The organism is Mesorhizobium sp. M5C.F.Cr.IN.023.01.1.1, from assembly GCF_003997585.1.
In the GTDB taxonomy this organism is placed as follows: domain Bacteria; phylum Pseudomonadota; class Alphaproteobacteria; order Rhizobiales; family Rhizobiaceae; genus Mesorhizobium; species Mesorhizobium wenxiniae.
Window position 1 is genome coordinate 57,672 of record NZ_RZSU01000005.1, and the last position, 57,389, is coordinate 115,060.

53 protein-coding genes and 1 pseudogene (2 of these 54 cut by a window edge) are annotated in these 57,389 nt (G+C 62.5%); 34 read left to right on the top strand and 20 right to left on the bottom strand.

The window, feature by feature from the left end; genetic code table 11:
* On the top strand, positions 1-293 hold the 3' end of the coding sequence (locus tag EOA78_RS03635) for an NAD(P)-dependent alcohol dehydrogenase (RefSeq protein WP_127313906.1). 751 nt of this gene lie to the left of the window's left edge; the window shows 293 of its 1,044 coding nt (coding positions 752-1,044); its start codon lies beyond the left edge, outside the window; its stop codon occupies positions 291-293.
* A gap of 235 nt (positions 294-528) precedes the next feature.
* Positions 529-1,026 carry a DUF1097 domain-containing protein gene (locus EOA78_RS03640; protein WP_127313907.1) on the top strand — a complete coding sequence of 166 codons (498 nt, stop codon included), beginning with the start codon at positions 529-531 and terminating at the stop codon, positions 1,024-1,026.
* A gap of 88 nt (positions 1,027-1,114) precedes the next feature.
* On the opposite strand, the gene EOA78_RS03645 is transcribed toward EOA78_RS03640, so the two are convergent.
* The 3 genes from EOA78_RS03645 to EOA78_RS03655 all read right to left on the bottom strand — a co-directional run bounded on the left by EOA78_RS03645 (position 1,115) and on the right by EOA78_RS03655 (position 4,936).
* Complete coding sequence (locus EOA78_RS03645; RefSeq protein ID WP_127313908.1) at positions 1,115-3,190, bottom strand: sigma-54-dependent Fis family transcriptional regulator; 2,076 nt, start codon at positions 3,188-3,190, stop codon at positions 1,115-1,117.
* Positions 3,191-3,288: 98 nt separating this feature from the next.
* A complete protein-coding gene (locus tag EOA78_RS03650; RefSeq protein WP_127313909.1) occupies positions 3,289-3,762 on the bottom strand; it encodes a hypothetical protein in 474 nt (157 codons plus the stop codon).
* Between the two features lie 217 nt (positions 3,763-3,979).
* Complete coding sequence (locus tag EOA78_RS03655) at positions 3,980-4,936, bottom strand: ROK family protein (protein ID WP_245477358.1); 957 nt, start codon at positions 4,934-4,936, stop codon at positions 3,980-3,982.
* Here EOA78_RS03655 and EOA78_RS36855 point away from each other — a divergent pair.
* The 12 genes from EOA78_RS36855 (at position 4,926) to EOA78_RS03705 (ending at position 18,146) form a co-directional block, all read left to right on the top strand.
* On the top strand, positions 4,926-5,201 hold the full coding sequence (locus EOA78_RS36855) for a hypothetical protein (RefSeq protein WP_245477368.1): 276 nt from the start codon (positions 4,926-4,928) through the stop codon (positions 5,199-5,201). The genes EOA78_RS03655 and EOA78_RS36855 overlap by 11 nt on opposite strands.
* A gap of 114 nt (positions 5,202-5,315) precedes the next feature.
* On the top strand, positions 5,316-6,581 hold the full coding sequence (locus EOA78_RS03660) for an ABC transporter substrate-binding protein (protein WP_127313911.1): 1,266 nt from the start codon (positions 5,316-5,318) through the stop codon (positions 6,579-6,581).
* 60 nt (positions 6,582-6,641) lie between these two features.
* Positions 6,642-7,577 carry a sugar ABC transporter permease gene (locus tag EOA78_RS03665; protein WP_127313912.1) on the top strand — a complete coding sequence of 312 codons (936 nt, stop codon included), beginning with the start codon at positions 6,642-6,644 and terminating at the stop codon, positions 7,575-7,577.
* A complete protein-coding gene (locus EOA78_RS03670; protein ID WP_127313913.1) occupies positions 7,570-8,472 on the top strand; it encodes a carbohydrate ABC transporter permease in 903 nt (300 codons plus the stop codon). The genes EOA78_RS03665 and EOA78_RS03670 overlap by 8 nt, the downstream gene beginning before the upstream one ends.
* A gap of 10 nt (positions 8,473-8,482) precedes the next feature.
* Complete coding sequence (gene ugpC / locus EOA78_RS03675) at positions 8,483-9,580, top strand: sn-glycerol-3-phosphate ABC transporter ATP-binding protein UgpC (RefSeq protein WP_127313914.1); 1,098 nt, start codon at positions 8,483-8,485, stop codon at positions 9,578-9,580.
* Positions 9,581-9,584: 4 nt separating this feature from the next.
* Complete coding sequence (locus EOA78_RS03680) at positions 9,585-10,358, top strand: SDR family oxidoreductase (RefSeq protein WP_127313915.1); 774 nt, start codon at positions 9,585-9,587, stop codon at positions 10,356-10,358.
* Positions 10,359-10,398: 40 nt separating this feature from the next.
* The gene (locus EOA78_RS03685; protein WP_127313969.1) at positions 10,399-11,400 is read left to right on the top strand and encodes a TIM barrel protein; all 1,002 of its coding nucleotides are present in this window, start codon (positions 10,399-10,401) and stop codon (positions 11,398-11,400) included.
* Positions 11,397-12,209 (top strand): SDR family oxidoreductase, encoded by an 813-nt coding sequence (locus tag EOA78_RS03690; RefSeq protein ID WP_127313916.1) that lies wholly within the window; start codon positions 11,397-11,399, stop codon positions 12,207-12,209. Before EOA78_RS03685 ends, EOA78_RS03690 begins: the two co-directional genes overlap by 4 nt.
* 347 nt (positions 12,210-12,556) lie before the next feature.
* Positions 12,557-13,744, top strand: coding sequence for a magnesium transporter (locus EOA78_RS03695; protein WP_127313917.1), 1,188 nt, complete (start codon positions 12,557-12,559; stop codon positions 13,742-13,744).
* Positions 13,745-14,109: 365 nt separating this feature from the next.
* A complete protein-coding gene (locus EOA78_RS35840; protein WP_164783631.1) occupies positions 14,110-15,384 on the top strand; it encodes a tetratricopeptide repeat protein in 1,275 nt (424 codons plus the stop codon).
* Entirely contained in the window at positions 15,381-16,208 is an 828-nt protein-coding gene (locus tag EOA78_RS03700) for a FecR domain-containing protein (protein WP_164783632.1), read from the top strand. The genes EOA78_RS35840 and EOA78_RS03700 overlap by 4 nt, the downstream gene beginning before the upstream one ends.
* 15 nt (positions 16,209-16,223) lie before the next feature.
* Positions 16,224-18,146, top strand: coding sequence for an adenylate/guanylate cyclase domain-containing protein (locus tag EOA78_RS03705; RefSeq protein ID WP_127313919.1), 1,923 nt, complete (start codon positions 16,224-16,226; stop codon positions 18,144-18,146).
* A gap of 14 nt (positions 18,147-18,160) precedes the next feature.
* Here the strand turns inward: EOA78_RS03705 and EOA78_RS03710 are convergent, their stop codons facing one another.
* Entirely contained in the window at positions 18,161-19,063 is a 903-nt protein-coding gene (locus EOA78_RS03710; RefSeq protein WP_127313920.1) for an IclR family transcriptional regulator, read from the bottom strand.
* Positions 19,064-19,184: 121 nt separating this feature from the next.
* Here EOA78_RS03710 and EOA78_RS03715 point away from each other — a divergent pair, with 121 nt between their 5' ends.
* The 9 genes from EOA78_RS03715 to EOA78_RS03755 all read left to right on the top strand — a co-directional run bounded on the left by EOA78_RS03715 (position 19,185) and on the right by EOA78_RS03755 (position 30,192).
* Positions 19,185-20,786 carry an ABC transporter substrate-binding protein gene (locus EOA78_RS03715; protein ID WP_127313921.1) on the top strand — a complete coding sequence of 534 codons (1,602 nt, stop codon included), beginning with the start codon at positions 19,185-19,187 and terminating at the stop codon, positions 20,784-20,786.
* Between the two features lie 12 nt (positions 20,787-20,798).
* Positions 20,799-21,659: an alpha/beta hydrolase gene (locus EOA78_RS03720; RefSeq protein WP_127313922.1), complete on the top strand. Its 861-nt coding sequence runs from the start codon at positions 20,799-20,801 to the stop codon at positions 21,657-21,659.
* On the top strand, positions 21,656-23,266 hold the full coding sequence (ggt, locus tag EOA78_RS03725) for a gamma-glutamyltransferase (RefSeq protein ID WP_127313923.1): 1,611 nt from the start codon (positions 21,656-21,658) through the stop codon (positions 23,264-23,266). Before EOA78_RS03720 ends, ggt begins: the two co-directional genes overlap by 4 nt.
* Positions 23,267-23,324: 58 nt before the next feature.
* Entirely contained in the window at positions 23,325-24,302 is a 978-nt protein-coding gene (locus EOA78_RS03730; RefSeq protein ID WP_127313924.1) for an ABC transporter permease, read from the top strand.
* 28 nt (positions 24,303-24,330) lie between these two features.
* Entirely contained in the window at positions 24,331-25,227 is an 897-nt protein-coding gene (locus tag EOA78_RS03735; RefSeq protein WP_127313970.1) for an ABC transporter permease, read from the top strand.
* Entirely contained in the window at positions 25,224-26,186 is a 963-nt protein-coding gene (locus EOA78_RS03740; protein WP_127313925.1) for an ABC transporter ATP-binding protein, read from the top strand. Before EOA78_RS03735 ends, EOA78_RS03740 begins: the two co-directional genes overlap by 4 nt.
* A 56-nt stretch (positions 26,187-26,242) precedes the next feature.
* Entirely contained in the window at positions 26,243-27,235 is a 993-nt protein-coding gene (locus EOA78_RS03745; protein WP_127313971.1) for an oligopeptide/dipeptide ABC transporter ATP-binding protein, read from the top strand.
* Positions 27,236-27,255: 20 nt separating this feature from the next.
* The gene (locus tag EOA78_RS03750; protein ID WP_245477378.1) at positions 27,256-29,127 is read left to right on the top strand and encodes a CocE/NonD family hydrolase; all 1,872 of its coding nucleotides are present in this window, start codon (positions 27,256-27,258) and stop codon (positions 29,125-29,127) included.
* Between the two features lie 204 nt (positions 29,128-29,331).
* On the top strand, positions 29,332-30,192 hold the full coding sequence (locus EOA78_RS03755; protein ID WP_127313926.1) for an alpha/beta hydrolase: 861 nt from the start codon (positions 29,332-29,334) through the stop codon (positions 30,190-30,192).
* A 58-nt stretch (positions 30,193-30,250) separates the two neighbouring features.
* Here the strand turns inward: EOA78_RS03755 and EOA78_RS03760 are convergent, their stop codons facing one another.
* The 9 genes from EOA78_RS03760 to EOA78_RS03800 all read right to left on the bottom strand — a co-directional run bounded on the left by EOA78_RS03760 (position 30,251) and on the right by EOA78_RS03800 (position 40,401).
* The gene (locus EOA78_RS03760) at positions 30,251-31,147 is read right to left on the bottom strand and encodes an arginase family protein (protein ID WP_127313927.1); all 897 of its coding nucleotides are present in this window, start codon (positions 31,145-31,147) and stop codon (positions 30,251-30,253) included.
* 466 nt (positions 31,148-31,613) lie between these two features.
* On the bottom strand, positions 31,614-32,693 hold the full coding sequence (locus EOA78_RS03765; RefSeq protein ID WP_127313928.1) for an ABC transporter ATP-binding protein: 1,080 nt from the start codon (positions 32,691-32,693) through the stop codon (positions 31,614-31,616).
* Positions 32,690-33,490, bottom strand: coding sequence for an ABC transporter permease (locus tag EOA78_RS03770; RefSeq protein ID WP_127313929.1), 801 nt, complete (start codon positions 33,488-33,490; stop codon positions 32,690-32,692). Before EOA78_RS03770 ends, EOA78_RS03765 begins: the two co-directional genes overlap by 4 nt.
* A gap of 1 nt (position 33,491) precedes the next feature.
* Complete coding sequence (locus EOA78_RS03775) at positions 33,492-34,352, bottom strand: ABC transporter permease (RefSeq protein WP_127313930.1); 861 nt, start codon at positions 34,350-34,352, stop codon at positions 33,492-33,494.
* 69 nt (positions 34,353-34,421) lie between these two features.
* Positions 34,422-35,426: an ABC transporter substrate-binding protein gene (locus tag EOA78_RS03780; protein WP_127313931.1), complete on the bottom strand. Its 1,005-nt coding sequence runs from the start codon at positions 35,424-35,426 to the stop codon at positions 34,422-34,424.
* A gap of 65 nt (positions 35,427-35,491) precedes the next feature.
* The gene (locus EOA78_RS03785) at positions 35,492-36,967 is read right to left on the bottom strand and encodes an aldehyde dehydrogenase (protein ID WP_127313932.1); all 1,476 of its coding nucleotides are present in this window, start codon (positions 36,965-36,967) and stop codon (positions 35,492-35,494) included.
* The gene (locus EOA78_RS03790) at positions 36,964-38,016 is read right to left on the bottom strand and encodes an LLM class flavin-dependent oxidoreductase (RefSeq protein WP_127313933.1); all 1,053 of its coding nucleotides are present in this window, start codon (positions 38,014-38,016) and stop codon (positions 36,964-36,966) included. The genes EOA78_RS03785 and EOA78_RS03790 overlap by 4 nt, the downstream gene beginning before the upstream one ends.
* Complete coding sequence (locus EOA78_RS03795; RefSeq protein ID WP_127313934.1) at positions 38,013-39,821, bottom strand: alpha/beta fold hydrolase; 1,809 nt, start codon at positions 39,819-39,821, stop codon at positions 38,013-38,015. The genes EOA78_RS03790 and EOA78_RS03795 overlap by 4 nt, the downstream gene beginning before the upstream one ends.
* Positions 39,814-40,401: an amino acid synthesis family protein gene (locus tag EOA78_RS03800; RefSeq protein WP_127313935.1), complete on the bottom strand. Its 588-nt coding sequence runs from the start codon at positions 40,399-40,401 to the stop codon at positions 39,814-39,816. Before EOA78_RS03800 ends, EOA78_RS03795 begins: the two co-directional genes overlap by 8 nt.
* 144 nt (positions 40,402-40,545) lie before the next feature.
* On the opposite strand from EOA78_RS03800, the gene EOA78_RS03805 reads away from it, so the two are divergent.
* From EOA78_RS03805 to EOA78_RS03845, 10 genes are all read left to right on the top strand, one after another.
* Positions 40,546-41,217, top strand: a complete 672-nt coding sequence (locus EOA78_RS03805) for a GntR family transcriptional regulator (RefSeq protein WP_127313936.1) — start codon at positions 40,546-40,548, stop codon at positions 41,215-41,217.
* Between the two features lie 93 nt (positions 41,218-41,310).
* Complete coding sequence (locus EOA78_RS03810) at positions 41,311-42,057, top strand: sulfocyanin-like copper-binding protein (protein WP_245477380.1); 747 nt, start codon at positions 41,311-41,313, stop codon at positions 42,055-42,057.
* A gap of 68 nt (positions 42,058-42,125) precedes the next feature.
* Positions 42,126-42,323: a hypothetical protein gene (locus tag EOA78_RS35845; RefSeq protein ID WP_164783633.1), complete on the top strand. Its 198-nt coding sequence runs from the start codon at positions 42,126-42,128 to the stop codon at positions 42,321-42,323.
* On the top strand, positions 42,316-43,122 hold the full coding sequence (locus EOA78_RS03815; RefSeq protein WP_127313937.1) for an SDR family oxidoreductase: 807 nt from the start codon (positions 42,316-42,318) through the stop codon (positions 43,120-43,122). The genes EOA78_RS35845 and EOA78_RS03815 overlap by 8 nt, the downstream gene beginning before the upstream one ends.
* A 10-nt stretch (positions 43,123-43,132) precedes the next feature.
* The gene (locus EOA78_RS03820; protein ID WP_127313938.1) at positions 43,133-44,080 is read left to right on the top strand and encodes a 3-hydroxyacyl-CoA dehydrogenase; all 948 of its coding nucleotides are present in this window, start codon (positions 43,133-43,135) and stop codon (positions 44,078-44,080) included.
* On the top strand, positions 44,077-45,039 hold the full coding sequence (locus tag EOA78_RS03825) for a 3-keto-5-aminohexanoate cleavage protein (RefSeq protein WP_127313939.1): 963 nt from the start codon (positions 44,077-44,079) through the stop codon (positions 45,037-45,039). Before EOA78_RS03820 ends, EOA78_RS03825 begins: the two co-directional genes overlap by 4 nt.
* A 10-nt stretch (positions 45,040-45,049) precedes the next feature.
* Positions 45,050-45,376, top strand: coding sequence for an SMP-30/gluconolactonase/LRE family protein (locus EOA78_RS03830; RefSeq protein WP_245477383.1), 327 nt, complete (start codon positions 45,050-45,052; stop codon positions 45,374-45,376).
* A gap of 223 nt (positions 45,377-45,599) precedes the next feature.
* Positions 45,600-46,259: a lipocalin-like domain-containing protein gene (locus EOA78_RS03835; protein ID WP_127313940.1), complete on the top strand. Its 660-nt coding sequence runs from the start codon at positions 45,600-45,602 to the stop codon at positions 46,257-46,259.
* Between the two features lie 190 nt (positions 46,260-46,449).
* A complete protein-coding gene (locus EOA78_RS03840; protein WP_127313941.1) occupies positions 46,450-47,661 on the top strand; it encodes an acyl-CoA dehydrogenase family protein in 1,212 nt (403 codons plus the stop codon).
* A 169-nt stretch (positions 47,662-47,830) separates the two neighbouring features.
* Positions 47,831-48,868, top strand: coding sequence for a phosphotransferase family protein (locus tag EOA78_RS03845; RefSeq protein ID WP_164783634.1), 1,038 nt, complete (start codon positions 47,831-47,833; stop codon positions 48,866-48,868).
* Between the two features lie 40 nt (positions 48,869-48,908).
* Here the strand turns inward: EOA78_RS03845 and EOA78_RS03850 are convergent, their stop codons facing one another.
* From EOA78_RS03850 to EOA78_RS03875, 7 genes and pseudogenes are all read right to left on the bottom strand, one after another.
* Positions 48,909-49,406 carry a sarcosine oxidase subunit gamma gene (locus tag EOA78_RS03850; RefSeq protein ID WP_127313942.1) on the bottom strand — a complete coding sequence of 166 codons (498 nt, stop codon included), beginning with the start codon at positions 49,404-49,406 and terminating at the stop codon, positions 48,909-48,911.
* Positions 49,399-52,353, bottom strand: coding sequence for a sarcosine oxidase subunit alpha family protein (locus EOA78_RS03855; RefSeq protein ID WP_127313943.1), 2,955 nt, complete (start codon positions 52,351-52,353; stop codon positions 49,399-49,401). Before EOA78_RS03855 ends, EOA78_RS03850 begins: the two co-directional genes overlap by 8 nt.
* Positions 52,350-52,646 carry a sarcosine oxidase subunit delta gene (locus EOA78_RS03860; RefSeq protein WP_127313944.1) on the bottom strand — a complete coding sequence of 99 codons (297 nt, stop codon included), beginning with the start codon at positions 52,644-52,646 and terminating at the stop codon, positions 52,350-52,352. The genes EOA78_RS03855 and EOA78_RS03860 overlap by 4 nt, the downstream gene beginning before the upstream one ends.
* Before the next feature lie 15 nt (positions 52,647-52,661).
* Complete coding sequence (locus EOA78_RS03865) at positions 52,662-53,918, bottom strand: sarcosine oxidase subunit beta family protein (protein ID WP_127313945.1); 1,257 nt, start codon at positions 53,916-53,918, stop codon at positions 52,662-52,664.
* 10 nt (positions 53,919-53,928) lie between these two features.
* Entirely contained in the window at positions 53,929-54,579 is a 651-nt protein-coding gene (locus tag EOA78_RS36860) for a M24 family metallopeptidase (protein WP_348628461.1), read from the bottom strand.
* 130 nt (positions 54,580-54,709) lie between these two features.
* Positions 54,710-55,090 (bottom strand): annotated as a pseudogene (locus EOA78_RS36865) (aminopeptidase P family N-terminal domain-containing protein); the annotation flags it as partial.
* Between the two features lie 67 nt (positions 55,091-55,157).
* Entirely contained in the window at positions 55,158-56,354 is a 1,197-nt protein-coding gene (locus EOA78_RS03875; protein ID WP_127313946.1) for a M24 family metallopeptidase, read from the bottom strand.
* Positions 56,355-56,593: 239 nt separating this feature from the next.
* On the opposite strand from EOA78_RS03875, the gene ehuB reads away from it, so the two are divergent.
* On the top strand, positions 56,594-57,389 hold the 5' portion of the coding sequence (ehuB, locus tag EOA78_RS03880) for an ectoine/hydroxyectoine ABC transporter substrate-binding protein EhuB (protein WP_065006326.1). Its footprint extends 74 nt past the window's final position; 796 of the gene's 870 nt are visible here — the first part of the coding sequence; its start codon is at positions 56,594-56,596; the stop codon falls past the right edge of the window.

The window sequence follows — 57,389 nt, forward strand, 5'->3', positions numbered from 1 at the left end:
GCGAACTCGGGGTTGAGAACCTCTGCTGGAAGATGGTGCGCAAGGGCGGGCAACTGTTCGTCGTCGGCTATGGCGGCGCCGTCAACGTGCCGACCGCGCATCTCGTCATCGAGGAGATCAACATCGGCGGCAGCCTGGTCGGCAATTTCACCGAGCTTGTCGAACTGATGGAGTTGAACGCCGATGGCAAGGTGAAGATGCATTACACCGAATACAACCTCGCAAGCATCAACACCGCGCTGGACGATTTCAAGAATCGCCGGTTCACCGGCCGAGGCGTCATCGTTCCCTGAAGCATCTAGGTCGGGCCTGCACGGAGCAGGCCCGGCGTTTTGGTCCGCGTGCCGGGATTGCCGTTTCCGGGTCGATGTCGCCGAAGCGGCGCAGCCGGCCTGACTGCTTGCCGGCCCCGGCAAGCCTTTCTTGAGCGCCGCGGCTGATGCCATGGCTTTTCCGTATCGGGACGTCAGCGAAGCGTAGTCCTGAAACGAGTTCTTTGCTCGCGGTTTGGAAAATGGGAGGACAAATATGGATCTTACTACAGGACTGGCCGTCGTCATCGGCATTATGGGCGGCATTGCAACGTGGGCAGCGATCACGATCGGCAACCCCTATCTGCTGATCTGGGCGGTATTTGTGGGCTGGGGGAGTTTCTATCACTGTGGCGGCAAGGAAGCCGGGTTCAAGAATTCGGCGCTTGCAAACCTTTCGGGAGCGATCTGCGCCGCCGGCGCATTGATAGCACTGACGTCTATTGGTGTTACGGCTCTCACGGCCGGCATTTGCGTCGGCGTTTCAATCGTGGTGCTGATTCTCGCTGCCAAGCTGCCATTGCTGGGTGCCATTCCATCAGCGGTCTATGGCTACGCAACGACCGCGGCACTTTTTCTGCTTGGCGCTGCCGCCTATGGCGAGGGTCCAAGCGGCATCAGCAAGGTCGCGGCAGCTGTGGTGATTTCGCTGATCATTGGCAACGGTCTCGGCTACGTCTCCGAGAAAGTGACATCTGCTGTCGTGAAGAGCTGATCTAATCCCCGCTACCGCTTCCGTGATTGACTTTCCCAACCCCGCGGCGCGAATGCCGCGGGCTTTTTTCGTGCCGGTGGCGCTGATCCTAGATGAAACCGCGCCGGATGCCGTATTGGTCGAGCTTGCGGTAGAGCGTTGGCCGGGAGATGCCGAGCCGTAGCGCGACACGGCTGAGGTTGCCGTCTTCCGCCGCCAAGGCGTTCTTCATTGCCTGGCGTTCGGCCTCGACGAGCGTGCCTCCCAATTGCGCGGATGCACTGCTGTCCGACCCGGCTTCCGATCCAGAGCCGGACGCGGTGATCTCCTCAGGAAGGTCGCGGAGCCTGACATCGCGGCCGCGCGTCAGGACATGCAGCCGCCCGATGAGGTTCTTCAGTTCGCGTACATTGCCCGGCCAACCATAGGCGAGCAGGGCATCGAGTGCTTCGCGCGAGAATTCCAGCGGGTCCTCGCCCGCTGCGGTGGCGATCTGCCGGTTGAAATGTTCAATCAGCAGCAGCACATCTTCGCCGCGCTCGCGCAGCGGTGGAACAGTGATCGAGACTGCGCCAATTCGATAGTAGAGATCGCGGCGGAAGCGGCCTGCGGCAATTTCCTGCTTGAGATCGCGATTGGTCGAGGCGACCAGGCGCACATCCACCGGGCGACCCCGGGTGTCGCCAATGCGATGGACCACGCGCTCTTCCAGGACACGCAGCAGAAATGGCTGGATTTCGAGTGGCAATTCGCCGATCTCGTCAAGACTGAGGACTCCGCCATTGGCGAGCTCGAAAACGCCCGGCTTGCCTTCACGCGAGGCGCCGGTAAAGGCGCCGGCGACATGGCCGAACAATTCGCTTCCAAACAGGTCCCTGGTGATCGCCCCGCAATTCATCGCGATGAACGGATCGTTTGCCGTGCGCCGGCTACCGGCATGGACAAGCCGCGCAAACAGCTCCTTCCCGACCCCTGTTTCACCTTCGACCAACAGCGATGTTACGCTGCCCGACCGAGCGACGCGGCAGGCGACGTCGATGGCAGCCTGCAGCGCTTCGCTTTCGCCGACGATCTTGGCGACAGCATCCTGAAGATGCTTGTTCACTTCCCGGTGGACCACTGCCGCGCTGGAGACTGCCGGCACGGAGGGGAACACCAGTGCCGCGCCGCGGAGGTCGCCGTCGAGCTTGAGCGGCGTAATGTGGCAGGATCTCAGATGGGCCGGCAGCGCCCTGATAAGGTCGGCGTCGGAGCCGGAGGACGGAAGGTTCATCAGCCAGCGGCCACGGCCTGACTCCATCGGGCCATCCATCATCTCGGTGGTTTCGTCGTCAGGCACGTTGTTGCAGAAGATGGCGCGGCCGCGATGGTCGACGATTACCAGCCCGTCTTTTCGGCGGTAGCTGGGAGCCGACGAAATGAAGGCTTCGAGCAGTCGCGTGCGCTGTTCCTGCTGCTGTTCGGCTAATGCCTTTTCGATCTGCCGGGCTGTGGCGGCGACGAGCGCGGTGTTGTGCGGCCGGAAGATTGGCGAATAGCCTGACAAATCGACGACACCGATGATCTTGCCGTCCAGCGAATCGCGGATCGGCGCTCCGGCGCAGGTCCAGGACTTGATGCCGGCGCAGAAGTGCTCGGCCGCATGGACGAAGGTCGGCTCACCCGTCCACAGCGCCGTACCGATGCCGTTGGTTCCGACTGCATCCTCGTTCCATTTGCCGCCGATGGCGAGATGGATATCCATGCCGTCATGCAACGTCTTCTTGTCGCCGATGGCGTCGATCAGCACGCCGTCGCTGTCGGCCAGAACCAGCATCGCGCCTGTCCCGTCCAGCAACTGGCCAAGCGAGGCGAACGATCGCCGCGCCGCCGAAAGCAGTTCTGCATTGGCCCGGGTCAGATATTCGATCTCGTCCCGATCACTGCTCAGCGGCGCTTCAATCCCTTGAGCGTTGATGCCGCCGGTGGCGCTGCGATGCCATGAATCGTGAATGAGGGAGCGGACGTGGCTGGGGTGAACTGGATCGCGGGCACATTTGGGGTCGTCGGCCAGAAAACTTTCCCAGGCGCGCATGGTGGCACGCTCGTCATAGTCGATGCTCAGAGCCATCTGGCCGGTGGCCAGCGACGTACGCGCCGGAAGGGCATCGATCTTCATATGATGGGGGCCTATCTCGCGTTTCATTCAGTCATCGCAGAACCTTTGAGGCATGCTATCGCTGTATGTTGTCATGTTCGAAATGCTATCGCGGATTGGACGCCGACACGTCCCAAAGTCTGCCGTCAGCTGATGCGGAGTTTCGCGCCGATGTCGGCGGCAAGCTGTTCTTCGGTATAGGTGGAGGCGAGGCGGGACCCGTCCAGGTCCGCAAGCGCTTCGGCGATGATTTCGTCGACCGGCGAGAAGAAGCCATTCTGCTTGGTCGCCAGGACGAAGGTCTGGTCGCCGCCCCGGTTGCGGATATCGCCGATGTGATGAAGTTGGCGGCCCGTGTTCTGATCCTTCGAGATCACGCGACCATTCATGGTGACATGGATTGACGGTTTGGCTTCGGCCACATGCGCGGCACTGCCGCCAACATGGATGATCAGACCTTCCGCCTTCGGTTGCTGGCGTGGCTTCCTCGATGCCGAGTAGCCGCCGCCGCTGATCTGGTCGGCAAGGCGAACGATAGTCGAGCGGTTCTGCTCGATCATTCTTTTGACTTGCACGTCCTCGCGCCGCGGGCCATCCCGCTTGGAGATAATCTCGACCATGAATCCTCCCAGATTCGCTCGGCGTTGCCGTTCGACGGCTCATCTTGGTTTTGAGGTGAACTCTACACCGCCTCTGTGAAGTTAGCCATTCATATCACATAGCGCCAAAATTCGGGTCGCTGGTAGCAGGCGGCTGCTACACGGGGTTCCGGTACTCGGTCAAATCGAGTGGGAGTAAGGGGCAATCGGTCGGCGCTATTCGGCGAGCAAGGCCAGATCACTGCAGTCGGCTGTTGTGTCGCAGCACGAGGCCGACTGCGCCGAGCAATGCGTCGTTCTCCGTGTGCTTGCCAACAATTATCCGCGTGCGCAGGGCGGGCGCGACATCGCGGGACTTGATGAGCGTGTGGCGTTCGTATGACGCGATCAGCGGTGCCAGGAGAATATCGCCCGCCAAAGCCATGCGGCCACCGATGATGATGAGTGGCGGATTGATCACCGAGCCGATCAGACCAAGACCACGGCCGGCGAAGTCGGCGGTGTCCTCGATCATCCGCAGCGCCCCGACGTCGCCCTGTTCAGCCATCATGATCACCTCGTCCATCGTGACCGGCCGCCGCACGATGCGCGAAATCTGCTCGAGCGGCCGGGCAAAGCTCGCATAAAGCTCGAGGCATCCGCGATTGCCGCACCGGCAAAGATCGCCGCTGGGATCGACGCTGATGTGCCCGAATTCACCGGCGCCGCCGGCGATGCCAGTCACCAGCCGGCCATGCTGGACAATGGCCCCGCCGACGCCCAGATCGATCTTGAACAGCACGAAATCATCTTGGCCGACGGCCGCGCCCCACATCAGCTCCGCAATGGCCGAGCAGTTGCTCTCGTTATCGGCGAAAATCGGCTGTTCGAGAACCGGCCCGAACACATCGCGGATGTTGACCCCGGCCCAGGTCGGAACAATACTCGCACGCTGCACCACTCCTTCGCGGCTGACAGGGCCCGAGACGGAAACCCCAACCCCCAGGAGCCCCGCCATCGGCAGACCGTTCTCTTCGTAGCATTGGGCAATTGCTGACTTGGCGAGCTGGGCCGCCTGTTGCGGCTGGTAGTCCAGACCCATCGGGATAGTTTGTTCGGTAATGACAGAATGCGAGACGTCAGCGACGACGCACCGCATCTCATCGAGGCCTAGGTGGATTCCGACGCAGGTGCCAGCAGCGGGATTGAGCGTCAATGTTGCCGCAGGCCTGCCGATACCCCTGATCCCGTCATGGTGGGTCGAGGATTCGATCACCATTCCGGACTTTCTCAAGCCATTGAGCGCGGTCGAAACCGTCGACCGCGCCAAACCGGTGATGCGGGTAATTTGCGACGCAGAAAGCACGCCGCGCTCACGTAGACATAGAACGATCAGGCTCTCCGGTGATGCGGAGGGTCTGTCGATCAGCCAATTTCTAAGCGAAGGTTTGTTCATGATGAGCACAAAGGACGTTGACTGATAGCTCAAATATGTCATCTTGGAAAGAACGGAGATCACTGCATTTCCGTCTGCGACGAGCTCAAATTGCGTCCACAAGCGGTCGATACGAACCGTACATCATGGGAGTGAAACGATGGAATACCTGAGGACGGCCGTTGCGGCCGCTACGGCGTACACCTTTGTTGCGGGAGCCGCGTTCGCAGAGCCCAAGACCAACCTGTTGCATCAATGGGCGACCGGATCGGACGCCCAGGCTATCGCCAAGCTCGGCGAGATGTTTAACGCCAAGGGTGGCACCTGGCAGCAGACCTCCATCGCGGGCCACACGGCCAACACGCTGGCGAAACTGCGCGCCGACGTGATCGCCGGCAATGCACCCCCCGCGGTGCAGCTCAAGGGACCCGAGATCGCCGAATGGAACGAGACCGGCATGACAGCCAATCTCGACGAACTGGCGACAGCGGAAAATTGGGAGAAGGTCGTCGCTCCCGAATTGCTGCCGGTGATGAAGCCGACCGGCAGCTGGGTAGCGGCGCCGATGAACATCCATCGCATCAACTGGCTGTGGGCATCGCCGAAGGTCATGCAGGAAGCAGGCGTCGCCGAAGTGCCGAAGACATGGACAGACTTCAATGCCGCCTGCGACAAGATCGTGGCGTCAGGCAAAATCTGCATCTCGCACTCGACCGCCGACTGGACCGATTCGACGGTCTTCGAGGTCGTGGTCTACGGAATGGATCTCGATCTCTTCAAGAAGGCCTTCGTCGAGGGTGACGTCGAGGCAATGCGCAGCGACGGCATGGTCAAGGCCTTCGAACAGTTCCGCACGATGACGACGAAATATATGGACCCCGGCATGAACGGGCGCGACTGGGATACCATGTCGCATCTGGTCGGCCGCGGCGAGGCCGCTTTTCACATCATGGGCGACTGGACGCTCGGCCTGCTCACGGCCGGCGGCTTCAAGGAGGGCACCGACTATGTCTGCGCCCAGGCGCCGACCGATTGGGGCAAGCCGGGCTTCATCCTGAATTCCGACTCGGTCGTGTTCTTCCAGCAGAAGGATCCGGACTATGTCGAGGGGCAGAAACTGCTCGCCAGCACCATCCTGTCGCCCGAGTTCCAGACGATTTTCAATCAGACCAAGGGCTCGATCCCGGCCCGTCTCGACGTCGATCTTTCGAAAGGCTTCAACCCCTGCCAGCAGCTCTCCCAGAAGGACCTGCAAGCGTCGATCGATGGCGGCACGCTTGTCCGTTCGATGGCGCATAACATGACGATCCCGCAGAAGGTGCGCGGTGCGATCATGGATACCGTTACTGAATTCGTCGCTACGCCGGATATGACCGCGCAGGACGCAGCTAGTGCGATGGCTGATGCGGCCGAAGCGCAGATGTGAAGAAGCTGCCGATGATGGCCGGGCGCCGGCGCGCCCGGCCTGACTTCGCCGGAGCAGCCGATGTCCACACATGACCTGACTGTACCGGTTGCGTCTCCCGCAACCCCGTGGCGGGAGCGCCTGGGCACGATGGTGCCCATTCTGGTGCTGGCGCCGTCGCTTGCGGCGAGTTTCATCTACGTCTTCGTCTTCACGATTTGGACGCTGTATCTCTCGCTCTCCAGTTCGTCGCTGATGCCGACCTATGGGTTCGTCGGTCTGGACAATTATGCTTCGCTCTGGGCGAACCGGCGCTGGAACATCGCCTATACCAACCTCTTCCTGTTCAGCGGCTTCTATATTGTCGGCTCGATGGCCATCGGGCTGCTTCTCGCGATCCTGATCGACCAGCGCGTTCGCGGCGAGGCGGTTTGGCGTACCATCTTCCTCTACCCGCTGGCGGTGTCCTTCATCGTCACCGGTACGGTGTGGAGCTGGCTCTATAATCCCGTCGACGGCATCCAAGCCTTCGTGCGGGGGCTCGGCTGGACCGACTTCAGCTTCGCCCTGACGGCCAACCGCAACACCGCGATCTATGCGGTGATCATAACCGGTATCTGGCAGTCGTCCGGCTTCGCAATGGCGCTTTTCCTGGCTGGCCTGCGTTCGGTCGATCCGGATCTCGTCAAAGCAGCCCAGATCGACGGTGCGTCGGTTTCCCGAACCTATCGGAAGGTCATCCTGCCGACGATCGCCCCGATTTTTCTGGCGGTGGCGGTCATTCAGATCCAGTTCGCCATCAAGACGTTCGACCTGGTGGCGGCGTTGACGCGGGGCGGGCCAGGTGTGTCAACTACATTCCCGGCCATCTACGTCTACGACCTGATGTTCCAGCGCGGGCAGATCGGCGAGGGTGCCGCTGCGGCGATGATGATGCTCGCGGCCCTCGCGGTTGTGCTGGTGCCCTATTCCTTGTGGATCGTTTGGCGCAGGCGGGCGGAGGGCCGCAATGGCTGAAGTTGCCCCCAACCCCCGGCATGATCCCGAAGCGGCGGCGGCTACGCGGCGATATTTCTGGAACCGCTTTCTTACCTATGCGGTGCTGACGCTTTTCGCTGTCATCTACCTGGCACCGCTGCTGGTCGTGGTCTTCAACTCATTGCGGGAGCAGTCGGAGATTGCCCGCAACGGCCTCATCTCGCTGCCGCGCAGCTTCCGCCTCGACGCGTGGGCGGAGGCTTGGGGTACTTACTGCGTCAGCGGCACATGCGAAGGCATGAAGCGCAATTTCTTCAACTCGCTCTGGATGACGATCCCCGCGACGGTCATCTCCACGCTTCTCGGCGCCATGAACGGCTATGTGCTGTCGAAATGGCGCTTCAAGGGCTCGGAAATTCTGTTCAATCTGATGCTGCTCGGCGTCTTCATGCCCGGCCAGATCTCGCTGATGCCGTGGGCGTTCCTGCTCGGCAAACTCGGCCTAACCAATTCGACATACGGGCTGGTCTTGATTCACGTCGTCCAGGGCATTTCGTTCACGACCCTGTTCTGCCGCAATTTCTACGTCAGCATACCGGACGACCTCATCAAGGCGGCACGCATCGACGGCGCCGGCTTCTGGCGGATTTTCCGCAAGATCATCCTGCCCCTGTCGCCGCCGATTTTGATCGTCACCGTCATCTGGCAATTCACGGGCATCTGGAACGAGTATCTGTTCGGGGTCGTCTTCACCTCCGGCCAGCAGCAGCCGATTACGGCGGCATTGGTCGCGCTCACTGCCGGCGGCACGACCGCCCGTGCTTACGACGTGATGAGCGCAGCCGTGCTGATCGGCGCGCTGCCGCCGTTGCTGATCTACCTGTTCGGTGGAAAATACTTCGTGCGCGGCCTGACGCAGGGCGCCATCAAATGAGGCATCGCCCATGTCCGCGCTGATGATCCGCGACCTTCACAAGAGCTATGGCGGCCTCGAGATTCTGGCCGGCATCAATCTCGAGGCGCGGACCGGGGAATTCATCGCCCTCGTCGGTCCCTCCGGCTGCGGCAAGTCAACCTTGCTCGCCATGATCGCCGGCCTGGAAACCGTCACGTCGGGTGAGATCTGGATTGGCGACCGGCTGGTGAACTCCGTGCAGCCCAAGGACCGCGACATAGCGATGGTGTTCCAGTCATACGCCCTCTATCCCACCATGACGGTGCGCCAGAACATCACCTTCGGCATGGAAAGCCGAGGCGTGCCCAAAGCGGAGCAGGCAGAAGCGGTAAAGCGGGTTGCCGCACTCCTGCAGATCGAGCAGTTGCTCAACCGCAAGCCCGGGCAATTGTCGGGTGGCCAGCGGCAGCGCGTTGCGATGGGGCGCGCCCTGGTACGCGACCCGAAGCTGTTTTTGTTCGATGAGCCTCTGTCCAATCTCGACGCCAAGCTGCGCGTGGACATGCGCACCGAAATCAAGAAGCTTCACCACCGCGTCGGCAAGACGACGGTGTACGTCACCCACGATCAGGTTGAGGCGATGACGCTCGCGTCCCGCATAGCGGTGATGAACCAGGGCTCGGTGCAGCAGTTCGACACGCCGAAGCGGATCTATGACCGGCCGACCAACATGTTCGTAGCCGGTTTCATGGGATCGCCGGCGATGAATTTCATCCCCGCCCGGCTTACCGGCTCAACCAGCATCGCGGTGCGCGCCGCTGACGGCAGTGACGCCACTCTTGCCCTTGCCGCTCCGCTACCCGCCGGTGCGCCAAAGGACGTGGTGCTCGGTGTTCGGCCCGAACATATCTACCGCTTCACGACGGACTTGAAGTCGCGCAAACCGGCTGTCGAGTCCATGCAGGCGCCGGTCGAACTGGTCGAGCCGACCGGGGCCGAGACACTTGCCGTCCTCAGGCTAGGCGACCTGGAGATCACCGGCCGTTTCGAGCCGGATGACGCCCCCATCATGGGCGAGACGATAACGCTCGGCATCGACATGTCGCGCGCCTGTCTGTTCGATCCAACAACCAAGGCGCTTCTGTGATCTGATGTCCAAACAATTCGCGACTTATCCGAGCTTGACCGATCGCGTCGTGCTGATCTCCGGCGGCGCCTCCGGGATCGGGGCCGATATGGTCCGTGCTTTCGTGGCGAATGGCGCCCGCGTGGGCTTTCTCGATGTGCAGGATGAACCCGCGGTGGCGTTGGTGCGCGAGCTCGTTGGTACCGCCAAGCAGGCCCCGTTGTACCTCCACTGCGACGTGACCGACGTCGCTGCGCTGCAGGCGTCGGTCGAAGGCGTACGCGCGCAGCTTGGTCCGGTCGCCGTCCTGGTGAACAACGCTGCTGATGATCAGCGCCATGCCGTTGACGCGGTGACAGCCGAATATTGGGATCGCAGCTTCGACGTCAATCTCCGGCATCACTTCTTTGCCGCGCAGGCGGTGCATCCGCATATGAAGGAACTCGGCTTCGGCTCGATCATAAACTTCTCTTCCATCGCCTGGCGTTTTGGCGCGGACCAGATGGTGGCTTATGCCACCGCCAAAGGCGCTGTGGTGGCGCTGACGCGCGCGCTGGCGCGGTCGTTCGGATCCGACAACATCCGCGTCAATGCAGTCGAACCCGGCGCTGTCATCACCGAGCGGCAGCGCGAGTTGTGGTTCAAGACGCAGGACGCAATCGACCAGACGGTGCAGCGGCAATTGATCCGCCGCGTCCTGCTGGGCGAGGAAATTGCACGGACCGTGCTCTTCCTTGCCGCCGATGACAGCCGCATGATCACGAAACAGTCCATCACCGTCGATGCCGGTCTGCGCTGATGCGATCGTTTCCACATCTTTCAAAGGGACTACCAAATTGATGCTTCGTCTCGGCCTCAACCCTTACGGACTGACCTACCATCTCGGCCTACAGGGCCGCGGTACGCCGCGGCACAATCCGGATGGGGCGGGGCTGGAAGGCTTCATAGCGCTCGCGCAGGAACTCGGCGCACGCACCCTGGAGATCTACGAACCTTGGCTGACCGATTTGCCGGACGCCGAGGTCGTCGACCTGCGCAGGCGTCTGACCGCGCTAGACATCGTCCCGGTGGTAAGTGGCGGACTTCTCGTGGCAGGTCCGTTGGACAACGCATTTCGGGCTGCGCGCCTGCTCGAGGCGACAACGATCCGTATCTCACTGACCCCAGTCCTGTGCGGCGACCGCAACGTCTGGGGCGGGAAATGGAGCGAGTTCAACGCGACGATCCGCGCTGCCTTGACGGAATGGGGAGCGCGTGCGGCGGCTGAGGGCAGGGTGCTCGGCATCGAGAACCATCAGGATTTCGGCAGCGACGAACTGGTCGCGTTCTGCGAACTCGGCGGGCCGGGCGTCGGCATCACCTACGACACCGGCAACGCGTTCCCTGTCGGCGAGGCACCGCTTTCCTTCACCCGGCGGATCGCGCCGCATGTCCGCCACGTTCACCTCAAGGACTATCGCGTGCAGTTCACGGATGAGGGCTACCGTCTGGTCCGCTGCGCGATCGGCGACGGCGCCGTGCCATTCGCCGGACTGGCAGCCATCCTCGCCGAGCACCATGATACGCTGACGGCCGTGCTCGAGCCAGGCGCGCTGGAGGCCCGTCACGTTCGCTGTCTCACCGACGACTGGTGGAACGGATATGCGCCGAAGACCGCGCGCGAGTTCGCGGCCTGCCTGAGTGCTGCGCGCGTGAACCGCCTTGCGGACGACGCCGACTACCGGACGCCATGGGAGCGCGACGATGACGGCGCGCTCGTTTCGTATGAGCTCGACATGATCCGGCGCAGCGCCGCCAACATGAAGAAGTTCGATTTCATTGCAATGGAGAAATCAGCATGACTGCCCGAGAACTCAGCGGCCTGACTGCCTTCGTGACTGGCTCGGGACGCGGCCTCGGCCGTGTGATGGCCGAACGCTTGGCCGAACTTGGCGCAAACGTCGCGATTCACGATCTCGATTGGACCCGGCCATCCCAATATGGCGAATTCGCAGACCTCGGCGAATCCGCCAGGGGTTTGGAAAAGTATGGGACACGAGTGGCCGCGGTCACCGGCAACATCGGCGACAAGCAAGCCGTCGCCGAAATGAAGGGGAAGATCGAGGCGGACCTCGGCGATGTGCACGTTCTGGTCAACTGCGCCGGCGGCGATATCGGCGCCAAGGGGGTAAAGCCCAGTCCCAACAACGCGCTCGACATCGACTATGATGACATCAAGATTCTGACCGAGAACAATCTTATCGGTACGATGCTGGTCTGCCAGGCGTTCATTCCGCCTATGGTCAAGCGCGGCTCAGGCTCGGTGATCAACATTGCCTCGGCGGCAGCGCATATCGGATGCTCGCCGGAGGTGGTCTACTCCACGCTTAAGGCTGCCGTCGTCCATTTTACGCGCTGCCTCGCCAAGGAATTGATCGACGATGGCGTGCGCATCAATGCGGTGAGCCCCGGCGCCACCAAGACGGCACGCTTCCAGGCGAGCCGCGTCGTCGATCCGGAGCGTATGGACTCGAGCAAGAAATCGCTGAACCGATATGCCGAGCCCGAAGAGATCGCCGAAGCCGTCGCCTTCCTCGCCGGTCCGCGCGCGCGCTTCATCAATGGACAGGTCATTCGCGTCGATGGCGGTTTCACCATCTTCCCAGGTTAAAGCGCGGCCGTTCACACCGCGAACTGTCGGGCTGAGCGCACCCCAATGAGCAGGGCCACGGGCCCATTGCCGACCTTACTTCGCCGCTGGGTTGCGACGTGCTCGCGGAGCCCAGGAATCGACGGTGAATTTCGGCAACACGACAATTCTCTTGGCGACACGCTGACGTTACAGCCCGCCTGTATGCACCCACGCAATGGCTCCGATTTGTCTGGGTCGGTCTACTCGGCGCCCCTGAGAAGGCGAAGATTTCCGGATCGAGGCGCTTGGGCCACCGTGCGCCTGGGCAGAGCGAGCCGGTCCCGTCTATAAGCTCAGGGGCGCAACATTGAAGATTGGGGGAACAGATGAGGCAAGAGAACGACGTTGAGAAGTTGGTGCGCACGCTGCGTGCTCGAGCACCTGACGACGCGGCTGAATTGCTAGCCCGAGAGTCTCCCGAGTTCATCCGCGACGCACTAAAGTTGTTACCGGATAGGCACGCCCGGAAGGTGGCGGAGTATTTGCCATCGCAAAGGAGGCCCATCAAATCTCATGCCGACGGAAAGGATCTCGCGATCCCCGAGGCCATCGTCGAGCTGATGGACCCGATCCCCGCCAGCGTCGCTGTCGGGACGACGGTAGCCGCCGCGGTCGAGGCCGTCAGGCGCGCGCAGGTGCCGACCGAGTTGACTTACCTCTACATAACGGACGAGGGCGATAAACTGGTTGGCCTGGTGGTCTTGCGCGATCTGATGCTGAGCGACGCCGACGCGACGGTGGATCAGATTATGCTGCCGAAACCGTTCGCCCTTCACGTCGATATGCCTTTGAGCGAAGCCTGCAAGGCGGCGGTACGCCGTCACTACCCTGTCTATCCCGTGGTGGACGCGGAGAACCGGCTGCTAGGGCAGGTTCGCGGCTGGCGGCTGTTCGAGCAGCAAATCATCGAGATTTCTGCCCAGCCTGGCCAGATGGTGGGTGTCCAGAAGGAGGAGCGTTCTTTCACGCCGCTGTTTTCAGCCTTCTTGAAACGTCATCCGTGGCTGCAGCTCAACCTGCTGACGGCCTTCATAGCCGCTTTCGTGGTCGGCTCGTTCACAGGCACGATCGAGAAGATCGTCGCCTTGGCGGCGTTCCTCCCGGTTTTGGCCGGACAGAGCGGAAACACCGGCTGCCAGGCGCTGGCTATTACGCTGCGTGGCCTCGCCTTAGGGGATGTGGACAAACGACCGAAGCTGCACCTGGTGCTGAGGGAGGGAGCGCTCGGGATCGCCAACGGCTTGCTCGTCGGTCTGGTGGCGGCTGCGGCCATGTGGTTCTACGCGTCGCGGCAACCGGAGTCGGCATCCCAGGCGCCCATGCTGGCGCTTGTGATCCTGCTCGCGATGTCCGGATCGTGCCTCATGTCCGGAATCTCCGGCGTGCTGATCCCGTTGGGCCTGCGGCGTGTCGGCGCCGATCCGGCCGTAGCTTCGGCGATCTTCCTAACCACCGTGACCGATATCGTAGGCATGGGCCTGATGCTGGGGCTGGCCACCATGCTCGTGCTTTAGGTCGCGTCCGCGGACGCGTGCCGACATCAAGATGGCGTTGGCGGGATTTCTGGACCCTGAAGCGTCATGCGGCGACCAGATCCGTGCAGAATCGCGCAAACAATATTGATCTTGTCGGCTGCGCAATCCACGGCTGATTATGATTTGGCTTAGTTGCCTTTTGTAGCGAATACTTGCTCGAAGTGCAGCAACGCTGAGAATATATTTGGCCAACCGGCGTAGCCGAAGCACGAATAAACAGATGGTTTGTTGCGCGGCTGCAACAGCTGTTGAAAACTCGGACGATTTCGTCAAAGTTCAGTCGCCTTTTTTCTTGTGGTCGTGCTAAGTCCTTCGCACTGGTCGGGTTTGGGGTGGTTCTCGGCATGCAATCTTCGTTTCGAACTATCGTCGGCTGCGCCGCGGCGCTACTCTATAGCGGCTTATTGCCAGCCGGCGCGCAGGGTCTTTTTTCGGCCTATGACGATGCTTTTTCAGCCCGCATCGCCAGTCCGGCCGACAACGGAACGCTCGCCCAGTTCGTCACGGTTGCCGTCAACGCCGGGCAGTACGATCAGGCGATCTCCTCAATCGAGCAGTATCTGATCAAATATCCCCGCGATGCCCGCGCCCGGCTTGCGGCCAGCCGGTTGTACTATCATGTCGGCTCCTATGAATTGGCCCGGCGGCAGGTGCAGTACGGCATCGAAGTCGGCGGCCTGTCGGCAAGTGAGCAGCAGGAAGCTGTTCGCCTGCTTGCCCGCATCGAGCGCGCGTTGCGTGGCGTCACCTGGGAACTCGCCCTGACCGGCGGCATGTTCAGCGCATTCACCGATTTTGAGCCCGGCGGGGCGCAGGACGACGACAGCTTCGTCTCGCCCTATGGGCGGGCGGAAGGTTTTGTGCGATGGGACCTCGGCACGCCAAGTGCCGACGCTCTCATTCTTTCAGGGTCGTTGACGGCGACACAGCGTTTTTTCACGCCAGACCTGTCGGTTCCGGGTAGCAAGGAGACTTTCATCCACGGCAACGCCGCGATCACCTGGGACAAGGGGCTGCCCAACAGTGGGATCGATTCGCTGCGCCTGCTGCTTTCGGCGTTTACCGTTACAGATCGTTTCGACAGCGATATCCACGAAACCGGCATAGGCCTCAGTGGACGCTTTCTTGTTCGCCCGACCGTCGAGACGACGCTTTTTGCAGGCGGCGGCTACATCGATCTAAGCGCCTCGCAAGGCATTTTCGCCGATAGCAGGGTTTTCTATGAGGCAGGCGGCAGCTACCGCTTCCGCAATGGCCAGGCGCTCGGATTGCGCCTGGTCGGCTCGAATGACTTCGCCTCCGGATCTGGCGAAATCGGCCACAGCTACATGGGCGAGATCCGCTACGGCGGCCTGTTGATGAACGTACCGGATCTTTTCGCATGGTCGCACCAGGTCGCCTTCTCGGCCGGCCACAGCGACACTCCCGATCTGTCCGTTGGCATCGGCACAAATATCAGGAGCGACTTCTGGCGCATTGCCTCGGAAAGCGATTTTCAGCTGACGGAGTCGCAGAAGATCAGCGTCGATCTCGCCTATCGCGAAACCAACTTCGACATCGCCAGCCGCGACCGAGAATCGTTCGAAATGCTCATGAGCTACACGTTGACGCTCAATTGAAAGAGGCCGCGATGAGGACCCCGTACCGTCAGATCGCCATTTTTGTCGCCTGCCTTGCCTTTGCGGCACCTTCCGCCGCTGAAACGGTCGGGTCGATGACTGCCTACCAGACCAACATCGTCCGCAATGACAGCGGGAACATGAGTGTCGGTGCCGGCGTCGAACTCGGCGATCAGTTGCGCAGCAATCCCACTGGTCTTGGAATGTTGGTGTTCCGGGACGAATCGAGCGCCAAGATTGGTCCGAACACCAGCCTGACGATCGATGAATTCGTCTACAATCCGGGCTCCGGATCGGGAAAGATCGACGTCGGGATGAACAGCGGCCTGGCCCGTTTTTATGGCGGCCAAATTTCGAAAGGCGGCGTCATGCAGGTTGCGACGCCGCATATGGTGCTCGGGGCCAGAGGCGGCATCATCGAAGTGCTGGTGGCAGCCGGCCAGACCGTCGGCATACTGCGCGCCGGCCGCATGACCTGCACGATGAATGGCAAACGGCTGGTCATCACAAACCCGGGCTACGCCTGCACATCGGAAAATGGCAGGCTGCTGACCGGCTACGGCGGAATCGACACGTTCCCGATATTGGACAGCATCGACCGGATAGCCGGCACCGGTCTGCCAGGGGCACCGGGTCCTGGATTGGACGTAAGCGCGATTTGTGCGTCGGCACTCGGCGGCTCGCTCAAAGTCTGCGAGTCCACCGATGGCGCATTGCCAGGAGTGGTCATGGAGTTCCCCGACAGCGTAACACCACCCGTGGGCGGCGGCGCGGATAACGGTGGGTGTGAGGGTGAGGGTTGCTGCTATCCAGACTGCAGGTAGACCCGCCCGACCGGCATGAGCCCCGTGTTCGAGTGGCGGCAAGCTGCCAGGCGCAAAATATCCGGTCTCGTGGTCGTGCTCTTGCTGCTCGCTTGCCATCTGGCTTTCGATGGGCCGCTATCGCGCCTGCGCGAGCGTACGTATGACTTCTACCAGTTCCTCGCCCCTCGCGAGGCGACGAGCAATCCCGTTGTCATCGTCTCGATAGACGACGCGAGCCTTAAGGCATATGGGCGATGGCCCTGGAACCGTGGCCTTTTGGCCGATCTGGTCGATGGTGTCGCCGAGTCCGGTGCCGCGGTAATCGGGCTTGCGCTGGTGCTGCCCGAGGCTGACATCTCGCCTGAGGGCATCGCCGGAGACAAACGGCTGGCAACGGCGCTGGCGAAAAACCGAACGGCGCTCGCCGTCAGCCTGGGCAACGAGGCGACGGTTTCAGAAGCAGAGCCCAAAGCCGGCTGGTCGATCGTCGGGCAAGTACCCGAGACGCTTCCTGGCTTCACCGGTCTGACAGGCTCGCTTCCGGATTTCTCGAGCGCCGCTGCAGGCCTCGGCGCAATTCGCACTTTGCCGGATCCTGACGGCGTACTACGCCATGTGCCGCTGCTCTGGCTCCGAAATACGGCTCAAGGCGTTCAGCTCTGGCCGTCCTTCGCGCTCGAACTCCTGCGCCTCTACGCCGGAGAGAACGGCTACGTAGCCCGGATGAATGCCGCCGGGTTTGACGCGCTCAGGATGGCCGGGACCATTGTGCCACTCGAGCCGCAGGGCAGCATCCGCCTCTGGGAAACCGACACCAATACGCCGCGCATATCTGCCATTAATATCCTTTCGGGCCGCGGCGATCCGCTGCTGCGGAACGCCATCGCCATTGTCGACCTGTCGGCCGTGGGATTGACGCAGTACCTGCCAACCCCGACGCGTCCGGCGCGACCAGGCGTGGACATCCACGCTGATGCAATCGGCCAGATGCTTGCCGGGCGCTACCTGGCAGAGCCGCCGCAAGCGCGTACGCTGGAGCGGCTGTGGTTGGTCCTCAGTGGCATCGTTTTCATCGGACTTTCGGGAGTTCTCGCCCAGCGTGTCGTGCTTGGCGCCCTCGCTCTGGCGCTCCTGGCTGTCACGCCCTTCGCGTTCGGCGCTCTCGAATACAGCCTGCAGGGAAAGCTCTATGACCCACTACAGCCGGCGCTTGCGACGATCCTCCTAGCAGGCTTCGAAGGTTATGTCCTCTACAGGCGCAGCGAGCAGCGCCGGTCCACCCTGGCAAGGCAGTTTTCCCAATATCTGTCGCCCTCCGTGGTGCAGCGCCTCGCAAATTCAGATACCGAAGCGATCCTGTCCGGAGAGAAGCGCGAGATCACGATCCTGCTGAGTGACATACGCGGCTTCACGACGATGAGCGAACAACTCGGTGCCCAAGAAATCGCAAAGGTGGTCAATCACTTCCTCGGCCTTGCGACCGATGAGATACTCAAGCGGGACGGGACCATCGATAAGTTCATGGGCGATGCCGTGCTGGCCTTCTGGAATGCTCCGCTTGACCAGCCAGATCATCGCGAGCGCGCGCTCGAAGCGGGGCTTGCCCTGATCGAACGGGTGAAGCGCGAAAACGCCGCGTTCACCGCGCGCGGGCACCCCTCTATCCAAATCGGCGTCGCCATCGAGACTGGCGTCTGCTCCGTAGGAAATTTCGGCTCCGAACGGCGCTTCGATTACACCGCGATCGGCTCGCCGGTGAACCGCGCGGCACGGCTCGAGTCGACGACCAAAAAGCTGAGCATCCCTCTGGTGCTTGGTCCCGGATTTGCGCAAGGAGCATCGATGCCGGTTGTGCAGGCAGGCGCCTTTGAACTCCAAGGCTTCAAGGGCGAGGTGTCGATTTTCACCGTTCCGGAGATACACCCCTCATCACAATCCGCCAAGGAAGTCGTGTGACGTTTGGCACCGGTTCAACTCGCTATCTCATTGGCCGGCGAGCGAAAGCCAAGGGCGGCGGAAATACGATGGGCGGCCCGGGCTACCATGTCGCCCAGTTCGCTTATGCGCTCTTCCGGCACCCGGTTTTCCGGCGCCGCGATGTTCAGCGCCGCGATTATCTTACCCGGCGCCACGAAAACCGGTGCGGTGATCGAAATCAGATCGTCGTTGATTTCGCCGCGACTGACGAAAAACTTCGCCTTGCGGATTTGCTCGAGCCCGACCCTTAGAAGCCGAGGATCGGTCACAGTTTTTTTGGTGAATCGCTTCAACGGGCCGGAAAGAATGGCCTCGCGCTCCTCATCATCCATATGGGCCAGGAACGCCTTGCTCGAACCGGCATGTAGCGGACGCCGGCGGCCCACAATCGCATTGACGCGAAGGTCCCGCTTTGGCTCCCATTTGGCGACGCAAAGGCTTTCCTGGTCATCGCGGATTCGCAGCTGGGTGGTTTCGCCGATCTCCTGACCGAGTTCTTCCAGAACAGGATTTGCAATGCGGATCAGGTCCATCTGTTCGCTGGCGGCGTGGCCGAGCATCAGCGCGGCGAGGCCGAGACGATAGCCTTTTCCATCCGATGACCGCGCCAGCAGACCGCGTCGCACCAGCGTCTGCAAAAGCCGGAAAGCACGTGCCTTGCTGTCGCCGGAACGCCGCGCGATTTCGGAAACCCCAAGATCGGCCTCTCCGGCCACAGTCTGCAGCAAGCTGATCGCGCGATCGACGGAATCGACTGTGTACCGGGTGTCTGCCTGATCGGTCATTTCTCGTTTCCTTGCCAAAACTCTCATGCTTAAGGCTAAACGAGAAAATTTGTCTCGTCTAGTGAAACAGCGGTTTATCTGTATTGACAAACGGAGGAGCTTTAGTTTCAACTCGCTGTCAGGAAGGAGGCCGGCACCGTCAGCGGATCCTAGGCTGGGCTCGATGATGGCAAGCGGCAGCGGAAAAGAACTCCTCCGACGGAACTATCCAGAGTGGACACGGAGAGAACCAATGATGAACCGGACAATATCGCGCCGTGCGCTGATGCAATGGGCGCTCGGGGGTGCCGCTGTTTTGCAAGGCATTAGCTGGACGGGGCTTGCCCAGGCCGTGGCAAATGGCCGGCTGCGGATCGGCATGGCTGCTCCGCCGACGACGCTAGACCCGCATCTGAAGAGCAATGCGCCGAACAACGCGCTTGCCACCCACATCTACGACACGCTTGTCATTAACGACGAAAAATCGATCTCCAGACCGGGGCTCGCGACGGCCTGGCGCGTGGTCGACGACACCCATTGGGAGTTCGACCTGCGGCCCGACGTGCGCTTCAGCGACGGCGAGCCGCTCACCGTAGACGACATCGTCGTCTCATTCGACCGGGCCAACACCATCGAAAGCACGGCGTCGTTCCGGACCTACACGCGCAACATCAACTCGATCACCTCGCCCCAACCCGGCAAGCTTCTCATCGAAACCAAGCAGCCGGAGCCGCTTCTGCCCAATTCCCTCAGTCGCATTCGCATCATCCGCGCCAAGTTCAAGGATACCCCTAGCGATCAGTTCAACAACGGCACCGCGGCGATCGGCACCGGCCCGTATGTTCTGAAGGAATATGTTTCCGGCAACCGTGTCGCGCTTTCCGCCAATCCAAACTACTGGGGACCGAAGCCTGCTTTGCCGGACGTCGAACTCCGCATCGTCACCGATGCCGGCGCGCGGCTTGCCAACCTGCTCGCCGGCGATCTCGATCTCGTTGAACAGGTGCCCTACGAGGGTGTTGCTCGCGTCGAAAAAGACGAGCGCTTTCACATCATTCGCGGCGTCTCGAGCCGGGTCGTCTTCTTCTCCCTGGACACGTTCCGGGACGTCACGCCCTTCATCACTGGCAAGGACGGCAAGCCGCTCGACCGCAACCCGCTGAAGGATCTGCGCGTGCGGCAGGCGCTGTCCATGGCGATCGACCGCAGCGCCATTGTGGAGCGCTTGATGCAGGGCAATGCCATTGTCGCTTCGCAGTTTCTGCCTGCCGGCGCCCCGGGCACCTCGGCTGCTATCAAACCCGTTCCATTCGACGCTGCAAAAGCCAAGGCCCTGCTCGCCGAGGCTGGCTACCCCGAGGGCTTCCGACTGACGATCCACGGGCCCAATGATCGTATCGTCAATGATTCGAAGATCGTTCAGGCCGTGGCCCAGATGTTCTCCCGCATCGGCCTGGAAGTCAGCGTCGAGGTCATGCCCTGGTCGGTTTATGCCGACAAGGCGGATGCCCATGAGTTCAGCATCAATCTGGACTCCTGGGGCGTCAACACGGGCGAAACCTCTAACCCGATGACAGCGCTGGTCGCGACGCAGAACCCGGATGCAGGTATGGGTATCGCCAATTCGGGCCGCTACTCCAATCCCGATCTCGATGCCAAATTGGCAGTGGCGAAGCGGACGCTGGACGATGCCAAGCGCGAAAAGATGCTCTCGGAACTCAGCGAGATCGTCTTCAACGACGTCGCACTGGTTCCGATGCACCATGAGGTCCTCGTCGTGGCTGCCCGGAAGGACCTTCAGTTCACGACGCGGGCCGACCAGTATACGCTGGCCATAAATGCCAAGACTGTCTGAGGAGTTGTAGACTTGACGAGCATCGCCACGGGATCCGTCGCGGATCGCGGTCGCGCTACATACGATCTTGGCGCGACCGCCATCTTTGCTTCCAAATCAGACCCACGCTTCCACTATTGCCTGTATGTACCGCCCGCGGTTGGGGAAGGCGCCCAAGTCGACCTGTTGGTGGCCGTCCATGGCACTGGCCGCACCTCGTTCCTAGGTTTCCGCGACGCGTTCGCCGAGTTCGGACGCTGGAACGACTGCGCCATCTTGTGCCCGGTGTTTCCAATGGGCGTTCTCGGCGACGACGCCCGCAGCGGATACAAATACATGATCGAGGGCGACATCCGCTACGATCAGGTGCTGCTCGCCATAGTCGAGGAAGTTGTCGCGAAATACCGTCAGGACTGGACCCGCTTCGCCATGTTCGGATTTTCCGGCGGCGGGCACTTCACCCATCGCTTCGCCATCCTCCATCCCGACAGGCTCTGGGCGGCGTCGATCGGTGCGCCAGGCTCGGTGACCTTGCTCGATCCCACGCGGGACTGGTGGGTGGGCATTCGCGACCTGGCGGAGAAGTTCGGCATCACCTTCGACGCCGCAGCGCTGGCAAAAGTGCCGGTCCAGATGATCGTCGGCGATGCCGACCTGGAGACCTGGGAAATCACGCATGTCCAAGGCAGCACCCATTGGATGCCGGGCGCCAACGATGCAGGACAAACGAGGCCGGAACGCCTCAGGACGTTGTGTCGATCGTTCGAGGAAGCCGGTGTGCGCGTACGCTTTGATATGTTGCCCGGGGTATCCCACGAACGCGACGCGGTACTCGATCCGGTCAAGGATTTCCTGGCCCAGGCGCTCAAGGAACGACGGAACGCCTCAAGATGAATGCAATGATCGTTGCGCCGCAGCCGGAGGCGGTGGAGGCGGGCGCGCTGGTGCTCAAACGCGGCGGCAACGCCGTCGATGCGGCGATCGCCTGCGCTTTCATGCAAGGCGTCGTCGACCCTCAAATGGCCGGCATCGGGGGGTTTGGCTCGATGCAGGTCTACATGCCGCGACGCGGCGTGCATGAGGTGCTTGAATTCTACGCCAGGGCGCCGCTCAAAGCATCGCCTGAAATGTGGAGCGACCTCCTGGTCGGCCAGTCTCGCGATGGCTTCGCCTTTCTGCTGGAAGGCGGCATCAGCGAGATCGGCTACCTCGCCGTCTGCACGCCGGGCAGTATCAAGGGTTATGCCGAGGCGCTGGCGAGATATGGCACTTTTGAATGGGCCGACGTCGTCGCACCCGCCGCCACGCAGGCCAGGCGAGGCTTCATGGTCCGCCCGCATGTCCACTGGTATTGGTCGCAGGACGGCGTCGATACCGGCGAAGTGCGGACAATTGACAAGCTGCGCTTCAGCAACACGGGGCGCGCAATCTATTTTCGCTCTGACGGCACGGTGAAGCTGCCAGGTGACGTCGTCGTCAACACCGATCTCGCTCAAACGCTCGAGCGCATCGCGGCGGCCGGTCCGGATATTTTCTACAAGGGCGAGATCGCCGAAGAAATCGCCGCCGACATGGCCGCCAACCGAGGCCTCATCGGGACGGATGATCTGGCGTGCTACGAGCTCTCTACCGCGCAACCGCTCTGGGGCGAGTATCGCGGCTACGATATCGCGACCAGCCCGCCGCCCGCCAGCGGCATATCCATGCTGCAATTGCTCCACATCCTTGCGCATTTTGATGTCGGAGCCATGGAGCATGGCGGTGCCGAGCACATCGTCCTGCTGGCAGAGGCGATGAAGCGCATGACCATCGACAAGGACCGCCACCTCGGCGATCCTGCCTATGTTGACGTGCCGGTCGGGCGGCTGCTGTCCCGCGACTATTGCGGCGGGCTTGCCGCCGAGATCAAGGCTGGGCTGCGCGCCAGGATCGAGCGCGTCGACGACCGGTCGCCGCGCGAGACGACTCATATTTCGGTGGTCGACCGGGAGGGCAGCGCCGTCGCCTTGACCCACACGCTGGGCAGTCCGTCGGGGGCGATCACCGATGGCTTGGGTTTCATGTACAACGGAACGATGAGCCGCTTCGACCCAAGGCCGGGCAGGGCCGGATCGCTGGCTCCCGGCAAGCGGCGGGCCAGCTCTGCGGCGCCCACCATCGTCTTCAAGGACGACCGGCCCGTGATCGTCATGGGAGCGCCCGGCGGCAGCTATATCGCGCCGTCCATGGCGCAGGGCCTGATGAACCTCATTGATTTCGAAATGAGCATGCCCGAAGCGGTGGCCGCCCCGAGGATCGTGGCGGTGTCGAACACAATCGACGTCTCCAATCGCATTCCACGCTATGTCACTGAAGAAATCGAGGGCAAGGGCTACGAGGTGAAGCGCTCCTGGCAAAGTTACGCTTTTGCCGCTCTTCACGGCATCCAGATCGAAGACGGAGTTTGCCGCGGCGGTGCCGATCCGCAGCGCGACGGCATGGCGATGGCGGTGCCGGCGTGATGTGCCGCGCACAGACGACCGACGAGCCTTTCCGGCAATCAGGCTGGAGAGCGATGCCATGACCGCAGCCGTCGTGCGCCGGCTGCTCCAGGCCGTGATGGTCATGTTCGCCATGACGGTCATCGTCTTCATCGCGATCAATGTCATCGGCGACCCCGTCGACATTTTGATCTCGCCCGACGCCGACCAGATCGAGCGCGCGCGCGTCGTCCAGGCCCTCGGGCTCGACCTGCCGCTTTGGCAGCAGTATCTCCGCTTCCTCTGGGCGGCGCTGCATGGCGACCTTGGCGAGAGCTACGTCTACAACGAGCCGGCGATCAGGGTGATCCTGCAGCGACTGCCGGCGACGCTTGAGCTGGCCGTCTCTGCCATCCTCATCGCCATCGTCGTCGGCGTGCCGCTTGGGCTTTATGCCGGGCTGCGGCCGGACGGCATCTTGAGCCGCGTCATCATGACGGTCAGCATCCTCGGCTTCTCGCTGCCGACCTTCTGGGTCGGGCTGGTGCTGATCATGTTTTTCGGCGTGCAACTCGGCTGGTTGCCGAGCGGTGGGCGCGGCCAGACCGCCGAACTGTTCGGCGTCCAATGGGCGTTCCTGACCAGAGACGGCCTTGCCCACCTGATCCTCCCGGCGGTGAACCTCGCCTTGTTCGACGCCTGCCTCATCCTGCGCCTGACGCGCGCCGGCGTCGCCGAAGTCCTGCCGCTCGATTTCGTGAAGTTCGCGCGGGCCAAGGGCCTCAAAGAAACGCGCGTGATCGGCGTCCACGTCTCGAAAAATATCATGATCCCGGTAGTGACCATCATCGGCCTGGAATTCGGCTCTATCATCGCCTTCTCGGTTGTCACCGAAAGCGTCTTCAGCTGGCCGGGCATGGGCAAGTTGATCATCGACAGCATCAACGTGCTGGACCGTCCGATCATCACAGCTTACCTGATGGCGATCGTCGCCTTCTTCGTCATCATCAATCTCGTCGTTGACCTGACCTATACGGCACTCGACCCGCGGGTGCGGCTCCAGGGCGAGGGATCGTGAGATGAGCGTCGACACCTTGCCGCCGCCGATGCCGGTCGAGGCCGAAAAGGGTGAGGAGGCGCCGTTTCAAGTGCTCGTGCGGGCATTCTTCCGCTCGCCCGCCGCCGTTACCGGTTTCGTGCTGCTGACCGCGATCATCGGGCTGGCGCTGCTTGCGCCGCTTATAGCGCCGCAAAATCCCTACGACCTGAACCAGCTCGACATCATGGACAGTCGCCTGCCGCCCGGCTCGCAATCGATGACGGGCATGACATTCTGGCTCGGCACCGACGACCAGGGTCGTGACATGCTTTCCGGCATCATCTATGGCCTGCGCATATCGCTCGGCGTCGGCGTCAGCTCGGCGCTTTTCGCAGCGCTGTTCGGCGCCTCGTTGGGCCTGCTCGCCGCCTATGTGGGCGGTCGGACCGAGACGGCGATCATGCGCATCGTCGATCTGCAGCTCTCCTTCCCCTCCATTCTCGTTGCGCTGATGATCCTCGCCTTTCTCGGCAAAGGAATCCTCAACGTTGTACTCGCTCTGGTGATCGTCGAATGGGCGACCTACGCGCGTGCCGCGCGCGGCACGGCGCTGGTGGAGCGGCGCAAGGAATACATGGAAGCAGCGGAGTCGCTCGCTATTCCACGATGGCGCATTCTGTTCGTCCATCTGCTGCCCAACTGCCTGCCGCCGCTGATCGTGATCGCGACGGTGCAGGTGGCGCGCGCCATCTCGCTGGAGGCGACCCTGTCCTTCCTTGGCCTGGGTGTGCCGATCACCGAGCCCAGTCTCGGCCTGCTGGTTGCCAACGGCTACCAGTACATGCTCTCCGGCATGACGTGGATCAGCTTCTATCCGGGCGTAGCGCTGCTGATTACCGTGGTTGCGATCAACCTCGTCGGTGATCGGCTGCGCGACGTGCTCAACCCGCGGGGGCGCGAATGAATGCGACCGTACTCGAAGTCCGCGATCTCAGGACCCATTTCGGACAAGCAAAAGCCGTCGACGGCGTCTCGTTTAGCGTCGCGCGCGGCGAGGTTCTGGGTCTCGTTGGCGAAAGCGGGTCCGGCAAGTCGGTCACTGGCTTTTCCATCATCGGCCTGGTCGATCCGCCCGGGACGATCGTCGGCGGCCAGATCGTCTTCGACGGCCGCGACATCACCCGCTCCAGCCGCGAGGAGATGCGTGCGCTGCGCGGGCGCCGCATGGCCATGATCTTCCAGGATCCGATGATGACGTTGAACCCGGTCCTGCGCATCGATACGCAGATGATCGAGGCGGTTCAGGCGCATGAAAACGTCTCGCGCACCGATGCCAGGGCGCGGGCGCGCGACGCGCTCGGTATGGTCGGGATTCCGAGCCCGGACGAGCGGCTGCAGGCCTATCCGCATCAGTTTTCCGGCGGCATGCGCCAGCGCGTCGTTATCGCTATCGCGCTGCTGCACCAGCCGGACTTCATCATTGCCGACGAGCCGACCACCGCGCTTGATGTGACGATCCAGGCGCAGATTCTCGCCGAGATGCAAAAGCTCGTGGCGCAGAACAACACGTCGCTGATCTGGATCACGCATGATCTCGCTGTCATCTCGCGGCTCGCCGACCGGATCGCCGTGATGTATGCGGGCCGCATCGTCGAAACCGGTCCGGTGTCGGACGTTCTCGCCCGTCCGCTGCACCCTTATACCGCCGGTCTGATCGACTCCGTTCCCAGCCGCAACCAGCGCGGCGAGCGGCTTCGGCAGATCCCCGGAATGGCGCCCAGTGTTGCGCGGCTGCCGACCGGATGCGCTTTCGCCCCGCGCTGCGCACGTGCCGATGCGGTGTGTGCCCAGGCGGTGCCGCTGTACGCTGCTGGCCCGCGCGAGCACCGTTGCGTCCATCCCTTGCCGGAGCTCCGCGTATGATCTCTTCCACTCCGGTTGCGGCAAACATTCAAAGCTCCTCACCGGGTTCTGGCGGGATGGCGCCGCTGATCGAGCTGAACGAGATTTCTCACAGCTTCGGCACTCGGCCCGATCTCGCTGCTCGTTTGGCGATCTCGCTCAAACTTGCCAAACCGGCGGCAAGGGTGCAGGCGATCGACGGTGTCAGTCTCGCCGTTCGCAGGGGTGAGGTTCTGGGCCTCGTTGGCGAGTCGGGATGCGGCAAGTCCACACTGGGGCGGATCGTCGCCGGCATCCTGTCGCCCAGCAGAGGATCGGTATCGTGGCGCGGCAAGGATATGAAGGCGCTCCCGCCGTCCGAGCGGCGTGAAGCCAAGCTGCGCGTGCAGATGATATTCCAGAACCCCTATGCCTCGCTCAATCCGCGCCGCAAAGCGGCCGATATCGTCGGCGAGGCCCCGCGCGTTCACGGGCTGGTCGGCGGCGATCTCGGCACCTTTGTCGATGAACAGTTCCGACGTGCCGGCCTCGATCCGGTGTTGAAACACCGCTTTCCGCATCAGTTTTCCGGCGGTCAGCGCCAGCGGATCGGCATTGCGCGCGCGCTCGCCGTGCAGCCGGAATTTCTCGTGTGCGATGAAGCCGTTGCCGCTCTGGACGTCTCGATCCAAGCGCAAATCCTAAATCTCTTCATGGAACTGCGCGAGAGGCTGAACCTCACCTATCTGTTCATCAGCCACGATCTCGGGGTGGTCGAGCACATCTCCGATCGGGTGGCGATCATGTATCTCGGCCGCATCGTCGAAGAGGCTCCGGCCGAGGAGATCTTTGCACGGGCCAACCATCCCTACACGCAGGCGCTTCTCGCCGAGGTGCCGCGGATCGAAACCACCAAACGCGGCTTTGCCGCGATCAAGGGTGAATTGCCGAGCCCGCTTTCGCCGCCGAGCGGATGTCATTTCCACCCGCGCTGCCCGCACGCGATGCCTCGCTGCCGGACCGAAGCGCCGCGACTGAAGGTGGTTGCCGCCGGACACAAGAGCGCATGCCACCTCAACGACGCCGCCTGAACGCCTTGGAATTTTTAGAGATGACCGACTTCCAGGCGTTCCAGTCCGTGACCGATGACATGGTCCTCTGCCGCGACGTCATGGTGACGATGCGCGATGGGGTAAGACTGGCGACCGACATCTACCGACCGGCAAGGGGAGGCCGCGCGCTGGACCGGCCAGCTCCCGCCATCATTGAGCGGACGCCTTATGGCAAGGCGATGGCGTCGCGCGCCGAGCTCGAAATCGGAATGACCGAACCGATGGATCGCGCGACAGTCGCCAAGCATTTCGTGCGCCATGGTTACATCGTCGTCTATCAGGACTGCCGCGGCCGCTACGGCTCGGAAGGTGAGTTCGTCAAATATCGCTCCGAAGGTCCGGACGGCTACGACACGCTTGCATGGATCGCAGCCCAGCCCTGGTGCAACGGCCGGATCGGCACCATGGGCCTTTCCTATGCCGCACATACCCAAATGGCGGCGGCGTGCCTTGCGCCACCGGCGCTTGCTACCATGATCCTCGATTCCGGCGGGTTCTCGAATGCCTTCACCTGCGGCATCCGCCAAGGCGGCGCGTTCGAGCTGAAGCAGGCGACCTGGGCCTACCGGGAAGCCCGCGAGAGCGCCGTTGCCGCCGGCGACGAGTTGGCCCGAAAGGCGCTCGAAGCGGAAAACCTGCATCGCTGGTTCGGCAAAATGCCGTGGTCGGAGGGCCGTTCGCCACTCCGCTGGGCTCCGCAATACGAGGCCTATCTGCTCGAGCAGTGGCAGCACGAGACCTTCGACGATTTCTGGAAGCAGGTCGGCATTCATGCGGCGGGCTACTACGATGCCATTCCCAACATTCCGATTGCTCTGATGTCGAGCTGGTTCGACGTCTATGTCCCGACGACGTTCGAGAATCTGGCTGGCCTTGCCAGCAATGGCAAACGGCCGCTCGCCTTGATCATGGGACCGGGCTTGCACGGCGACCGCAATCTGACCTTTGCCGGCGACGTCGATTTCGGACCGAACGCTCCGCTCAGCGGCAATGTGGCGGCAAGCTGGCTGGAGTTTCGTCGCCGTTGGTTCGATCGCTGGCTGAAGAGCGGGCCGGAGGACGATCTCGACGAGGAGCCGATCCGCCTTTTTGTCATGGGCGGGGGAAAGGGCACGAAAAATGAAACGGGCCGTCTCGATCACGGCGGCCGCTGGATCAAAGCCAAGCGGTGGCCGCTGCCCGAGGTGACGGAGCAAAGCTATTATCTGCACCCCAACGGCAGGCTCTCGGAGGCCTTTCCTGCGGCCGACGCCGTCGCGCTGAGCTATGATTTCGATCCCGCCGATCCCGTCCCTACCATCGGCGGCGCGCTGACCAGCGGTCAGCCGATCTTCGCCGGCGGCGGCTTCGACCAGAGAGAGGACGACAGGTTTTTCGGCTGCCGCAATTTCGGCTTGCCGCTTTCCGCCCGTCTCGATGTCCTCTCGTTCGAGACCGAGCCGCTTGCCGACGATTTGACCGTGCTCGGACGGGTGGGGGTGGAGCTCTGGGCGGCGAGCGATGCAACCGACACCGACTTCACGGCGAAACTGATCGACGTCTATCCACCGAGCGCAGACTATCCGACGGGCTTTGCCCTGAACCTGACAGACGGGATTTTCCGTTGCCGCTTCCGGCATTCATTCGAAAGAGCCGAGCTTGTGAAGCCTGGGGAGATCATGCGGCTTCGCATCGAGCTATTTGCGACCGCCAATCTGTTCCGTGCCGGCCATCGGCTGCGTCTGGACATCTCTTCGAGCAATTTTCCAAAGTTCGACGTCAATCCGAATACCGGTGCGCCGGCGGGCCTCGGCCGTAGCCGGCAAGTGGCGCGCAACACGGTTTTTCTCGATGGGACACGGCCATCGCGGCTGATCGTGGAGAGATTATGAGCAAATCGGGCGGCTCTAAGCCCTGCCCGATAAGCTTGCGCAAAGATAGGCTGATGTGGGGGTACAATCGACTGGGAGTGATTTTTGCCCGTCCGGGCGTATCCGCAAGCACGCCATAGCGCCACGTAACCCACTGATTTAGAATAAATCCGGGAGAACGGCGGGCGAACCGAGCAATGGCTCGGCGAGAGAAGGAGGCCTGCGATGATCCGGCACTATCTTCGTGTCATGGGCGGAAGCCGTCTCGCGGTGGATGTCGGAGGGGATCCCTCCAGTCCCGCCCTATTGCTGCTGCACGGCTTTCCCAGCTCAGCGCGCACGTTCCGGCGTCTGGCCCCGATGCTCCTCGACGACCTGTTCGTCATCGCTCCCGATCTTCCGGGGTTCGGGGACTCCGATGTCCTCGCCTCGATGTCGTTCGAAGCAATGGGGAACGCAATCCTCGAAGTCCTCGACCACTTCTCCGTCGGTCCCCGCTTCATCTATCTTCACGATTTCGGCGCGCCAGTCGGCTTTCATGTCGCGATGTATGCGCCCGCGCTGGTGACGGGTCTGATCATCCAGAATGCCAATGCTCACACCAGTGGGTTCGGCCGCCAATGGGCAGACACCATCGCCTATTGGTCGAACCCCACCGCGGAGAATGAGGCCGCCGCCACCGCTCATCTGACCTGGGAAGGGATGCGGTACCAGCATGTCGGGGGCCTGCCCGACGATATTGCAAAGTCCATCGCTGCCGAAAACTGGGATGAGGACTGGCGCGTGATGAGCCTGCCGGGACGGCTCGAGGCACAACGTGCCCTCGTGGCGGACTATGGAAACTATGTGCGCCGCTTCGCAGAGATCCAGAGCTATCTGCAAACCTGCCAGCCGCCTGCACTGATGGTGTGGGGTCGCCATGACCCCTTCTTCGAACTCGCCGAAACCATGAGTTGGATCGAGGCGCTTCCCCGTATGGACGCCCATATCCTCAACGCCGGTCATCTCCTGCTCGAAACCCGTGCGGAAGCGGCAGCTCACCTGATCCTTGATTTTATCAACAGAGAAAAGGCCCGGTCCAGATGAATGGGTCACGGTGTCGGTTGACCGCCGTCAGCAAATTTATTTGTTATTGGTTTCAATACTAAGCAGACGCGGCAGTGCCGAGAGCTACGCACAGGACATCAGCAAGGCCACGGCCGCCGCTGCCGTCGACGTCGAGACGCGGATTGTAGATGGCGACCTCGAGCCCGACCGCCTTTTCGGTCGCCAGGATGATCCGGAGCGCCGCCGACAGTTCGTCCCAAGACAGCCCGCCCGGTACGCGAAAATCGACCGCCGGCATAATCGCATCGTCGAGACAATCGGCGTCTAGATGGATGAAGAAGCCGTCGAGTTCAGGCCGCGTCAGGTGGCCAATGGCCGCCCGGGCGGCGGCTTCGACGCCCAAGCGGCGGATGGCGTGCAGATCGTAGGCCATGAGCTCGGCTGGCAAGGGCCGGCTGCCGAATTCGGCCTGGTCCTCGTGGTCGCGAAATGCGAAGGCGACAGCATCCTCGGAGCGCACCAACGGGCGGCGGCCCTCCAGGTCGGTCAGCAGCGCCGGCCCGTAGCCGGTGACGAAGGCCAGGTCCATAGACGCGCCTTCGCCGTTAGGCTCGGCCTCGGGCTGGAAGAAGTCGGCGTGGCCGTCGATAAAGAACAGGCCGTAGCGACCGCGCCGGCGCAGCGCGAGCATCGGGCCCAGCACGATCGTACAGTCGCCGCCCAGCACCACCGGGAATTCGCCCGCGTCCAGCACCTCCTCTACGGCGTTGGCGAGCTTGGGCGACCATGCCGCGATCGCGTTGGCATTGAGCGTCAGGGTGGCAGGGTCGGGCTTCGGGTCCTTCGGCGGGACGGCCAGCCGCCCGGCATGGCGCGCATGGATGCGGTCGGCGAGGCCCAGTTCCAGCAGCCGACCGGGCAAGGCCTCGACGCCGTCGGTCGCGAGACCCAGCGAAGAAGGCGCTTCAAGGATGGCATAGGGTCGGTTCGGCATCAGATGCTCCAGATATGGCGAATAAGAACCGGCGCAACGCCGGCGGTCTCTGCCACTGAGCGCTGCGGGCCGAGGCTGCCCGTCTCACGGCCCCATAAGCGATGCTTTTGCGGCCAAAACTCCCCTCGCAGCCGACGTAGCCTCGGTACGCAACACCTCTCGGTACGCTTCAGGCCGCCACGCTCTTCGACGTTGCCTCCAGCACCGCTGACGGTATTTTTCTCGTAAATTCGATCGCGTTGTTTTCGCCGGAAGTCGCACCACTCGGGCAATTGATACCGAAAGTGGACAAAGCCGAGGAAATTTCAACCCGGCCAATTCCCTTGTGAAGTCAAACCCCAAATTCTGACCATGGAAGACAGTTCTTGGTGCGTCGACGTGTTGCTGCAGCATGTGGCGATGAACACTTCGGACCTGGCGAGGCCCTAGCGCGAGTTACGCCGTGCTGAAGTCAAACTGTCGTTTATCAGGCTGGAAACAGAAATGCGGCAGCGGGATCGAAAAAAATCTGCTGTCTGCTCGAGGCGATGCCTTCCTGTGCTTCCGCCATATCGGATGTCGGCCTGACGTCGATCTCCTGACCGGCGGCCGTGCGCGCGATGACGCGCCGCCGCTCGCCGAAGAAGGCGGTGTCGATGAACTCGACCGCAAGCCCGGCAGTGGCCGGGCCGGGTCGCAGGCGAAACGCCTCCGGCCGCACCATCAGCCTGGTTTTCTGGCCATGGCTGAAGTCCTGATCGATCCTGACGCCCGAGACAACTGAGCCATCGGCCAGGCGGATCGTGGCGGAGCCGTTGACGGTTTCAAGATGCTCGGCCGGCAGGAAATTGGAATTTCCGATGAAACTGGCTACGAATTCGCTCGCCGGTCTCAGATAGAGGTCCTCGCCGGTGCCGATCTGCTCGATGCGCCCGTCCCGAAACAGCGCGATGCGATCCGAAAGATGCAGCGCCTCGTCCTGATCGTGGGTGACGTAAAGGATCGTTACGCCGGTTTCGCGGTGGATGCGCCGTATCTCGGCCTGGATTTCCTCGCGCAGCTTCTTGTCGAGGGCCGAAAGCGGCTCGTCCATCAAAAGGATCGGCGGATCGTAGGCGAGCGCCCGGGCAAGCGCCACGCGCTGCTGCTGTCCGCCGGAAAGCGCGCCAGGATATCGGCCGCCGAAACTCTCCAGCCGCACCAGCGACAGCATCTCGGCGACTTTTCGTTTCACCTCGGCGTGTGGCCGGCGGCGCACGCGCAACGGAAAGGCAACGTTCTCGGCGACGGTGAGATGCTGGAACAGCGTGTAGCGCTGGAACACCATGCCGATATTGCGCTTGTGTGACGGCACCGACAGCAGGGACCTGCCCTTGAAAAGAACGTCGCCGGATGTCGGATGCTGAAAGCCGGCGATGGCGTAGAGCGTCGTCGACTTGCCAGAGCCGGAAGGGCCGAGAAAGGTCAGAAATTGGCCCCTGGGTATATCGAGCGTGACATCGTGCACGGCGACGAAGCTGCCGAACGCCTTGCGCAGGTCGCGAATGGAGAGGAACGGTTCGGTCATTTCGACAATTTCCGCCGAATGAGTGCGGTTACGATCATCAGGCTCAGCGTCAGGAAAACGAGGAGGCTGGAGGCCGCGGCGATGACCGGGCTTAGATCCTGGCGCAGGCTGCCCCAGATCTTGACCGGCAAGGTCTGCAAGGTGGGGCTGGCCATGAAGATCGCGACCACCACCTCGTCCCATGAGGCGAGGAAGGCGAAGATCGCCGCCGAGAAAATCCCGATCTTGATCGCCGGCAAGGTGACCCGGAGCTTTGCTTCGAAAGGGCTTGCGCCGCAGACGATCGCCGCATCCTCGATGGATTTGTCAAACCCTTCGAGTGCCGCGGTGATGGGAATGATGGCGAAGGGGAGTGCCAGGACTGTGTGTGCGATGACGAAGCCTGCCGTGGTGCCGCCAAGCCCGATCCGCAGGAACAATGCATAGACGGCGATGGCGAAGACCACGACCGGCAGCACCATTGGCGTCAGCAGAAGGCCGCGAAGCGTGTTGCGCCCGCGAAACTGTCCCCTGACCAGGGCGAAAGAAGCCAGGAGCCCGATGGCGACGGCAAGGATCGCAGCCATAGTAGCAATGCGCGCACTGGTCAGCGCCGCTTCGAGCCAGGCCGGATCGGCGAAGAGCTCCTCATACCATTTCAGCGTCCAGCCGGGCGGCGGAAAAGCCAGCCACCGCGACGATCCGAACGACAGAAGCACTATGAAGACCACCGGCAGTAGCAGAAACGCGGCAACCAGGCCGGTGAAGCCGAGAAGTGCTGCACGCAGCCAGCCCAGCCGGTCGTAGTCGAGCAGCATCTCAGATGCCTCCCGTCATGCGCTTGGCGCCGACGAGGCGCAGCTGCAGCGCGTAGAGTGCCATGGTGACCAAAAGCAGGATGAAAGCCGCCGCGCTTCCGAGCCCCCAGTTGAGCAAGGACTGGATCATCTGGGCGATCATTGCGGCGAGCATCATATTGGAAGTGCCGCCGAGCAGCGTCGGTGTCACGAAATAGCCGAGCGACATGACGAAAACCATCAGGCCGCCTGCAGCGATTCCCGGAAGCGACAATGGCAGCAGGATGCGGCGGAAGGCCTCGAAGGGGCTCGCACCGCACAGAGCGGCGGCGCGCAGCGTCATCGGTTCAATGGCGCGCAGGGTTCCGACCAGTGGCAGTATCATGAAGGGCAGCATGATATAGACCATGCCGATGGTGACGCCGGTCAGGTTATTGATGAGCGGCAGCGGCTCGCTGATCAGGCCGATATCCATCAGCGTCCGGTTGATGACGCCGGTGCGTTGAAGCAGCACCATCCAGGCATAGGTGCGGGTGAGCAGATTTGTCCACATCGACAGGATGATGATGCCGAAGACGATCGAGCCGAGGGCAGGCGGCATGATCGCCAGCATCCAGGCGACTGGAAACGCCACGATCACGGTGACGGCGGTGACGACGGTGGCGACCAGAAAAGTATTGAAGAAGACCCGCGCATAGGTGCCGTCGCCAAACAGGATTGCGTAGTTCTGCAGGCCCGGTACGGGTTCGGTTACGCTGCGCAACAGCAGCGCAACAACCGGCACCACGAAAAACAGGGTGATGAGGGTCAGCGCTGGCAGGGCGCCGCCGACGCCATCTGGCCTTCGGAGGATTGGCTGTCGATGAAGCAAATTGCCCGACATGGCGATGATCCCGGCAGCTCAGGCGGGACGCCTAGCGACGCCCCGCCGGTTCATGGGTGTGGTCGGCGGCTATTTGGCCTGCCAGGCGTACCAACGCTCCGCGATCGTGTCGCGGTTTTCAGCCCAGTAGTTCATGTCGAGGTTGATCTGCCCGTCGACATAGGCGTCCGGCAACGACTTGACGACATCGGCCGGCATTTCGGCCTTGGCTGCCTTGTTGATGGGTGCGTAGCCGCTTGCTTCAGCAAACATTGCCTGGCTTTTCGGGCTTGTCGCTGTGGCCAGGAATTTCATGGCGCTCGCCTTGTTCTTCGAACCCTTGGGGATGACGAGCACGTCGGCGGCGGTCATGTTCTGATTCCAGGATGCGCCGACATTGGCGCCGTCCTGCTCGAGGGCGAAGACACGTCCGTTCCAGAGCTGCCCGAAGGCCGCTTCACCGGAGGCGATCAGCTGTTGCGACTGCGCGCCGCTGTCCCACCAGACGATTTCCGACTTGATCGTGTCGAGTTTCTTGAACGCCCGGTCGAGGTCGAGCGGATAGAGCTTGTCTGCCGGCACGCCGTCGGCCAGCAGTGCGATTTCGATGACGCCCGGCGCCGACCATTTATAGAACGTGCGTTTGCCGGGAAATTTCGTCAGGTCGAACATGTCGGCCCAGCCCGTTGGTTCGCCCGACACGGCCCCTTTGTTCCAGGCAAGAACGAAGGAGTAGTAGAAGCTGCCGACCGCATGGTCGGTGGTGAAGCGAGGATCGAGATCGGCTTTCGGCACGACGTTGAAATCAATCGGCTCCAGCAGGCCGTCCTTGGCCGCCTTGATGGCGAAATCCATTTCGACATCGACGACATCCCAGGCGACGCTGCCGCCTTCCACCATGGCCTTCAGCTTGCCGTAGTCCGTCGGGCCGTCCTGCAGGACCTTGATGCCGGAACTCGCTTCGAACGGAGCAGCCCAGGATTTTGTCTGCGCTTCCTGGGTGGTTCCGCCCCAGCTGGTGAACACCATCTCATCGGCGTGCGCGGCAGTGGCTGCCAAGAATCCGGCCAAAATGCCGGTCAAAATCAGTTTCATGTCATTCTCCTCTGTTGGTTGCTTGGTTTCTTGTTGTTATGAAATTGCGCGATCGCGGCGCTGCCTCATCGCATGACGAAAGGATCCGGGATCGGCTCGTCGGATATCCGTATCCAGACGGATTTCGAGCGCGTGTAATCGCGAATGGCGTCGAGCCCGCCCTCACGGCCGAGCCCCGACTGACCATAGCCGCCGAACGGCACGAGCGGCGAAACGGCGCGGTATGTGTTGACCCAGACGACGCCGGCATGGATGTCGCGCGCCATGCGGTGCGCCTTGGCGAGATTGGTGGTGAAAACGCCTGAGGCCAGGCCGAACGGCGTATCGTTGGCAAGCGCCAGGGCTTCAGCTTCCGTGTCGAAGGTGAGAACGCTGAGCACCGGACCGAACAATTCCTCCCGCACGCAAGGCAGTCCTGTGTCCTCGGCGTCGATAATCGTCGGTGCGTAGTAGAAACCGCGCGGATGCTCGTCGGGCCTTTTTCCGCCGGTGACCAGCGTCCCGCCCTTGGCGAGGCTCTCGGCAACGATCTTCTCGATCCATTCCCGCTGCCGTGGCGTGGCCAGTGGTCCCATTTCGGTGGCCGGGTCCTGCGGATCGCCGATCTTGATGGCCTCGGCCTTGTGCTTCAGCCTGTCCAGGAACTCGCCCTTTATCGACCGCTCGACAAGCAGTCGCGAGCCGGCGACACAGCTTTGTCCAGACGCCGCGAAAATCCCGGCCACGACCGCGTTGGCCGCACTGTCCAGGTCCGCGTCGGCGAAAACGACAACCGGGCTTTTCCCGCCCAGCTCCAACGTCGTATAGGCCAGATTTTCCGCCGTGTTGCGGACGACCGCGCGAGCGGTCGAAGGCCCGCCGGTGAAGGCGACGCCTGAAACCAGCGGATGACTTGTCAGGCGCCGGCCGCAATCGTGCCCGAACCCGGTCAGTATGTTGACGCTTCCGGCGGGAAATCCTGCCTCGTGAACGAGTTCGGCGAAGGCCAGCAGCGGCGCTGGGCCGTCCTCCGAGGCTTTCAAGACGACCGTGCAGCCGGCCGCCAATGCCGGGCCGAGCTTGACGGCCGAAAGGAAGAGCTGCGAATTCCATGGCACGACGGCAGCAACGACGCCGATCGGCTCGCGCCGGATGGTGACGTCCATATCAGCCTTGTCGATAGGCACATGCGAGCCTTCATGCTTATCGGCAAGCCCGCCATAGTAACAGTAGTAGTCGCCGACATAGGCAATCTGGGCGCGGGTCTCGCGGATGATCTTTCCGGTGTCGCGCGTCTCCAGTTCGGCCAGGCGGCCGGCATTGGCGACGACCAGCTCGCCGAGGCGCACCAGCAGCTTGCCGCGCGCCGTCGCCGTCAGCGATGTCCACGCGGCGGAGTGCAGCGTCCGGTGCGCCGCCTCGACGGCGCGGTCGACATCGGCTTCGGTTGCGGCGGGCATCGTCGCCCAGGGCGCTCCGGTGGATGGATCAGTGCTTTCGAAGGTGGCTGTCGGCGTATCGAACGCCCCATCTATGAAGTTCCTGAAGGCCGCAAGGGTCATAGCGGCCTCCCATGCCGAAAGGCCGGCATCACCTTGTCGACAAACAGCTGCAGCGACTTTTTCTTGCGCTCGTGTGGCAGGCCGCTGTCGATCCAGATCGAATATTGGTCGTAGCCGAGCGCCTCGTACGCCTTCAGCCGGGTGATCACCTCTTCGGCTTCGCCGATAACCAGGTTCTGTCGGATCTTGTCCGGCGCATATTGCGGCATGGCTGCGATCTCGTCGTCCGTGAGCGCCTCCAATATGCCTTGACAAACAGGCTTCTTGTTCTGGAACCAGGCGCCGAACTGGCAGTAAAACAGCGACAGGTCCTTCGTCAGCTGCTCCGCATCGGCGGCGTCCTCGGCAACGAATGTGTGCATCAGCAGCATGATATCGGGGCGTGCCATGTCCGGATGCGCCGCGCACGCCGCGTTGAAGCGCTCCATCAGGCTGGTCACTTCGTCATCGCCCGAGGCGAGCGGCGTCACCTGGACGTTGCAGCCGGTGGACACGGCGAAGTCGTGCGAGTTGGGATCGCGCGCAGCCACCCAGATCGGCGGGTGCGGTTCTTGCACCGGCTTGGGCGACGAGGTGGTCGATGGAAACGACCAGAACTCCCCGGACATCTCGAAGTCGCCTTGCCAGAGGCCCTGGATAGCGGGGATGATCTCGCGCATGCGCTGGCCCGCGCCCCAGGCGTCGAGCCCCGGGAACAGGCGTTGGTATTCATAGCTGTAGGCGCCGCGCGCGATGCCGATGTCGAGCCGGCCGCCCGTGATGACGTCGGTCATGGCTGCTTCGCCGGCGAGCTTGATCGGATGCCAGAACGGCGCGATGACCGTTCCTGTGCCGAGCCGGATGCGCTTCGTCCTGGCGCCGAGATAGGCGATGTTGATGAACGGGTTTGGCGAGATGGTGAACTCCATGCCGTGGTGCTCGCCGATCCAGGCCGTCTCGAAGCCTGCCGCCTCAGCCATCAGGACCAGTTCCTCAAGCTCGTCGATGAGCTCGGCATGCGGCTTTGCCGGGTCCGAGCGTTCCATATGGACGAAGAGCGAGAACTTCATATCTGTTCACCCGGATTAGAACTGTTCATGGGTGCCGGCTTGGCGAGCGGACGGACTTCACCTTCGACCTCGTTGCCGACATAGACTCCAAACGCATCCTCCCGACATTCGCGAACGTAGCGGGCAAGCATCGACCGCACAGCAGCGTCGGCGATGTTCAGTCCGGCAATCCTGTCGATGTCGACGAGCCGGACCTCGCCATCGCCGGAGTGGGGCGTGTCTACCGTGCCGCGGTAGTAGACATGCGTTCGCGATGGGCTTGCTGCGTCGTCCCAGACCGCAAACAGGAACCCGAGATGAGCCTCGATGGCTTTCCCAGCGAGGCGTCCCCTAAGGCTTCGTGTATCGCCGGACGACCCCAGTCCTCGGCCCGCCGGCAATTCGAAAAAGCCATCGACAGTTTCGAAGAACAGCACGCGGCCTTCATCTTCGAGGATAGCGCCGACCTCCATGTCGGGTGGCGCGGCCGCCAGCGCTTCCTGGCTGAGACCGGGCGAGACATAGGCGCCACGGCAATAGCCGAGGGGCTGCGATGAATTGTGGGAAAATTCGCGAACGCGGCCGATCAGGATCGAATGATCGCCGGCGTCGACCAATTGCTCCATGTCACAGTCAAACGTCGCCACCGATCCACCGAGCAACGGGCTGCCGGTCGGGCCGAAGCGCCATTCGACAGCCGAGAACTTGTCCTGCGATTTCGAAGCGAAGACGCCGGACGCAGCTCTCTGTTCCTCCGAGAGCACGTTGATGGCGAAGCACTTCGACGTCGAAAATACAGGATGACCCAGCGCTTTCTTCGCGATGCAGACCAGAACAAGCGGCGGATCGAGCGAAACGGATGTAAACGAATTGGCGGTGAAGCCTCTAGGCTCTCCTTCTGGCCCGATCGCGGTGACGATGGTAACGCCGGTCAGGAAGGAACCGAGCGCCCGCCTGAATTCGCCCGCGTCGAAGGCTGTGCCCATCGCCGGTAGCTCCGATGTGCTTGTGCTGTCGTTGCACTCGAAAAAATTGACTATGCGCCGTGTGACCGTGTCGGGTGAGGCTACGGCCATCATGTGTCGTTCGCTCTCCAGAACGACGCAGCGACCGCGCGGCGCGAGGCGTGCCATTGCCGCCGACATCGCAGGTGATGAATTCCTGTCCTGCGAGCCGGTCATGAACAGGGCCGGCACCGCGAGACCCGAAAGACGATCGCCATGCGCCGAATCCGCATGGGCGAAAAGTCGATATGTGCGCGCATAGCCTTCGCGGTTGACGCTTTGCAGTGCCGCGCGCGTCGTCCTTGCGGCCTCTGCCAGGCGGTCGGGGACCGGGTTGCCGAACCAGCGCGCGATAGTTGCGTCCGTCCCTGACAGGTTTTCCGCGCCATTCAATTCCGCGGCGCGCTCGCGCACCGCCTGCGCAAGGTCCGCCGGGCGGCGAAACACCGCGTTAAGCGACACGAGGCTGCGGACCCGTTCGGGGGCACCGAGAGCGATTTCCTGCCCGACCAGCGCCCCCATCGAATGGCCAACGATTGAGACGGCATCCAGGCCAAGGTGATCAAAAAGCCGGATTGCCTGTTCGGCATAGTCGCCAAGGCTGGCGTTCTCGGGCGGTAGCGGTGACCGGCCGTGTCCCAGCATGTCGATCGCGATCACATCCCATTTGCCCTTCATCAGCTCGATCTGGGGCCCCCAGATCGCCGCGTTCATGCCGACGCCGTGGATGAGGAGGACCGGCGCTCCGGATCCGGCACGGATGAAACCGGTACCGTCAGGCGCCGTTCCGCGATCCCAGCCAGGGGCCGTCAGCTCAGCCATGCAGATCGCCGACCTCCCTGAGATCCTGGTAGCGGTCACCGATGCGATGATGCGGTCGTCCGCCGATCGAGGCGCCAAGCGCCACCACCAGCTCGTCTGGCGCCGGCGCGTCGCCGATCTGGAAATGCACCGTCAGGTAGTGCGAACGTCGGCCTTCATCGTTCTTGTCCATGAGCGGGATCATGATGGGTGTGTTCGGCCCGCCACGCAGGTTGGTGAAGGCAAGATAGGTCTTGGCGCCGACGGCACGCCGATAGTGGTTGCCGAAATGCAGCGTGTGGATGAGCGCGGAAGCATGCTCGATCTCGCCCGAAGTGCCGCATATTGCGGCTTTGCCGTAGCCTTCGATCGCTTCGCCGGATCCCGCGACTGCGAGAATTTCATGGGTCAGCATCTCCCCCAAAACCGGCGCATAGGCGCGGATCTCGGGAGAAAGGTCCTCGGTGAAACCGCGTCCGGCCCAAGGATTGTCGAGCACTGCCGCCACGCCGATCAGGCGCAGCGGCCGGGAGGCCACCTTGCCGCCTTCAACCAGCGTGTTCTCTACGTAGGTGACGATCTTTCGGATGGCCGGCTTCATCAAATCCTCGGTGATCGATTGAGCTGAGGCATCCGGAAAAGTTCGTTTTGCCTCATCATCTTATGGTATACCATAATTGAAGACCAAATCCCTTGTCAACGGATCATCGAATCTGTTTGTTTGCGGATGACGGGAGTAGACGAATTGGCCGACGACACGCTCAGGATCGAACGATCCACCAAGACGCTGAGAACGCTGGCGCTGGAGCGCATGCGTGACGCGATCATGGGGTTTCACTTCCAACCCGGCGAAAGGTTGATCGAACGGCCGCTTTGCGACCAACTCGGCGTCAGCCGGTCGGTGGTGCGCGAAGTTCTGCGGCAGTTGGAGACCGAGGGCTTGGTCCAGATGATACCGGGCCACGGACCTGCCGTGGCTCGGCCAGATCTCAGCCGCACCGACGAGATTTACGAACTGCGCGCTCTGATGGAGGGCATCGCAGCGCGCGCCTGTGCGCTCACGGCGACGCAGGACCAGATCGCCGCGCTCGAGGGCGCATTGGATGTGCTGCTCACGGCGTGGGCCTCAGCCAATCCGATCGAGGTAATGCGGGCGACGACAAAATTCTATGAAGTGCTTTTCGATGCCGCCGACAAGCGCATCGCCTGGGAGATCGTCCAGGGTTTGAACGTCCGCATCAACCAACTGCGTTCCATGACCATCGCTTCGGTGAATCGTCGCGATGCCGCAATCGCCGAAATGACCGACATCATGAACGCGATCAAGTCGCGCAATGGCGATGATGCCGAAGCCGCGGCCCGGCGACATGTGGAGCAGGCGTGGCGAATTGCGCAACAGACCCTTCGCGATAGCTGAGGCAGAAACTTCACATGACGGAATCGCTGTCGCCCTCGCATTGACGCAATGCGGGCAATTCCAACGCGCATCCAACCCGACGATATCGCAGCGATGGCGTTGTCTCTGGATGCTGACGGTAGCACGCTCTGGGTTTGCTGGTGTGGATGCTGTTTCGAGCGTATTCTCTTTTTTAGGGGAACAAGCCAGGTCGACCTCGATTGGCGGTCGCTTGCGCTCGGCCGCCCCGCCCGGGAGGAGCCTCTGATTGCGATGGCGCGCTTTGCTCACCTTGCCCTTCTCGCCGTCGCCTGGGGATTGTTGCCCGGAATTGCAACGGCTGGGGAGCCTTTCGTCCCGAGCTGGATCAAGAACGATCCTGCAGCCAAGACGGTGGCCATAGAGATTGTTGCCGATTGGAACCAAGTCGAGCGATATCGCAGGGACAACATCCGGACCGACATTATAGACTTCAACGGTTATTGGGGCGGCAATCTCACCATCATCGTGCCAGCAGAATGGTCGGTAGAGATCGAGTTCATCAATGGCTCCTCGTCTTTCCGGCACAGCCTGATGGTGACCAGGGTCTACGCTCAGTCAGAGATGCCAGTGAAGTTGACGGCCGGGGATGCTATCTGGGGGGTGTACACCGATCCGCCGGAGGGAATTAAAATCAATGAGCGGAGGCAACTCAACTTTGTTGCGCAGCAGGCCGGGAACTATTTCCTCGCCTGTGCCAGACAAACGCATCTGATGGACGGACACTGGATCGGTTTCGAGGTGAGAGACAGCATCGAACAGGCCGTGGCAATCATAGACGAAACCAATTTTCCGCAGGAGCAGCCTCCAGGGCGCCCTTAGGGACTGTGCGAGCAAGCCGCGGGTTATGGCTTGTTCGTGGAGATCAATGCAAATCCAAGGCGGCTTATTTGAAACTCGAGAGTATTGGCGTGCCCGAGCAGGTTAGAACTGCTTCTGCTTGCCAAGCCACCAGCGAGGCAGCGATTTCGTCACTACTTCAGCTGCCCTATGCCACAAGGGCAATTCTATACGGCGTGGTCGTTCTGGGCGCTGTCATGGCGCTGCGCGAACGGCGGCTGCAATGGGAAGGGATACACAATGAGTAAAGGGGCGCCGACATCGGCGGACGATTTTCTGACCGGGCTGAGGGGGCAGCGCGTGCTGGTGACGGCAGGTGCCGGCGGTATCGGCTTGGCCATTGCCGACACGCTGTCGCGGCTCGGCGCGCGCATCGTCGTTTGCGACGTTTCGGACGAGGCTCTGGCCGCTGCTCCGGACAAGATCGCGCTGGTCGATGCCATCAAGGCAGACGTTTCGCGCGACGACGACGTCGACCGGCTGTTCGAGAACGTGAAGGAAAAGCTCGGCGGCCTCGACGCGCTGATCAACAATGCCGGCATCGCCGGGCCGACCGGCGGCGTCGATGAAATCGATCCGGCAGACTGGCGGCGCTGCATCGACATCTGCCTGACCGGCCAGTTCCTGTGCGCCCGGCGTGCCGTGCCGCTGATCAAGGCGGCGGGCGGCGGCTCGATCGTCTCGATGTCGTCCGCCGCCGGCCGCCACGGCTACGCGTTCCGCACCCCCTATTCGGCGGCCAAGTTCGGCGTCATCGGTTTCACGCAAAGCCTCGCCAAGGAACTCGGGCCGCACGGCATAAGGGTCAACGCCATCCTGCCTGGCATTATCGAGGGACCACGCATCGACAAGGTCATCGCCGACCGGGCCAGGCAGGTCGGTGTTTCGAACGAGGAGATGACGCAGCGCTATCTCCAGAACATCTCGCTGCGCCGCATGACCAGCCCCTATGACGTCGCCGCGACGGTCGCCTTCCTGCTGTCCGATGCGGGCATCAACATTTCCGGCCAGTCGCTCGGCGTCGACGGCAATGTCGAAACGCTTTGAGGAACGGACCATGATGAAGGTAGCAATTGTCGGCAGCGGGTTCATCGGACGGGCCTGGGCGATCAGCTTCGCCCGCGCCGGCCATGATGTGCGGATGTGGGACCAGTCGCCGGCCGCGACGGCCGGCGCGCACGATTACATCGCCGGCGTGCTGGGCGACCTCGCCGCGAACGATCTGCTGCGGGCACAGGCAATCGACGCCGTGCTTGATCGCATCGCCGTGGTGGCGGAACTGGGCGAGGCGCTGGCCGATGCGGTCCATATCCAGGAGAACACGCCCGAAAACCTCGACGTGAAGCGCGAGGTGTTCTCCCTGATCGACTCACTGGCCGGTCCGCAAGCGGTGATCGCCAGTTCCACCTCGGCGTTGCTGCCGTCAAAATTCACCGACCATCTGCAAGGGCGGCACCGCTGCCTGGTCGTGCATCCGATCAATCCGCCCTATCTCATCCCGGCCGCTGAAGTCGTGCCGGCGCCATGGACCTCCCCCGAAACGGTCGAAAGGACTCGCGCCTTGCTGATCGCCGCGGGTCACGCGCCGCTTGTGATGAAGCACGAGCTCGACGGTTTCATCATGAACCGCCTGCAGGGCGCGCTGCTGGAGGAAGCTTTTCGACTTGTCGCCGACGGCTTTGCCAGCGTCGAGGATGTCGATATCGGCATTCGCGATGGGCTGGCGCTGCGCTGGTCGTTCATGGGTCCGTTTGAAACGATCGACCTCAACGCGCCGGGCGGCGTACGCGACTATGTCGAGCGCTACCAGACGATCTATTCCAACATCTTCCCGCAAATGCTGCGCCGCGTCGACTGGGCCGGCGAGGTCATCGAAACGGTAGAGGCCGACCGCCGCAAGCGGCTGCCGCGGGAAGAACTCGGCGAACGGCAGGTATGGCGCGACCGCCGGCTGATGGCGCTGGCAGCGCACAAGAAAAAATCGGATCAGGAGATTGGAAGATGACGGAAACAAGCCGCAACCCCAGCGCCCCGCAGACCAAAGGCAAGGTGATCATCACCTGTGCGGTGACGGGGGCGATTCACACGCCGACCATGTCGCCCTATCTGCCGATCACGCCGGACCAGATCGCCTCCGAGGCGATCGCGGCGGCGGAGTCGGGTGCGGCCATCCTGCATCTGCATGCCCGCGATCCCCAGACCGGCAAGCCCGACCAGACGCCGGAGGCGTTCGCGCGCTTCCTGCCGCGCATCAAGCAGGCCACCAATGCCGCCATCAACATCACCACTGGCGGCAGTCCCTACATGAAGGTCGAGGAGCGCGTGCGCCCGGCCGCCGAGTTCAAGCCTGAGGTCGCTTCGCTCAACATGGGCTCGATCAATTTCGGCCTCTATCACCTCGTCCACAAATACGAGACCTTCAAGTTCGACTGGGAAAGGCCGCATCTGGAAGCGACGCGCGACCTGGTCTTCCGCAACTCCTTCAAGGATATCGAATACATATTGGCGACCTGCTACGACAACGGCACGCGCTTCGAGTTCGAGTGCTACGACATTGCCCATCTCTACAATCTCTCGCACTTCGCCGATCGCGGGCTGGTGAAGCCGCCCTTCTTCGTGCAGTCGGTGTTCGGTCTGCTTGGCGGCATCGGCACGCATCCCGAAGACGTCGCGCATATGAAGCGCACCGCCGACAGGCTGTTCGGCGACCAGTTCCGCTGGTCGGTGCTCGGCGCCGGCGCCAGCCAGCTTCGCATCGCCGCGCAGTCGGCAGCCCTTGGTGGCAACATCAGGGTTGGCCTGGAGGACAGTCTGTGGGCCGGCAAGGGTAAGCTTGCCAAATCGAACGCCGAGCAGGTGGTACTTGCCCGCAAGATCATCGAAGGCCTCGGCATGGAGGTGGCGACGCCCGACGAGGCGCGCGAGATCCTGTCATTGAAAGGCGGCGACAAGGTCGCGTTCTGAGGCGGCTCGCCTGTCGCCGCATGGTAGCGCCGATGGGTCAACCGTCGATGCCGAAGGCTTTCCCTGGAATGCCCTCGTCTACGATGGGCGGCTGCTGCGTTACGCACCCGGCAGCGTCGATCGCACCATCGACATGCCCGTCAAGAAGATCACCAGCGTGATGTTAGGCGGACCGAAGCTCGACACCCTGTACGTGACCTCGATGGCAAAACCGCCGCTGCCGCGCTTCCCTGGTGATGGCGTTCTAAGCGGCAGGCTGTTCGCAATAACCGGGCTTGGAATCAAAGGCGTTGCCGACCGCGCTTCGCCGGATGATGGCGGCTGCAAAAGTGGATAGAGGGAATAGAGAAAACGAGCGCTCGCTCAATTTCTAGTGGTGAAAATCTGATGCTTGGTATCGGAGCCAAATACCGGTTTTCGACCCACTCTGGCCGTCCGCGACAACCATCGCGGACGGCTCGATTGAGCCCTCAGCGGTCGTTCCTTTGTCCCGGCAATCTGAGCCATGGCCGCCAGTCGTGCCAGCAAGTCGCCACAGCTACAGTCTGGACGTCGAGCACATGATCATTGCAAAAACGGATCCTGATCACCCCGACGCGCAGATCCTTCTCGACGTGCTGTCGGAGGCGCTGACCAGGATCACAGGCGACAGTGGCCAGTACTCGTTTGATGCAAACAATTTGAAAGGTAGGCGGAGCGTGTTTGCGCCTTGCCCTGCAACGTCTAAGGTCTCGTGCTATGCTCCGAAATCCTTCTCTTGGGGGGCTGTCATGTCGCAACTGAAGACGCTGCTACTTGGATCTTGGAGAATGACATCATGGGTCTATGAGATCCTTGAAACCGGCGAAGTGCTCGATGCCCTGGGGCAGAATCCCCGTGGCATAATCTCCTATTCAGCAGATGGCAGGATGATGGTTTTCGTCCTTCGAGCAGATCGCAGCACGCCTGCGGCCCTAGTCCCCACCTCGAATGAAAAGATTGCACTCTACGATTCCATGTTTGCCTATGCCGGGACATACTCTGTCGAGCATGACCGGATCGTCCATCATATTGACATGAGCTGGAACCAAAGCTGGGAGGGTACCGAACAAGTCCGGTACCTAGAGACCGACGGTCGAACGCTCCTCTACAGATCGGCCCCGGCACAGAACCCGCTGGATGGGAAAGATTGCGTTCATACCGTTAGATTTGAGAAGATTACATCGACGTCGTCGCATTGAACGCCCGGAAGGTCCGCATTTGAGCCGTTCAGTTGAACCTTCGTCGAACGGCGGTTCTCCACCTAAAGCGGGAGCCTGTGTTGGATACAATGCCGTCAGATTTTCACCATCAGGTGGCGACCCAATGCTTTTCGGCGAGCTCGTCCATGGTCGATGGCGCCGCCTCGTTTCATCGCTGTGAGTTTTTTCCATGAATTTCGATATTCCAGCCCAGACCGAAGATTACCGCGTCCGCATTGCCGACTTCGTCGAGCGCGAGATCCTGCCGCTCGAAGCCGACAAGATGTCTTATGACGCGCATGGAAACATCGCCTTGCCGCTGCTGGAGGTGCTTCGCGCCAAGGCGCGAATGGCGGGCCTGTGGTGCCTGCAACTCAAGCCCGAATCCGGCGGCGCCGGTCTCGGCAAGATGGACATGGCGGTCTGCTACGAGGAGATGAACCGGTCGATCTTCGGACCCGTGGTGTTCAATTCGGCAGCGCCCGACGATGGCAACATGATGGTTCTGGAGGCGCTCGGCACACCGGCGCAAAAGCAAAAATGGCTGAAGCCGATCGTCGAGGGCAAGGTGCGCTCGGCCTTTGCCATGACCGAACCGCACCCCGGCGGCGGCTCGGATCCTTCGATGATTATGACGCGTGCGAAGCGGCGCGGCGACAAATATGTGGTGACCGGCCGCAAATGGTTCATCACCGGCGCGGAGGAGGCCAGCCATTTCATCCTGATCGTGCGAACCTCGGACGACCCGCGCCATGGCCTGTCGGCCCTGATGTTCCACAAGGACCAGCCGGGCTGGCGCATCCTGCGCCGCATCGAAATCATGGGCCCGGAGGAGCATGGCGGGCATTGCGAGCTGGAGTTCGATGGGCTCGAAATCCCTGTCGAAGACATGCTGGTCGGCGAAGGCAGGGGCATGAAGGTGACGCAGGTGCGGCTCGGCCCGGCGCGACTTACCCACTGCATGCGCTGGCTCGGACTGTCCAAGCGCTGCATTGAGATCGCGCGCGCCTACGCTGCCGAGCGCCACGGTTTCGGCCAGCGTCTCGCCGACCGCGAAAGCGTCCAGCTGAAGCTCGGCGACCTCGCCATGCGCATCGAGATCGGCCGCATCCTGGTGATGAAGGCTGCGTGGGAACTGGACCGCGGCGGCTTTGCCCGCAAGGAAGTGTCGATGGCCAAGGTCCAGGTCGCCAATGTGCTGCATGACGCGGCCGATGTGGCGATCCAGATCAATGGCGCGCGTGGCTATTCTAAGGACACGGTGCTCGAATGGATCTACCGCTATGCTCGCCAGGCGCGGCTGGTCGACGGTGCCGATGAGGTCCACAAGATGGTACTGAACCGTTTTCTCAACGAGCAAGAGAGGGGCTTCTGGCGGTGGACTGTCGAAGGCGAGGCATAGGAGACCGTTTGGAAACTCTACTCTGGCGGCGATCTGATGGCGTTTTCTGCGCTTCCGGTGCTCACGGACCCAAATGTCCGCTGCGCTCCGGTTCTCGAAACCACCATCATATGACTCGCCAGAGCGAATTTCGAAACGGCCTCTAAGGCTGGCGTCTAGGGAGTAAAAGATGGCGCAGCCGTTGAAGACGGATTTCGATCCTGCGGCATTGAAGGGCTTTCTCGCGAACCGCTTCGGCGATGCCGCAATGACGCTCGAGCGGATCGGCGGCGGACAGTCCAACCCCACCTACTTCGTCGACTATGGTGTGCATCGCATGGTGCTGCGCAAGAAGCCGGCCGGGCCGATCCTGCGCGGGGCGCATGCCGTCGATCGCGAGTTCCGCGTGCTTGAAGCGCTCGCACCGACCAACGTCCCGGTACCCGGGCCGGTGCTCTATCACGACGGCATCGAGCCGCTCGGCACGCCGTTCTACCTGATGGAGCGGCTGGATGGTCGCGTCTTCCACGACTGTTCGCTGCCTGGCCTTTCGCCCGCGGAGCGACGCGGCATCTATTTCGGCATGGCCGAAGCTATGGCCAAGTTGCATGCTGTCCCTCCCGACGAGGTTGGCCTCGGCGACTATGGCCGGCCCGGAAACTATTTCGAGCGCCAGATTGGCCGCTGGACCAGGCAACTCAGGGAATCGCCAAGCGACAGAATTTCGGCACTCGAAGCGGTCGCCGACTGGCTGCCGCAGCATATGCCCGCGGATGATGGGCGCGTGTCGATCGCCCATGGCGACTTCCGCCTCGGAAATCTGCTGTTCCATCCCGACAAGCCGGAGGTGATCGGCATTCTCGATTGGGAGCTGTCGACGATCGGCCATCCGCTCGCCGATCTCGGCTTTTGCTCGATGACCTGGCATTCGACCCCGGACGAATATGGCGGGATCCTCGGCCTCGATCATGATGCACTCGGCATCCCCAGCCAGCGCGAATTCCTCGACCATTATTTCGCGCATGCTGTACCCACTGCGCCCTTGCAACGCTTTCACCTGGTTTTTTCGCTGTTCCGTTTCGCGGTGATCTTCGTCGGCATCGCCGACCGGGCGCGGGCAGGCAGCGCGGCGTCGGCCGATGCCGCGAGCACGTCGCCGCTCGCCGGCCGTTTTGCCGTACGTGCTCAAGAGATCATCCAAGAGGCAAGACCGTGGGGCGCCGCCTGAGGGGAGCGTTCGGGCCCAGGTCCTTTTGCTACGCGCGGCGTCAGCAATCCAATTCGGAAATCCAATCCGAGAGGCTTTGCGAAAAACTTCGCGGCACGATGAGTTCGCCTGCGGTCTCGCCGGTGCGCAGGAAGAGCACGGGCACATGATGCAAGGATGTCAGCACGGCGCGGCCCGGGGCGGCCGCCGGCGCGCGCCAGTCTACGGCGATACATCTGGAGAGAACCCGTGCGATGTCCGCCCCGGCCATGCTGAAACGCACGCGACCCTCGCCGAGAGAAGCCGAACAGCCGAGATCCGGGTCGACGGCAAGCGAAGGCGCTTCAATACCGTCGTCGAGAGCCAGCCAAAGACGGCGAGGCGCGACGCGGATGACGAGGAGACCTTTGTGGCGAACCGTCTCTCCGACCGAGGCTGGAAGCTTGGTGCCGAGCGATGCCGAGAGGCTCGATTCGAATTGCCCCAGCGTCCCGTCCCAGCCCTCGACCTGGATAAGCGGGCAATCGGCGAGGGACAGACTGAAATCCGGGCTAGCCATGCAGTCGCTCCCCCTGCGGATCGAGGAATACCGGCGAGACGATTCGGGCACGGACCGTTTCGGCTTTCATCGGATAGACGGCCACGACCTCGCTTCCTTCGCTAGCGACATCGCCGGCAAGCAATGCCAGCCCGACATAGTGGCCGCGTTCTGGGCTGAAGGTGACGGAGGTAACGCGCCCGTGCCCGTGGCCATAGGGTTTCTCGCCCGGCAGAAACAGGATGGCGCCACCGCGAAGGCGTTTTCCCTCCTCAATGCATTCCAGTCCGACCAGGCGCTGGCGGTCGGGCGCCTGGAAGGCGGGGCGCCGTCGCAGCACGTCGCCGACGAAGCCGGTACGCTTGCCCGCCATGCGGCCGAGGCCAAGATCGTCGAGCGTCGTGCGCCCATCGATTTCAGGTCCGGCGACATGGCCCTTTTCGACGCGCAGCGCGCCAAGCGCCTCGACGCCGTAAGGCTTCAGGTCGAACGGCCTGCCGGCTTCGAGCAGGTGGGTCCAGAGCTGTTCACCGGCAGTTGCGCCAACATAGATTTCGTAGGCGCGCTCGCCGGAATAACTGAGACGGAGGATGCGGAGCGCACGGCCCTCCCATTCGCTTTCGAGCAATCCCATATGCGCAAGTGCCGCGTCGGAAACATCGAGAGCGGGAAATGCCGCACTCAGAATTGCGCGGCTTTTCGGTCCGGCAACCGACATCGCCGCCCATTCATCGCTCACCGAGGTGACGGCTACGCGCAAATCCGGCCAGGCCGTATCGAGCAGGAATTCGAGACGCGACAGCACGTCGGCGGCCTTGGCGGTCGAGGTTGTCATGAAGAACCGGTTCTCCGCCAGCCGCGTCGTGGTGCCGTCGTCGAAGACGATGCCGTCGTCGCGCAGCATGACGCCGTAACGGGCGCGGCCTACGGGCAGTTTGGCAAAACCGTTGGCGTAGACGCGATCGAGGAAAATCGCCGTATCCGGGCCCTGGACGTCGATCTTGCCGAGGGTGGAGATGTCCATCAGGCCCGCCGCCTGGCGCACATTCCGCATTTCGGCAACATAGGCTTCGTTCACGTCGCGACCGGATTGCCTGTAGAAATAGGGCCGCATCCAGAGCCCGACCTCCAGCATCTCGGCGCCGTTCGCCATGTGCCAGGCAAGCATCGGCGTGCGGCGGATCGGCTTGAAATGATGGCCGATGGCGCGTCCGGCGAGCGCGCCGAGGGCGACCGGCGTGTAGGGCGGTCGAAAGGTCGTAGCGCCGGTCTCGGGGATCGTCGCGTTGCGCAGGGTAGCCATCGCGGCAAGCGCCGGAAAGTTGCTGGTCTTGCCCTGGTCGGTGCCCATGCCGAGCGTAGTGTAGCGCTTCAGGTGCTCGACCGATTCGTAACCCTCACGATGAGCGAGCTCGATATCCCCGGTCGTCACGTCCATCTGGAAATCGACGAAGGGCTTTCCACGCCCGACAGAAGGGATTTCGCGAAGCGGGGCTGTGGCGGTCTCGCGGAGATCGAGTTTGGACGGAGCGGGCACCGGCGCCGACTCGCCGCAGAACGATGCTGCTTTGATGCCGGCACGATGACCTTCCTCGATGGCATCGGCGGTCGAATAATTTCCCATCATCGAGCCGGCGCCGAACCGGTCCGCCGGAAACGCGCCCGGTACGAAGCCGCCAATGTCGTCGCGGTATTGAGGTTTGACGCCGAGGTGCGAGGTGAGATGCACGGTTGGCGACCAGCCACCGGACACGCAGACCAGGTCGCAGGCGGCCTCGGACTGGCCGTCCGGTCCGTCGAGCGTTACACGCCTGACGGCATGGCCGCCGTGCAGGTCGACAATGCGCGTTGCGGCCCGCACCACCACGCCGAGCCGTGCGGCTTCTGCGGCAAGTGCGGCGGGCGGCGCTGCACGCAGATCGGCAACCGTTACCTCCGCGCCGGCATCGGCAAGGTCGAAGGCGGCGCGCCAGGCGCCGTCATTACTGGTGGCGACGATTATTTTCTTGCCGGGCAGGACGGCGAAACGGTTGAGATAGATACGGGCGGCCGAGGCAAGCATGACGCCGGGCCGGTCGTTGTTCGAGAAGACCATTGGTCGCTCGATGGCGCCGGTGGCGAAAACGATCGAGGGGGCGCGAAGCATGGTGAATGTCTGCAGCACTTCGCCGGCTGGCTGCGGATCGGTTGGGTCGCGTTGCTCGACCAGTCCGATGACATTTCCGTCATAGATGCCGAAAGCGGTTGTCCGCTTCATCAGGGTGACGGTTTCGGAGCTCTCCAGCTCGGCCTCGGCCTGTCTCAACCATGCGGCCGCTGCGCTGTCGGACGGCTCCGCCAGAAGCTGGCCGCCGAGCAGGAAATCCTGTTCGATCAGCGCGACCCGCGCGCCCGCCGCTGCGGCAGCGCGCGCCGCCGACAATCCCGCCGGGCCGCCGCCGATGATTGCGACATCGGCAAAGGCATGACTGATCTCGTAGCGGTCGGGATCAGGGTCGGTGCCGGCTCTGCCGAGCCCGGCCGCCTTGCGGATAAAATACTCGTAGAACATCCAGGCGCGGCGCGTCGGGCCCATGAAGGTCTTGTAGTAGAAGCCGGCCGAAAGGAACGGCGAAAACAGGCCATTGACGCTTTGCACGTCAAAGGCGAGCGCGGGCCAGCGGTTCTGGCTTTCCGCGATCATGCCGTCTGCGAGTTCCAGCGTCGTCGCCGGCAGGTTCGGCTGGCTCCTGCCTGCGATTCCCTGCGTAACCAGCGCGTTCGGCTCCTCGGGCCCGGCGGAAAAGATGCCGCGCGGACGATGATATTTGAAGCTGCGCCCGACCAGGGTGACGCCATTGGCGAGCAGTGCGGACGCGAGCGTGTCGCCGCGATATCCAGCCAGCTTCCGGCCGTCGAAGGTAAAATCGACCGGCTGCTCGCGGTCGATACGGCCACCCATCGCCAGCCGCTTGTGGTTCGAACTCATGCCGGTGATTTCCTGGCTGGTAATTTCCTGGCCGACAATTTCCTGGCGAGGTCGACGGATGCGATGGCGTGGTTGCGCGTGTCGCGTTCGACCACCAGCCATTGGCGGCAACCGATCACATGCTGCCAGAACTCGCGGTGCAGGCCCGCCGGGTTGGCCCTGACATAGACGTAACGGTACCAGGCCTCCGGATCGGGATCGTCGTGGGCCGGACGCGTGACCGAGGCATCGCCGCCGTAGCGGAACTCGTCATGGTCGCGCGGACCACAGCAGGGGCATTCGATGCGCAGCATTTTGTCTTCCGCCTCCTATTGCAGCCAGGCGGAAGGGCCGGCGCCGGCCTCATCGAGCGTGTGGCCGGTGCGGAAACGATCGAGCCCGTAGGCTGCGACCAAAGGATGCGGCTTGCCGGTGGCGATCGTGTGGGCGAAGCACCAGCCGGAAGCCGGCGTCGCCTTGAAGCCGCCATAGCACCAGCCGCCGTTGAGATAGAGGCCCTCGATCGGCGTCGGGCAGATGATCGGGCTGGCATCGGGCGTCATGTCCATGACGCCGCCCCAATGGCGCAGCAGACGGACGCGCGAAATGCAAGGCATCAGCGCAATGGCCGCCTCCGCCACTTCGCGCACGACGCCGAGATTGCCGCGCTGGGCGTAGGAATTGTAGCCGTCGAGATTGCCGCCGAAGACCAGCCCGCCCTTGTCCGACTGGCTGACATAGAAATGGTCGGCGCCATAGGCGACGACATGGTCTACCAACGGCTTCAGCGGTTCGGTGACGAAGGCCTGCAGGACGTGGCTTTCGATCGGCAGTTCAAGGCCGGCCTTGGCACCGAGCACGGATGTATGACCGGCAACAGCGAGGCCGATCTTGCCGGCGCCGGTCCGGCCTTTCGTCGTCTCGACGCCGACGATCCTGTCGCCGTCGCGGAGGAAGCCTGTCACTTCGCAGTTCTGGATAATGTCGATGCCATGGCCGTCCGCGGCGCGCGCATAGCCCCAGGCGACGGCGTCGTGGCGCGCCGTGCCGGCCCGGCCCTGGAAGATAGCGCCATGGATCGGAAAGCGGGCGGTGTCGGAAAAATCGAGATAGGGCACGAGACGGCGCACGTCGTCGCGATCGAGGATATCGGCATCGATGCCATTCAGTCGCATGACATTGGCGCGGTGGCTGAAGCCGTCGAGCTGATCGGCCGAATGCGCCGTGACGAGCTGGCCGCGCTGCGAGAACATGACGTTGAAATTCAGCGCCCGCGACATGTTCTCCCAGAGCTTCATCGAGAATTCGTAGAACTGGGTGTTGCCGTCGAGCAGGTAGTTGGAGCGGATGACGGTGGTGTTGCGGCCGACATTGCCGCCGCCGATATAGCCTTTTTCGAGCACCGCGACATTGCGGATGCCGTGGTTCTCGGCGAGGTAGAAGGCGGTAGCGAGGCCGTGTCCACCGCCGCCGATGACGATCACGTCGTAGGAGGGTTTTGGCTCCGCTGCCCGCCAGGCGCGCTGCCAGTTCTTCTGGCCGGACAGCGCGTTGCGGAAAATCGAAAATGCCGAGTAGCGCGCCATGCGTGCGGGCCTATCGAACGATCGGACCGGCCGGCGTGCGGGTGAGCACTTCGGCGCCCGCATCCGTCAGAAGTACGGTGTTGGAGACAAAGTCATCGCCGCGACCGGTGCCCATCAGCCACGACAGGATATGGAAGCTCATCCCCGTCTCGATCTTTAGATCGGAATCGTGCCTCAAGCCGGTCACCGAATTGCCGCCGGTCCATGATGGCGGCTGGCCGGCGCCGACGAGGTAGCCGCAGTGATGGCGGCGATAGTGGTAAAGACCGGCCTCGTCGGCGACGGCCTGCCAGGCGGCGTAGATGTCGCGCGCTCTGGCGCCGGGCCTGAGTGCCTTGACGACGGCATCGAACGCCTTGGCGGTCACTTCCGCCATCGCGGCATCTTCGTCGCTGATATAGCCGATGCGAACGAGCCGGCCGAGCGGCGCGTGATAACGCGAGATGCAGCCGGACAGTTCGACGAAGACCGGCTCGCCCCTGCGGTAAATCCCGTCGCCCCATGTCGTGTGCTCTTCGCCCAGGCGCGCGGCCGGGCGGATGAAAGGTCCGAAGCCCGGAGCATGACCGCCGGTGCGGATCATCGCCGCAACGCATTGGGCCGCGACCTCCTGTTCGGAGGCGCCGTCCGAGATCGCCGCAATCGCGGCGGTTGCGGCGATCTCGGACGGCGCCTCCGAACACTTGTGCCGCTTGACGCATCAGCGCCTGTTCCTCTGCGCTCTTCCCCCGCCGTATCCTGTCGATCAGGCCGGAGACATCGCTCCATCTGGCATCGGCCTGCGTCTGGAGTGCGATGGCAAGCCCATGGCTGAGCCCAGCCGTCCAGTATTCGAGGCCGATCCGCTTGCCGGACAGGCTGAGTTCCGCAAGCATCCGCGCGGCAAGATCGGCCGCCGTTTCGCTGTCGGAATGGCCGCGGAATTCCGCTGCCGTCACCTGTTTCTCGATCGTCACCTTTTCCATCGAGCGGGTGACCAGAACAGGTTTTCCTTCGAGCGGGACGATCAGCAGATGAGGGGCAAAATATCCCCAGTGATCGAGCCCGGTGAGGTAGAAGACGTTCTCCGGCGAAGCAAAGACCGCCGCGTCGAGCTCGCGCTCGGCCAGCGCCGTGCGCACCCTGACAAGGCGGCCGGCGATTTCGGCTTCGGAAAACGGATTACGGTCCATCAGGCGTCCTCAGCTGGTTGCCGGTTCGTTGCCGGCATGATCTTTCGTCAGTTCCGGCTTCCCGTCCTCATGGCCCGTCGATGACGATGAGTTGGCGCGCCACGTCGCAGAGGCGTTCGCCGCCGCGATCCGTGACGACGAAGGATTCCGAGATGGCGATGCCGAAATCTTCGAGCCAAACGCCGGCCATGAAATGGAAGCACATCCCGGTCTGCATCTCGGTGGTGTCGCCGGGGCGAAGACTTGCGGTGCGTTCGCCCCAATCGGGCGGGTAGGCGAGCCCGACCGGATAGCCGACGCGGCTTTCCTTCTTCAGCCCGTTGTTCCTCAAGACTGCCTGCCAGGCGGCTTCCACCTCTTCGGCGGTGTAGCCGGGGCGCGCCTTCTCGAGGCCGGCGTCGACGCCCTCGACGATCGCCTTGGCAATGTCGAGGATGGCTTGCGGCGGCTTGCCGAAATGTACGGTCCGCGTCAGCGCCGCATGATAGCGCCGCCGCACCCCGGCGATCTCCAGAATGGCGAGGCCGCTGTCAGGCAGCGGTGCGTCGGACCAGGTCAGATGCGGCGTGCTGGTGCCCTCGCCGATGGGCATCAGCGGACAGATCGCCGCATAGTCGCCGCCCGCTCCAGGCACGCCCATGATCTGTGCGTGATAGATTTCCGCAATGACATGGTTCTGGGGCACGCCGGGCCGCATTTTTTCGATGGCGCGGTTCATGGCGTGCGTGCAGATCGCACCGGCCTCGCGGATCAGCACCAGCTCGGCTTCGGATTTGACCAGCCGCGCCCAGTTGACGAGATCGTGGTTGTTGGCGAAGTGCGCGTCAGGCAGCCCGCTGACGAGATGGGCATGGCAGCGCGCGGTGTAATAATGCGCGTCCGTCTCCACGCCGATGCGGGCGTTTCCCCAGCCACGAGACCGGATCAGCAGGGCGAGTTCGTCATAGGGATGTTCGACGGGCTGCTGCACCAGCCGTTCCGAGAACGGCACGATGTTCGTCTCCGGCAGGCCGGTGGTCAGGCGTGCGCTCTTGGCGTCCTGCGCCCTGCCGAACCAGATCGGCCGGTCTTCCGCCAGATGGACGACCACGCATTGCGGAACATAGAACGACCATCCGTCATATCCGGTAAGCCAGCACATGTTGGCGGGATCCTGACAGACGATGAGGTCGAAGCCGGCCTTCTCCATGCGTCTCTTCACGCCAGTCAGACGCTGCGCATACTCCGCTTGCGTGAAAGTCCCGAAACCGCTCGCGCTCGCCACCGAAATCTCGCCTACCGGTACGCTGTTTTGCCCTTTTCACACGGGGCAACTTTCTCAAATTGTGCACAACTAGGCGATAATTTGTCGTTTGACCATGAATTATCACCGAATTCATAGCGGTTTTATATCTTCGCTTGCACAATGTCTAGGGCAGTTGTATACGTCTTACCAAGCGGGTGTCGATCTCGAAGAAGACGCATCCTGGGAACCATTCATCAGTTGTTCAATGGGAGAAAAGCATGCTCAAATCATCGATATCGCGCCGCATGGTCGTCAAAGCCGCCGCCTGCCTCGCGCTTGCCGCCACGTCATTGACGTCGTTGCCCGCTCATGCGGAAACCACCCTCGAACGGGCCAAGAAGGACGGCTACATCCGCGTCGGCTTCGCCAACGAAGCGCCATTCGGTTACGCCACGCCTGACGGCAAGCTGACCGGCGAAGCGCCGGAAGTTGCCAAGGCGGTGCTCGCCAAGATGGGCATCGCGCAGGTTGACGGCGTGCTGACCGAATTCGGTTCGCTCATTCCGGGTCTCAAGGCCGGCCGCTTCGATATCATCGCCGCTGGCATGTTCATCAATCCGAAGCGCTGCGCCGAGATCAACTTCTCCGAGCCGTCCTACGGCATCGGTCAGGCCATGCTGGTGGCAAAAGGCAATCCGAAGGGCGTGAAGGACTTTGCCAGCATCAAGGACAACCCGGATCTCAAGCTCGCCGTGATGGCCGGCGCCGTCGAGGGCGGCTATGCCAAGGACGCAGGCGTCGCCCAAGGGCAGATCGTCGCCTTGCCCGACCAGTCCAGCCTGGTCGCGGCCGTCCAGTCGGGCCGCGCCGATGCTGCTGCGCTGACCGCTCTTTCGATCGCCGACATGGCCAAGAAGGCCGACGGCGTCGAATCGACCAAGCCCTTCGGCGAGGTTGCCGGAAAATCGGTGAAAGGCCATGGCGGCTTCGGCTTCCGCAAGGAAGATACCGATCTGCAGGAGGCGTTCAACGCCGAGCTGAAGACGTTCCTCGGTTCGCCGGAGCATATCGCGC

Bases quoted from the DNA above. Each gene is read 5' to 3' on its own strand.
- EOA78_RS03640 (WP_127313907.1), top strand. From the start codon at position 529: ATGGATCTTACTACAGGACTGGCCGTCGTCATCGGCATTATGGGCGGC.
- EOA78_RS03645 (WP_127313908.1), bottom strand. From the start codon at position 3,190: ATGAAACGCGAGATAGGCCCCCATCATATGAAGATCGATGCCCTTCCG.
- EOA78_RS03650 (WP_127313909.1), bottom strand. From the start codon at position 3,762: ATGGTCGAGATTATCTCCAAGCGGGATGGCCCGCGGCGCGAGGACGTG.
- EOA78_RS03660 (WP_127313911.1), top strand. From the start codon at position 5,316: ATGGAATACCTGAGGACGGCCGTTGCGGCCGCTACGGCGTACACCTTT.
- EOA78_RS03665 (WP_127313912.1), top strand. From the start codon at position 6,642: ATGTCCACACATGACCTGACTGTACCGGTTGCGTCTCCCGCAACCCCG.
- EOA78_RS03670 (WP_127313913.1), top strand. From the start codon at position 7,570: ATGGCTGAAGTTGCCCCCAACCCCCGGCATGATCCCGAAGCGGCGGCG.
- ugpC (WP_127313914.1), top strand. From the start codon at position 8,483: ATGTCCGCGCTGATGATCCGCGACCTTCACAAGAGCTATGGCGGCCTC.
- EOA78_RS03680 (WP_127313915.1), top strand. From the start codon at position 9,585: ATGTCCAAACAATTCGCGACTTATCCGAGCTTGACCGATCGCGTCGTG.
- EOA78_RS03685 (WP_127313969.1), top strand. From the start codon at position 10,399: ATGCTTCGTCTCGGCCTCAACCCTTACGGACTGACCTACCATCTCGGC.
- EOA78_RS03690 (WP_127313916.1), top strand. From the start codon at position 11,397: ATGACTGCCCGAGAACTCAGCGGCCTGACTGCCTTCGTGACTGGCTCG.
- EOA78_RS03695 (WP_127313917.1), top strand. From the start codon at position 12,557: ATGAGGCAAGAGAACGACGTTGAGAAGTTGGTGCGCACGCTGCGTGCT.
- EOA78_RS35840 (WP_164783631.1), top strand. From the start codon at position 14,110: ATGCAATCTTCGTTTCGAACTATCGTCGGCTGCGCCGCGGCGCTACTC.
- EOA78_RS03705 (WP_127313919.1), top strand. From the start codon at position 16,224: ATGAGCCCCGTGTTCGAGTGGCGGCAAGCTGCCAGGCGCAAAATATCC.
- EOA78_RS03715 (WP_127313921.1), top strand. From the start codon at position 19,185: ATGATGAACCGGACAATATCGCGCCGTGCGCTGATGCAATGGGCGCTC.
- ggt (WP_127313923.1), top strand. From the start codon at position 21,656: ATGAATGCAATGATCGTTGCGCCGCAGCCGGAGGCGGTGGAGGCGGGC.
- EOA78_RS03730 (WP_127313924.1), top strand. From the start codon at position 23,325: ATGACCGCAGCCGTCGTGCGCCGGCTGCTCCAGGCCGTGATGGTCATG.
- EOA78_RS03735 (WP_127313970.1), top strand. From the start codon at position 24,331: ATGCCGGTCGAGGCCGAAAAGGGTGAGGAGGCGCCGTTTCAAGTGCTC.
- EOA78_RS03740 (WP_127313925.1), top strand. From the start codon at position 25,224: ATGAATGCGACCGTACTCGAAGTCCGCGATCTCAGGACCCATTTCGGA.
- EOA78_RS03745 (WP_127313971.1), top strand. From the start codon at position 26,243: ATGGCGCCGCTGATCGAGCTGAACGAGATTTCTCACAGCTTCGGCACT.
- EOA78_RS03750 (WP_245477378.1), top strand. From the start codon at position 27,256: ATGACCGACTTCCAGGCGTTCCAGTCCGTGACCGATGACATGGTCCTC.
- EOA78_RS03755 (WP_127313926.1), top strand. From the start codon at position 29,332: ATGATCCGGCACTATCTTCGTGTCATGGGCGGAAGCCGTCTCGCGGTG.
- EOA78_RS03760 (WP_127313927.1), bottom strand. From the start codon at position 31,147: ATGCCGAACCGACCCTATGCCATCCTTGAAGCGCCTTCTTCGCTGGGT.
- EOA78_RS03765 (WP_127313928.1), bottom strand. From the start codon at position 32,693: ATGACCGAACCGTTCCTCTCCATTCGCGACCTGCGCAAGGCGTTCGGC.
- EOA78_RS03770 (WP_127313929.1), bottom strand. From the start codon at position 33,490: ATGCTGCTCGACTACGACCGGCTGGGCTGGCTGCGTGCAGCACTTCTC.
- EOA78_RS03775 (WP_127313930.1), bottom strand. From the start codon at position 34,352: ATGTCGGGCAATTTGCTTCATCGACAGCCAATCCTCCGAAGGCCAGAT.
- EOA78_RS03780 (WP_127313931.1), bottom strand. From the start codon at position 35,426: ATGAAACTGATTTTGACCGGCATTTTGGCCGGATTCTTGGCAGCCACT.
- EOA78_RS03785 (WP_127313932.1), bottom strand. From the start codon at position 36,967: ATGACCCTTGCGGCCTTCAGGAACTTCATAGATGGGGCGTTCGATACG.
- EOA78_RS03790 (WP_127313933.1), bottom strand. From the start codon at position 38,016: ATGAAGTTCTCGCTCTTCGTCCATATGGAACGCTCGGACCCGGCAAAG.
- EOA78_RS03795 (WP_127313934.1), bottom strand. From the start codon at position 39,821: ATGGCTGAGCTGACGGCCCCTGGCTGGGATCGCGGAACGGCGCCTGAC.
- EOA78_RS03800 (WP_127313935.1), bottom strand. From the start codon at position 40,401: ATGAAGCCGGCCATCCGAAAGATCGTCACCTACGTAGAGAACACGCTG.
- EOA78_RS03810 (WP_245477380.1), top strand. From the start codon at position 41,311: ATGGCGTTGTCTCTGGATGCTGACGGTAGCACGCTCTGGGTTTGCTGG.
- EOA78_RS03815 (WP_127313937.1), top strand. From the start codon at position 42,316: ATGAGTAAAGGGGCGCCGACATCGGCGGACGATTTTCTGACCGGGCTG.
- EOA78_RS03820 (WP_127313938.1), top strand. From the start codon at position 43,133: ATGATGAAGGTAGCAATTGTCGGCAGCGGGTTCATCGGACGGGCCTGG.
- EOA78_RS03825 (WP_127313939.1), top strand. From the start codon at position 44,077: ATGACGGAAACAAGCCGCAACCCCAGCGCCCCGCAGACCAAAGGCAAG.
- EOA78_RS03835 (WP_127313940.1), top strand. From the start codon at position 45,600: ATGATCATTGCAAAAACGGATCCTGATCACCCCGACGCGCAGATCCTT.
- EOA78_RS03840 (WP_127313941.1), top strand. From the start codon at position 46,450: ATGAATTTCGATATTCCAGCCCAGACCGAAGATTACCGCGTCCGCATT.
- EOA78_RS03845 (WP_164783634.1), top strand. From the start codon at position 47,831: ATGGCGCAGCCGTTGAAGACGGATTTCGATCCTGCGGCATTGAAGGGC.
- EOA78_RS03850 (WP_127313942.1), bottom strand. From the start codon at position 49,406: ATGGCTAGCCCGGATTTCAGTCTGTCCCTCGCCGATTGCCCGCTTATC.
- EOA78_RS03855 (WP_127313943.1), bottom strand. From the start codon at position 52,353: ATGAGTTCGAACCACAAGCGGCTGGCGATGGGTGGCCGTATCGACCGC.
- EOA78_RS03860 (WP_127313944.1), bottom strand. From the start codon at position 52,646: ATGCTGCGCATCGAATGCCCCTGCTGTGGTCCGCGCGACCATGACGAG.
- EOA78_RS03865 (WP_127313945.1), bottom strand. From the start codon at position 53,918: ATGGCGCGCTACTCGGCATTTTCGATTTTCCGCAACGCGCTGTCCGGC.